General features: G+C 61.3%; 57 protein-coding genes (2 of these 57 running past the window's edge). 22 read left to right on the top strand and 35 right to left on the bottom strand.

What is annotated here, in order from left to right:
* A protein-coding gene (locus ACXAED_RS07780) for an aminotransferase class III-fold pyridoxal phosphate-dependent enzyme (RefSeq protein ID WP_475048445.1) crosses the window boundary here: on the top strand, nt 1-2,263 show its 3' portion. Its footprint begins 746 nt before the window's first position; only the last 2,263 of its 3,009 coding nucleotides appear in the window; the start codon falls outside the window, past its left edge; the stop codon is at nt 2,261-2,263.
* Nucleotides 2,264-2,339: 76 nt separating this feature from the next.
* Here ACXAED_RS07780 and ACXAED_RS07785 read toward each other — a convergent pair whose 3' ends face one another.
* Together ACXAED_RS07785 and ACXAED_RS07790 are read right to left on the bottom strand one after the other, a co-directional pair.
* The gene (locus ACXAED_RS07785) at nt 2,340-2,522 is read right to left on the bottom strand and encodes a hypothetical protein (protein ID WP_024092111.1); all 183 of its coding nucleotides are present in this window, start codon (nt 2,520-2,522) and stop codon (nt 2,340-2,342) included.
* Between the two features lie 138 nt (nt 2,523-2,660).
* On the bottom strand, nt 2,661-3,278 hold the full coding sequence (locus tag ACXAED_RS07790; RefSeq protein WP_475048448.1) for a L,D-transpeptidase: 618 nt from the start codon (nt 3,276-3,278) through the stop codon (nt 2,661-2,663).
* Between the two features lie 170 nt (nt 3,279-3,448).
* Between ACXAED_RS07790 and dalA the strand changes: the two genes are divergently transcribed.
* Nucleotides 3,449-3,931 (top strand): divisome-associated lipoprotein DalA, encoded by a 483-nt coding sequence (dalA, locus tag ACXAED_RS07795; RefSeq protein ID WP_475048450.1) that lies wholly within the window; start codon nt 3,449-3,451, stop codon nt 3,929-3,931.
* Nucleotides 3,932-4,036: 105 nt separating this feature from the next.
* On the opposite strand, the gene ACXAED_RS07800 is transcribed toward dalA, so the two are convergent.
* The 8 genes from ACXAED_RS07800 to hslO all read right to left on the bottom strand — a co-directional run bounded on the left by ACXAED_RS07800 (nt 4,037) and on the right by hslO (nt 13,375).
* Nucleotides 4,037-4,564 (bottom strand): L,D-transpeptidase family protein, encoded by a 528-nt coding sequence (locus tag ACXAED_RS07800; RefSeq protein WP_475048453.1) that lies wholly within the window; start codon nt 4,562-4,564, stop codon nt 4,037-4,039.
* A 65-nt stretch (nt 4,565-4,629) separates the two neighbouring features.
* On the bottom strand, nt 4,630-5,421 hold the full coding sequence (locus ACXAED_RS07805) for an ion transporter (protein ID WP_475048454.1): 792 nt from the start codon (nt 5,419-5,421) through the stop codon (nt 4,630-4,632).
* A gap of 19 nt (nt 5,422-5,440) precedes the next feature.
* Entirely contained in the window at nt 5,441-6,688 is a 1,248-nt protein-coding gene (locus tag ACXAED_RS07810) for a class I SAM-dependent RNA methyltransferase (protein ID WP_475048456.1), read from the bottom strand.
* 54 nt (nt 6,689-6,742) lie between these two features.
* Nucleotides 6,743-8,587: an ABC transporter ATP-binding protein gene (locus ACXAED_RS07815; protein WP_475048459.1), complete on the bottom strand. Its 1,845-nt coding sequence runs from the start codon at nt 8,585-8,587 to the stop codon at nt 6,743-6,745.
* Nucleotides 8,584-10,422, bottom strand: coding sequence for an ABC transporter ATP-binding protein (locus tag ACXAED_RS07820; RefSeq protein WP_475048461.1), 1,839 nt, complete (start codon nt 10,420-10,422; stop codon nt 8,584-8,586). Before ACXAED_RS07820 ends, ACXAED_RS07815 begins: the two co-directional genes overlap by 4 nt.
* 214 nt (nt 10,423-10,636) lie before the next feature.
* On the bottom strand, nt 10,637-11,788 hold the full coding sequence (locus tag ACXAED_RS07825; protein WP_475048463.1) for a CCA tRNA nucleotidyltransferase: 1,152 nt from the start codon (nt 11,786-11,788) through the stop codon (nt 10,637-10,639).
* The gene (locus ACXAED_RS07830; protein ID WP_475048465.1) at nt 11,788-12,414 is read right to left on the bottom strand and encodes a CoA pyrophosphatase; all 627 of its coding nucleotides are present in this window, start codon (nt 12,412-12,414) and stop codon (nt 11,788-11,790) included. The genes ACXAED_RS07825 and ACXAED_RS07830 overlap by 1 nt, the downstream gene beginning before the upstream one ends.
* Nucleotides 12,389-13,375: an Hsp33 family molecular chaperone HslO gene (gene hslO, locus ACXAED_RS07835; protein WP_475048467.1), complete on the bottom strand. Its 987-nt coding sequence runs from the start codon at nt 13,373-13,375 to the stop codon at nt 12,389-12,391. The genes ACXAED_RS07830 and hslO overlap by 26 nt, the downstream gene beginning before the upstream one ends.
* Nucleotides 13,376-13,452: 77 nt before the next feature.
* Between hslO and ACXAED_RS07840 the strand changes: the two genes are divergently transcribed.
* On the top strand, nt 13,453-13,896 hold the full coding sequence (locus ACXAED_RS07840; RefSeq protein ID WP_475048468.1) for an NUDIX hydrolase: 444 nt from the start codon (nt 13,453-13,455) through the stop codon (nt 13,894-13,896).
* 79 nt (nt 13,897-13,975) lie between these two features.
* Here ACXAED_RS07840 and ACXAED_RS07845 read toward each other — a convergent pair whose 3' ends face one another.
* Complete coding sequence (locus ACXAED_RS07845; RefSeq protein WP_475053049.1) at nt 13,976-15,229, bottom strand: PP2C family protein-serine/threonine phosphatase; 1,254 nt, start codon at nt 15,227-15,229, stop codon at nt 13,976-13,978.
* Nucleotides 15,230-15,416: 187 nt separating this feature from the next.
* Between ACXAED_RS07845 and ACXAED_RS07850 the strand changes: the two genes are divergently transcribed.
* Entirely contained in the window at nt 15,417-15,740 is a 324-nt protein-coding gene (locus ACXAED_RS07850) for an Hpt domain-containing protein (protein WP_475048469.1), read from the top strand.
* Nucleotides 15,741-15,755: 15 nt separating this feature from the next.
* Here the strand turns inward: ACXAED_RS07850 and ilvA are convergent, their stop codons facing one another.
* A complete protein-coding gene (gene ilvA / locus ACXAED_RS07855) occupies nt 15,756-16,982 on the bottom strand; it encodes a threonine ammonia-lyase IlvA (protein ID WP_475048470.1) in 1,227 nt (408 codons plus the stop codon).
* Between the two features lie 72 nt (nt 16,983-17,054).
* Entirely contained in the window at nt 17,055-17,930 is an 876-nt protein-coding gene (locus ACXAED_RS07860) for a hypothetical protein (RefSeq protein ID WP_475048471.1), read from the bottom strand.
* A 23-nt stretch (nt 17,931-17,953) separates the two neighbouring features.
* On the opposite strand from ACXAED_RS07860, the gene ACXAED_RS07865 reads away from it, so the two are divergent.
* From ACXAED_RS07865 to ACXAED_RS07875, 3 genes are all read left to right on the top strand, one after another.
* A complete protein-coding gene (locus ACXAED_RS07865; RefSeq protein WP_475048473.1) occupies nt 17,954-19,180 on the top strand; it encodes an argininosuccinate synthase in 1,227 nt (408 codons plus the stop codon).
* Nucleotides 19,177-19,641, top strand: a complete 465-nt coding sequence (locus tag ACXAED_RS07870; RefSeq protein WP_475048475.1) for a DUF1810 domain-containing protein — start codon at nt 19,177-19,179, stop codon at nt 19,639-19,641. The genes ACXAED_RS07865 and ACXAED_RS07870 overlap by 4 nt, the downstream gene beginning before the upstream one ends.
* A 79-nt stretch (nt 19,642-19,720) precedes the next feature.
* On the top strand, nt 19,721-20,005 hold the full coding sequence (locus ACXAED_RS07875) for an SCP2 sterol-binding domain-containing protein (protein ID WP_475048478.1): 285 nt from the start codon (nt 19,721-19,723) through the stop codon (nt 20,003-20,005).
* 73 nt (nt 20,006-20,078) lie between these two features.
* On the opposite strand, the gene ACXAED_RS07880 is transcribed toward ACXAED_RS07875, so the two are convergent.
* Together ACXAED_RS07880 and ACXAED_RS07885 are read right to left on the bottom strand one after the other, a co-directional pair.
* Entirely contained in the window at nt 20,079-20,792 is a 714-nt protein-coding gene (locus tag ACXAED_RS07880; protein ID WP_475048480.1) for a sulfotransferase-like domain-containing protein, read from the bottom strand.
* Nucleotides 20,792-21,700 (bottom strand): D-amino acid aminotransferase, encoded by a 909-nt coding sequence (locus ACXAED_RS07885; protein WP_475048483.1) that lies wholly within the window; start codon nt 21,698-21,700, stop codon nt 20,792-20,794. Before ACXAED_RS07885 ends, ACXAED_RS07880 begins: the two co-directional genes overlap by 1 nt.
* A gap of 149 nt (nt 21,701-21,849) precedes the next feature.
* Between ACXAED_RS07885 and msrA the strand changes: the two genes are divergently transcribed.
* The gene (gene msrA / locus ACXAED_RS07890; protein ID WP_475048484.1) at nt 21,850-22,515 is read left to right on the top strand and encodes a peptide-methionine (S)-S-oxide reductase MsrA; all 666 of its coding nucleotides are present in this window, start codon (nt 21,850-21,852) and stop codon (nt 22,513-22,515) included.
* Between the two features lie 76 nt (nt 22,516-22,591).
* On the opposite strand, the gene ACXAED_RS07895 is transcribed toward msrA, so the two are convergent.
* Together ACXAED_RS07895 and ACXAED_RS07900 are read right to left on the bottom strand one after the other, a co-directional pair.
* Nucleotides 22,592-23,464, bottom strand: coding sequence for a ribokinase (locus ACXAED_RS07895; protein ID WP_475048486.1), 873 nt, complete (start codon nt 23,462-23,464; stop codon nt 22,592-22,594).
* A 6-nt stretch (nt 23,465-23,470) separates the two neighbouring features.
* Entirely contained in the window at nt 23,471-25,726 is a 2,256-nt protein-coding gene (locus tag ACXAED_RS07900) for an NADP-dependent malic enzyme (RefSeq protein ID WP_475048488.1), read from the bottom strand.
* 304 nt (nt 25,727-26,030) lie between these two features.
* On the opposite strand from ACXAED_RS07900, the gene ACXAED_RS07905 reads away from it, so the two are divergent.
* The gene (locus tag ACXAED_RS07905; RefSeq protein ID WP_475048490.1) at nt 26,031-26,864 is read left to right on the top strand and encodes a flagellin; all 834 of its coding nucleotides are present in this window, start codon (nt 26,031-26,033) and stop codon (nt 26,862-26,864) included.
* A gap of 102 nt (nt 26,865-26,966) precedes the next feature.
* Entirely contained in the window at nt 26,967-29,597 is a 2,631-nt protein-coding gene (gene mutS / locus ACXAED_RS07910) for a DNA mismatch repair protein MutS (protein ID WP_475048493.1), read from the top strand.
* 86 nt (nt 29,598-29,683) lie between these two features.
* Here mutS and ACXAED_RS07915 read toward each other — a convergent pair whose 3' ends face one another.
* Nucleotides 29,684-30,247, bottom strand: a complete 564-nt coding sequence (locus tag ACXAED_RS07915; RefSeq protein WP_475048495.1) for a nucleotide exchange factor GrpE — start codon at nt 30,245-30,247, stop codon at nt 29,684-29,686.
* Between the two features lie 9 nt (nt 30,248-30,256).
* Nucleotides 30,257-31,321, bottom strand: coding sequence for a heat-inducible transcriptional repressor HrcA (gene hrcA, locus ACXAED_RS07920; protein ID WP_421052815.1), 1,065 nt, complete (start codon nt 31,319-31,321; stop codon nt 30,257-30,259).
* Nucleotides 31,322-31,464: 143 nt separating this feature from the next.
* Between hrcA and rph the strand changes: the two genes are divergently transcribed.
* From rph to ACXAED_RS07940, 4 genes are read left to right on the top strand one after another with little or no spacing between them, the layout of a single operon-like run.
* Entirely contained in the window at nt 31,465-32,178 is a 714-nt protein-coding gene (gene rph / locus ACXAED_RS07925) for a ribonuclease PH (RefSeq protein WP_475048497.1), read from the top strand.
* Nucleotides 32,175-32,789 (top strand): RdgB/HAM1 family non-canonical purine NTP pyrophosphatase, encoded by a 615-nt coding sequence (gene rdgB, locus ACXAED_RS07930; protein WP_475048499.1) that lies wholly within the window; start codon nt 32,175-32,177, stop codon nt 32,787-32,789. Before rph ends, rdgB begins: the two co-directional genes overlap by 4 nt.
* Nucleotides 32,782-33,936 carry a radical SAM family heme chaperone HemW gene (hemW, locus tag ACXAED_RS07935; protein WP_475048503.1) on the top strand — a complete coding sequence of 385 codons (1,155 nt, stop codon included), beginning with the start codon at nt 32,782-32,784 and terminating at the stop codon, nt 33,934-33,936. The genes rdgB and hemW overlap by 8 nt, the downstream gene beginning before the upstream one ends.
* A 4-nt stretch (nt 33,937-33,940) precedes the next feature.
* Nucleotides 33,941-34,294 carry a YbaN family protein gene (locus ACXAED_RS07940; RefSeq protein ID WP_475048505.1) on the top strand — a complete coding sequence of 118 codons (354 nt, stop codon included), beginning with the start codon at nt 33,941-33,943 and terminating at the stop codon, nt 34,292-34,294.
* Here ACXAED_RS07940 and ACXAED_RS07945 read toward each other — a convergent pair.
* The 7 genes from ACXAED_RS07945 to ACXAED_RS07975 form a co-directional block, all read right to left on the bottom strand.
* The gene (locus ACXAED_RS07945; RefSeq protein ID WP_475048508.1) at nt 34,284-35,177 is read right to left on the bottom strand and encodes a ParB/RepB/Spo0J family partition protein; all 894 of its coding nucleotides are present in this window, start codon (nt 35,175-35,177) and stop codon (nt 34,284-34,286) included. The genes ACXAED_RS07940 and ACXAED_RS07945 overlap by 11 nt on opposite strands.
* Before the next feature lie 26 nt (nt 35,178-35,203).
* The gene (locus ACXAED_RS07950; RefSeq protein ID WP_475048510.1) at nt 35,204-36,013 is read right to left on the bottom strand and encodes a ParA family protein; all 810 of its coding nucleotides are present in this window, start codon (nt 36,011-36,013) and stop codon (nt 35,204-35,206) included.
* Nucleotides 36,006-36,623 carry a 16S rRNA (guanine(527)-N(7))-methyltransferase RsmG gene (gene rsmG, locus ACXAED_RS07955; protein ID WP_475048513.1) on the bottom strand — a complete coding sequence of 206 codons (618 nt, stop codon included), beginning with the start codon at nt 36,621-36,623 and terminating at the stop codon, nt 36,006-36,008. Before rsmG ends, ACXAED_RS07950 begins: the two co-directional genes overlap by 8 nt.
* Complete coding sequence (gene mnmG, locus ACXAED_RS07960; RefSeq protein ID WP_475053051.1) at nt 36,620-38,494, bottom strand: tRNA uridine-5-carboxymethylaminomethyl(34) synthesis enzyme MnmG; 1,875 nt, start codon at nt 38,492-38,494, stop codon at nt 36,620-36,622. The genes rsmG and mnmG overlap by 4 nt, the downstream gene beginning before the upstream one ends.
* 13 nt (nt 38,495-38,507) lie before the next feature.
* On the bottom strand, nt 38,508-39,794 hold the full coding sequence (gene mnmE / locus ACXAED_RS07965; protein WP_475048516.1) for a tRNA uridine-5-carboxymethylaminomethyl(34) synthesis GTPase MnmE: 1,287 nt from the start codon (nt 39,792-39,794) through the stop codon (nt 38,508-38,510).
* A 30-nt stretch (nt 39,795-39,824) separates the two neighbouring features.
* Nucleotides 39,825-41,096, bottom strand: a complete 1,272-nt coding sequence (gene rho / locus ACXAED_RS07970) for a transcription termination factor Rho (protein WP_039184518.1) — start codon at nt 41,094-41,096, stop codon at nt 39,825-39,827.
* 173 nt (nt 41,097-41,269) lie between these two features.
* Complete coding sequence (locus tag ACXAED_RS07975) at nt 41,270-41,725, bottom strand: CopD family protein (RefSeq protein ID WP_475048519.1); 456 nt, start codon at nt 41,723-41,725, stop codon at nt 41,270-41,272.
* Nucleotides 41,726-42,135: 410 nt separating this feature from the next.
* Between ACXAED_RS07975 and ACXAED_RS07980 the strand changes: the two genes are divergently transcribed.
* From ACXAED_RS07980 to dnaQ, 4 genes are read left to right on the top strand one after another with little or no spacing between them, the layout of a single operon-like run.
* A complete protein-coding gene (locus ACXAED_RS07980; RefSeq protein ID WP_475048522.1) occupies nt 42,136-42,735 on the top strand; it encodes a Maf family protein in 600 nt (199 codons plus the stop codon).
* Nucleotides 42,732-43,565 carry a shikimate dehydrogenase gene (locus tag ACXAED_RS07985; RefSeq protein ID WP_475048524.1) on the top strand — a complete coding sequence of 278 codons (834 nt, stop codon included), beginning with the start codon at nt 42,732-42,734 and terminating at the stop codon, nt 43,563-43,565. The genes ACXAED_RS07980 and ACXAED_RS07985 overlap by 4 nt, the downstream gene beginning before the upstream one ends.
* Nucleotides 43,562-44,155, top strand: coding sequence for a dephospho-CoA kinase (gene coaE, locus ACXAED_RS07990; protein ID WP_475048526.1), 594 nt, complete (start codon nt 43,562-43,564; stop codon nt 44,153-44,155). The genes ACXAED_RS07985 and coaE overlap by 4 nt, the downstream gene beginning before the upstream one ends.
* Nucleotides 44,148-44,873: a DNA polymerase III subunit epsilon gene (gene dnaQ, locus ACXAED_RS07995; protein WP_475048529.1), complete on the top strand. Its 726-nt coding sequence runs from the start codon at nt 44,148-44,150 to the stop codon at nt 44,871-44,873. The genes coaE and dnaQ overlap by 8 nt, the downstream gene beginning before the upstream one ends.
* A 72-nt stretch (nt 44,874-44,945) precedes the next feature.
* On the opposite strand, the gene secB is transcribed toward dnaQ, so the two are convergent.
* Both secB and ACXAED_RS08005 read right to left on the bottom strand, forming a co-directional pair.
* Nucleotides 44,946-45,434 (bottom strand): protein-export chaperone SecB, encoded by a 489-nt coding sequence (gene secB, locus ACXAED_RS08000; RefSeq protein WP_475048532.1) that lies wholly within the window; start codon nt 45,432-45,434, stop codon nt 44,946-44,948.
* Between the two features lie 56 nt (nt 45,435-45,490).
* Entirely contained in the window at nt 45,491-45,991 is a 501-nt protein-coding gene (locus tag ACXAED_RS08005) for an FxsA family protein (protein WP_475048534.1), read from the bottom strand.
* A gap of 116 nt (nt 45,992-46,107) precedes the next feature.
* Here ACXAED_RS08005 and ACXAED_RS08010 point away from each other — a divergent pair, with 116 nt between their 5' ends.
* The 3 genes from ACXAED_RS08010 to ACXAED_RS08020 are packed head-to-tail and all read left to right on the top strand — an operon-like array spanning nt 46,108 to nt 48,401.
* Nucleotides 46,108-46,764 carry a Tim44/TimA family putative adaptor protein gene (locus tag ACXAED_RS08010; protein ID WP_475048536.1) on the top strand — a complete coding sequence of 219 codons (657 nt, stop codon included), beginning with the start codon at nt 46,108-46,110 and terminating at the stop codon, nt 46,762-46,764.
* Nucleotides 46,761-47,813, top strand: coding sequence for a murein transglycosylase A (gene mltA, locus ACXAED_RS08015; protein WP_475048539.1), 1,053 nt, complete (start codon nt 46,761-46,763; stop codon nt 47,811-47,813). Before ACXAED_RS08010 ends, mltA begins: the two co-directional genes overlap by 4 nt.
* Nucleotides 47,814-48,401 carry a Smr/MutS family protein gene (locus ACXAED_RS08020; RefSeq protein ID WP_475048540.1) on the top strand — a complete coding sequence of 196 codons (588 nt, stop codon included), beginning with the start codon at nt 47,814-47,816 and terminating at the stop codon, nt 48,399-48,401.
* Between the two features lie 11 nt (nt 48,402-48,412).
* Here ACXAED_RS08020 and ACXAED_RS08025 read toward each other — a convergent pair whose 3' ends face one another.
* The 3 genes from ACXAED_RS08025 to hslV all read right to left on the bottom strand — a co-directional run bounded on the left by ACXAED_RS08025 (nt 48,413) and on the right by hslV (nt 51,541).
* Entirely contained in the window at nt 48,413-49,528 is a 1,116-nt protein-coding gene (locus ACXAED_RS08025) for an alpha/beta hydrolase (protein ID WP_475048543.1), read from the bottom strand.
* A gap of 79 nt (nt 49,529-49,607) precedes the next feature.
* A complete protein-coding gene (gene hslU, locus ACXAED_RS08030) occupies nt 49,608-50,918 on the bottom strand; it encodes an ATP-dependent protease ATPase subunit HslU (RefSeq protein ID WP_475048545.1) in 1,311 nt (436 codons plus the stop codon).
* Nucleotides 50,919-50,983: 65 nt separating this feature from the next.
* A complete protein-coding gene (gene hslV / locus ACXAED_RS08035) occupies nt 50,984-51,541 on the bottom strand; it encodes an ATP-dependent protease subunit HslV (protein WP_475048548.1) in 558 nt (185 codons plus the stop codon).
* A 221-nt stretch (nt 51,542-51,762) separates the two neighbouring features.
* Here hslV and ACXAED_RS08040 point away from each other — a divergent pair, with 221 nt between their 5' ends.
* Nucleotides 51,763-51,954: a DUF1127 domain-containing protein gene (locus tag ACXAED_RS08040; RefSeq protein WP_475048551.1), complete on the top strand. Its 192-nt coding sequence runs from the start codon at nt 51,763-51,765 to the stop codon at nt 51,952-51,954.
* A 52-nt stretch (nt 51,955-52,006) separates the two neighbouring features.
* Here ACXAED_RS08040 and ACXAED_RS08045 read toward each other — a convergent pair whose 3' ends face one another.
* The 4 genes from ACXAED_RS08045 to addA form a co-directional block, all read right to left on the bottom strand.
* Nucleotides 52,007-52,378, bottom strand: a complete 372-nt coding sequence (locus ACXAED_RS08045) for a Lin0512 family protein (RefSeq protein WP_475048552.1) — start codon at nt 52,376-52,378, stop codon at nt 52,007-52,009.
* Complete coding sequence (locus ACXAED_RS08050) at nt 52,375-52,722, bottom strand: Lin0512 family protein (RefSeq protein ID WP_475048554.1); 348 nt, start codon at nt 52,720-52,722, stop codon at nt 52,375-52,377. The genes ACXAED_RS08045 and ACXAED_RS08050 overlap by 4 nt, the downstream gene beginning before the upstream one ends.
* A 156-nt stretch (nt 52,723-52,878) precedes the next feature.
* A complete protein-coding gene (trxA, locus tag ACXAED_RS08055) occupies nt 52,879-53,199 on the bottom strand; it encodes a thioredoxin (protein ID WP_027235903.1) in 321 nt (106 codons plus the stop codon).
* 62 nt (nt 53,200-53,261) lie between these two features.
* Nucleotides 53,262-55,284 carry the 3' portion of a double-strand break repair helicase AddA gene (gene addA, locus ACXAED_RS08060; RefSeq protein ID WP_475048557.1) on the bottom strand. It continues 1,331 nt past the right edge of the window, so 2,023 of the gene's 3,354 nt are visible here — the last part of the coding sequence; its start codon lies off the right edge, out of view — the gene reads right to left on this strand; the stop codon is at nt 53,262-53,264.

Raw genomic sequence — 55,284 nt, forward strand, 5'->3', positions numbered from 1 at the left:
GGCTGCGATTGCGGCGTTGGTGGCGGGCTATCACGAGGCCTATCCGCTGACGCCCGCCGAGGTGGACATGGTCTGGCCGCTGCTGCGAGCGCGGCTGGCAGTCAGCGTGGTGAACTCCACCCTGATGGCGGCGGAGAACCCTGATGATCCCTATGTCACCATCTCACAAGCACCGGCCTGTCGGTTCCTGGAAGGCAACACGCTGCACGGCGGATTGCTGGCGGCCCGGTTGCGCGCCGCCTGCGGCCTGCCGGTTGTGGACGGCGCCGAGCGGGTGATGGTCTGGCTCGAGCAGGAACGCGGCAATTTCGCCCCGCTGATGGGGCAGGACCTGTCAAACGCACCAATGGGGTCGCTGTCGGTCGAGGACTCCACATGGCCGCAAAACCCGTTCCACATGCCGCTGGAGGAGGCCGCCAAGGTCGGCGAGGAGTTTGAGGACAATGGCCGGATCTGGCTGGGTTACTACCACGAGCCGCGGCTGATCTATACGGACGCTGCGTTCCGCAAGGGACCGTGGAAAGCCAGCAACCGCCGCACCGTGCATCTGGCCGTCGACGCCTTTGCCCCGGCGGGCACTCCGATGTTTGCCCCCTTGCGCGGTGAGGTCTTTGCCGCCGAATACCGCGACGGTCATCTGGACTATGGCGGCGTGATCATCCTGCGGCATGAGACACCGGAGGGTGATCCGTTCTTTACGCTCTATGGCCATCTGGACCCGGAGTTCCTCGACCGGCTGAAGCCCGGCGAAACAGTGGAGAAAGGTCAGGAATTCTGCCGCTTGGGCGATCCCGGCCAAAACGGCGGCTGGGCGCCGCATGTGCATTTCCAACTGGCCCTGACCACCGAGGGGATCGAGGCCGACTGGCCCGGTGTTGGCGATCCCGATGAGATGTACCTGTGGCGTGCGCTCTGCCCGAACCCCGCGGCGCTGCTGAACCTGCCCGATGAAAAGGTCTTCTATCACCCGACCAGCAAGGACGACGTGCTGGCCAGCCGCCGTGCGCATTTCGGAGGCAATCTCAGCCTGACCTATAAAGACCCGGTGATGCTGCTGCGCGGCTGGAAGCACCACCTGTTCGACGAATGGGGCCGGCCCTATCTGGACGCCTACAACAACGTCCCCCACGTCGGCCACGCCCACCCGCGCATTCAGGCGGTGGCGGCGGATCAGCTCAAACGGATGAACTCAAACACTCGTTACTTACACCCGGCACAGATCGCGTTTGCGGAGAAGGTGCTGTCGAAACTGCCCGATCAATTCGAGGTCTGCTTCTTCGTGAACTCCGGCACTGAGGCCAATGAGCTGGCCCTGCGCCTGGCCCGTGCCCATACCGGCGCCAAAGGCATGGTGACCCCTGATCATGGCTATCATGGCAACACCACCGGCGCGATTGATATCTCTGCCTACAAGTTCAACAAGCCCGGCGGTGTCGGGCAGGCGGACTGGGTGGAACTGGTGGAAGTCGCCGATGACTACCGCGGCTCATACCGGCGCGGCGACCCGGACCGGGCACAGAAGTTTGCAGACCTCGTCGACCCGGCTATTGCCCGACTGCAGGAGAAGGACCACGGCGTTGCCGGGTTCATTGCCGAAACCTTCCCGTCTGTGGGAGGCCAGATCATCCCGCCCAAGGGTTACCTGCCTACGGTCTATGAAAAGATTCGCGCCGCTGGAGGTGTCTGCATCGCTGATGAGGTGCAGACCGGACTCGGCCGCCTGGGCGACTACTACTTCGGCTTTGAACACCAGGGCGCGGTGCCGGACATCGTGGTGATGGGCAAACCCATCGGCAACGGCCACCCGCTGGGCGTGCTGGTGACGACCAAGGCAATTGCGGAAAGTTTCGACAACGGGATCGAATTTTTTTCAACCTTTGGCGGCTCGACCCTTTCCTGCCGAATTGGCAAGGAGGTGCTGGATATCGTCGAAGACGAAGGCCTTCAAAACAACGCCCGGGTCGTGGGAGCAAGGCTGATTGCTGGTCTCAAAGCGATGGAACTGAAGTACGCCTGTGTCGGCGACGTCCGCGGTATGGGCCTGTTTCTGGGGTTGGAGCTGATCAATACTGATGGCTCCGAGGCCACTGAGATTTGTTCCTACGTCAAAAACCGGATGCGCGATCACCGGATCCTGATCGGCAGCGAAGGCCCCAAGGATAATATCCTGAAGATCCGTCCGCCCCTGACGATAAAGCCGGAGGATGCAGACATGATCACCAATGTTCTGGACAGCATCCTGCGCGAGGTGGCGGCGGTCTGACCGCTCCCGCAGCGGCCTTCAGGCAACAAAAAAGGCGGTGGAGAACCACCGCCTTTTCCGTAACCGTGTATCGAAATTAGTTCGATGCAACAGCTGCGCCAACCAGGACCAGCAGCAGCAGCGGCAGCAGGATGCCGCTGGAAGAGCCCTGTGCTTCTTCAACGATGACCGGCGGTTCAACAACCGGCTCGGACAGGTTGCCCGCGGTAGCGGTCGAAGCAGCAGCGGTCAGCGCAGCAGCGATAACGAGTTTTTTCATGTTAACCTCCAGAATTTGCACGGAACAAATTTAGAATCCGTGCACCCAAGACATACCTCGTATTTTTTTCTAACCAGCAAAATCGCGCGATTGCAATTGCTTGTTATAGTTAACAGGCTAGGGCCCGCTCCCGTGGCGTCAAATTAGCAACACCTGTGTGCCCACTTTGGCCAGACTGAACAACTCGGCGATGTGTTCATTGTAAAGCCCGATGCAGCCATTGGAAGATTTGCGGCCGATTTTGCGCGTGTCGTGGGTTCCGTGGATCCGGTAATACTTCCAGCTAAGGTACAGCGCATGTGTGCCAAGCGGGTTATCCGGACCCGGCGGGACATATGCAGGCCATTCCGGATTGCGTTTGCGCATGTTCGGCGTCGGCGACCAGCTGGGCCCTTCAACCTTGCGCACCACCCTGGTGCGGCCGCGGCGTGTCAGATCGTCTGACAGCGGCACCGAGGAAGGGAACAGCTTATAGGTGGCTCCATCCGCGGACCAGTAGTGCAGCGCCCGGCTGTCGATATCGACAAGAATCGCGCCGTTGCGCAAATTGTCGAAATACGGCGACCACGTCTTGGCCCGGAAAGCGGAAATATTGCGCTGAACCGGCGGCTCCGGCTCTGGCGGCGGCCGTAGCGGATCGTACGCCTGCTGAGTATCTCCGGTGTCTTCTTGCGCTAGGGCGGAAGAGGAAATCAGGGCAGCACTGCCGGCAAGAAAGTTCCGTCTACTGATGTTATTAAATGGGATTCGTGACATGACTCATTCCAACTTGCGCAATCAGGATCCTGGGTTGCGGCAGTTTATGGCCGGAAAGCCGCAGTCGCAAACCAATCCGTCGCTGAAGTCCGCATATTTCTGCCGCTCCGTTTGCACCCGGGCCACAGGAAGGATATGTGCAAGGGCAACTGACGGAGCATGAGAGAAATATGAAGCGTGTTTTTCTGCTTTTGGCTGCTGCTATTATAACCGCAGCGGCGGCCTGTACGCCCGCAACGGACTCCGGCAACGGCTACCGCATCCGCAATGCGGACAAGGTCCAGATCCGGATGCTCGATTCCGTCAATGCGCTGCGTCAGGCCGCGGGTGCACAACCGGTGCAACTGAACGCCGAGTTGACCGCCGCGGCGGCGACCCATTCGCGTGATATGTCGGTTCAGAACCGGCCCTGGCATTTCGGCTCCGACGGCTCGTCGCCGCTCGACCGGGTCACGCGGGCGGGATACACCGGCAAACTGCTGGGCGAGAATATCTCGGAAACTTATGAAAATGAGCAGCAGACCCTGACCGCCTGGCTGGAACGGCCCGCAACCCGCGCGGTGATCTTGGACCCGAAGGCCGCGAATATGGGCTTTTCCTGGTTTCAGGAACCGAACGGAAAAATCTGGTGGACGCTGGTAATGGGCAGCTGAGCCGGCGCGCCGTGCGTCAGCACGGCGCCACGCCCAAGGCTGCCCAGAGGTGCCGGCCCCGCCGGTGCATCTGCAGGCGCGGGAGAACTTCCAGCTGCCTGTTGTTCAGGGCCTCAAGGCAATAGTGGTGCCGTCCTGCACCATGGCATAGATTTCTTCGATCTCTTCATTCGACACTGCGATACAGCCCGCGGTCCAATCGCTGACCCGCGCCGCGCGCTTGCGCTCCTTGCGGTCTTTCGGCTGTCCATGGATGAATATCTCGCCGCCGGGGCGCTTGCCCGCAGCCGCCGCGTTGGCTTGGTCCCGTGTGTTCGGATAGGAAATCCCTACCGACAGGTGGTACCGGCTGTTGGGATTCCGCCGGTCGATAACATAGGTGCCTTCCGGGGTTTTCCCGTCACCTTCGAACTGCTTATGCCCCAGCGGGGCAAAGCCTAGATCGACGTCGTATTCCCGCAGAACCTCTTCGTTGTGCAGCAGGTACATTTTGCGAGCACCTTTGTTGATCACAACGGAAGTTACCGTTGGGCCTTGGTAGAACTGAAACCTGCTAGCCTCACTGCCAGACCTGCTGCAGCCTGCCAGTGCAAGGCTTGCGGCAGCACCGAACCCGAATGCCCTTCTGTCCATCGTTAAGCCTGTTTTTCTTGTTTGCCTCTTACCAGCCAATACCGCGAAACCGGCTTTAAGGAAATTCACATTTTCCTGTCTTGCTCTGAGAGACCTGAAATTTTCTGCTCTATGGCCTCCAGACGGCTTAGAACTTCATCCCGGTAGGCATCGGTGCGTTCGCCTTCCTCCTCGTGGTGCGCATCCTGCATCGAGTTTACAATCAGGCCGACCAGCAGGTTCACCACCGCAAATGTGGTGACCATGATGAAGGGCACGAAGAAGGCCCAGGCATAGGGGTGCACTTCCATCACAGGCCTTACGATGCCCATTGACCAGCTTTCCAGCGTCATGATCTGGAACAGCGAATAAGCGCTGAGGCCCAGGTCGCCGAACCATTCCGGAAAATCCTGGCCGAACAGCTTGGTAGAGATCACCGCGCCGATGTAGAAGATGATCGCCATGAGCAGAAATACCGAGCCCATGCCGGGCAGCGCGGTGATGAATCCCTCAACCACCCGGCGCAGCCGCGGTGCGACCGAGATCACCCGCAGTACCCGCAGGATGCGCAGCGCCCGCAGAACCGAAAGCCCTTGGGCACCCGGTGCCAGCGCGATGCCGACAATCACAAAGTCGAACACGCTCCAGCCGCTTAGGAAAAACCGCAGCCGTCTCACAAATAGCTTGGCCAGGATCTCCACCACGAAGATCGACAGGCAGATATTGTCGATCAGATGGATCAGCCCGCCGGCCCTGGCCATGACTGTTGGCGACGTCTCCAGGCCCAGTGTCACCGCATTGACCAGGATGACAGCAATGATGAACCGGCCGAATAGGTCACTGTCCAGAATGGCTGCCAGGCGTTGGGTTGGTGTCATCGCTCGGGTATCCGTCATTTCAGTCTTTCAGTGTGAACTGCGCAACCAGTTCGGTATGGGCGGACCAGCGGAACTGGTCAACGGCCTGGACCCAGTCGAGGCTATAGCCTGCTGAAACCAGAATCTTTGCATCGCGGGCAAAGCTCACAGGGTTGCAGGAAACATAGGCGATCACCGGCGTGCGGGCCTTGGCCAGCTGCGCAACCTGCGCTTCGGCACCGGCCCGGGGCGGGTCAATCACCGCCGCTTCGAAAGCGGCCCCGAAGGGGTTCAGATCCTCCGGCAGCAGCGGGTTGCGGAACAGGTCGCGGGTTTCAGTGGTGACCTTCTTCAGCCCCTTGGCCTTGCGCCAGCCGGCATCCAGTGCCGCCACCATTTCGCGCTCGCCCTCCACCGCGTGCACCTCGGCAGCCTGCGCCAAAGGCAGCGCAAAGGTGCCGCAGCCGGCAAACAGATCGACGATCCGCTTGGCGCCTTTGGTGATCTCCAGCACACCGGCCAGGAGGGCAGCCTCGCCCTCCCGCGTGGCCTGCAGAAAGGCACCCGGCGGCGGGCAGACCAGGGCCGGGCCGAAGGGTTGAACCGGCGGCTGCTCCATCGCCACCGGCTCGTCGTCCCAGGTCAGCCGGGCAATCCGGTGCTTCTCGGCCAGCTGCGCCAACTCGATCCGCAACGGGCCGTCCAGCGGCTTGCCGTTCTTGACCAGCATGTCGAGGCCCGCTTCCGACGTGGTAACCGTGACCGCCAGCGGCGTTTTGCGGCTGGCCCCGGCCAGGGCCAGAGCCTCGGCCACGGGAATTGCCGCCATCAAGGCGGGTTCCAGCAGCTGACAATCGGGAATTTCCGTGATTACGTCCGACGCCTGCCCGTGAAACCCGGCCATTGCGCCTTTCTTGGTGCGCCGCACTGCCAGCGTCGCCCGGCGGCGGGACCGGGCCGGCGAGGTGTGGATGGGGCGGAAATCCGTCTCTAGCCCCTGCGAGCTCAGGGCATTGCGCACCACCTCCGTCTTCCACTCCGCCACAAAACTGTCGCTGGCGTGCTGCAGCTGGCAGCCGCCACAGGACTTGTAATGGCGGCAGGGCGGCTGCACCCGGTGTTCCGAAGGCGTCTCGATACGGATGCTGGTCAGACGGTTGCCCTCGGCAATACCGCTGACAATCTCGCCCGGCAGCGTGCGCGGGGCAAACAAGGGGCCATCGGCCACGCCATCACCCTGATGGCCCAGCCGGCTGATCGTTGCTGTGGTTCTGGCTGCGTCAGTCATGGCGGCTCAATAGCGCGGCACAGGGACCAGCAAAAGCAAAATGCGCCAGTCAGGTTATTCAGCAGCCGCCTGTTCCTCATCTGTGCAGATGAAACCGCCCGACTGCCGCGCCCAGAACTGGGAGTAGAGCCCGCCCTTGGCCAGCAATTCGTCGTGACTGCCGCTTTCGGCGATCCGGCCCTTTTCCATCACGATGATCCGGTCCATCTCGCTGAGCGTCGACAAACGGTGAGCGATCGCCAGTACCGTCTTGCCTTCCATCACCCGGTGCAGAGCCGCCTGGATCGCGGCCTCAACCTCGGAATCCAGCGCCGAGGTGGCCTCATCCAGCACCAGAATGGGCGCATCCTTCAAAATGGCGCGCGCCAGCGCAATCCGCTGCCGCTGCCCACCGGACAGTTTCACACCCCGCTCGCCAAGATAGGCGTCATAGCCAGTGCGGCCCTGGCCGTCCTCCAGCTCGGTGATGAACTCATGCGCCTCGGCCTTCTGTGCCGCCGCGATCAGCTCTTCCTCAGTGGCATCCGGCCGCCCGTATAGAATGTTCTCCCGCGCCGAGCGGTTGAACATTGCTGTTTCCTGGGTGACCATGCCGATCTGGCTGCGCAGAGAGTTCTGAGTGACAGTGGCAATATCCTGACCGTCAATCAGAATCTGGCCATTCTCTCCGTCATAAAGCCTGAGCAGCAGCGACACGAGCGTCGACTTCCCCGCCCCTGAAGCGCCGACAATGCCCAGCTTCTCGCCTGGATGAATGGTCAGGTCGATCCCCTGCACCCCGCCGACATCGCGGCCATAGGCAAACTCCACCTGGTCAAAGACGATCTCGCCCTCGCTGACCTGCAGCGGTTTAGCATCGGGCTTGTCCTCAACCCGGTCGCGGACCGACAGGGTCTTCATGCCGTTCTCGATCTCGCCCACGTTGGAATAGATCGCCATCAGCGTAAAGCTGACCCATCCGGTCATCTGGGCAATGCGGATCGAGACCGCGCCGGCCGCCACGATGTCGCCTTCGGTCGCCGTGCCCGACTGCCACAGAAACAGCGTCGCGCCGATCAGCAGCACCGGCAGAACGCCTGCGAGGCACATGAGGCAGAAGCGGAAACTCGCGGAGAGGTAGCCGAAATGCAGCGACTTGTCGCGGAATCGCACCATGGCGTCCTGAGCGGTGCGTTCCTCGTGGTCGGCATGGGCAAACAGCTTGACCGTCTTGATGTTGGTGATCGAGTCGACAACCTGCCCGGTCACCATCGACCGCGCCCCGGCCCGTGCGCCGGACCGTTTACGGATGCGCGGCAGAAACCAGCGGATCAGCGCGAAATAGGCGATCAGCCACACCAGAAACACACCGGTAATGCGCCAGTCAATAGACCCTAACAAGGCCAAAGAGCCGGCAAGAGACGCCAGAGCAAAGGCCACCACGTTGATCATCTCAGTGGTCACGGAGGTAACGGCGGTTGCCGTCTGCATCTGCTTCTGAGCGATCCGGCCAGCAAAATCATCATCAAAGAACCGCACCGACTGGCCCAGTGTCCAGCGGTTCAGCCGCGACAGCACAAGCGGGTTCACATTGGGTTGCACCACGATGGCGTTGGAGGCTGCAGACAAGCCGAAAAGCACCGGGCGCACGAACAGAAAGAAGCCCAGCGCCAAGGTGATCACCGCCACATTGCCGGCCGAGAAAAACTGCTCCGGCCCGCTGGCGATGGCGGTGTCGATGACCATTCCCAGGATAAAAGCGGTGCCCGCCTCCATCCCGCCGGCCAGTGCCGAAAAGGCCGCCGCCAGCAGCAGCATCGGCCAGGCACCGGCCAGGCACCAGCGCAGGAAGGCCCCCAGACGCTGCGGCGGCGGACCCTCTGCCGGGCGGAAGGCGTCGATCAGATTGCCGATGTTCATTCTGCTGCCTCGATGTTCAGGAAGCCGCCGGACTGGCGTGCCCAAAGCTGCGCATAAAGCCCCTGCGCCTGCAAGAGCGCCTCATGCGAGCCTTCTTCAACTATACGGCCCTGATCCATCACCAGGATACGGTCCATCTGCGCGATGGTGGACAGCCGGTGTGCAATGGCGATCACCGTCTTGCCCTGCATCATGCCATAGAGGGTTTCCTGAATCGCCGCCTCGACTTCAGAGTCCAGCGCCGAGGTGGCCTCGTCCAGCACCAGGATCGGCGCATCCTTTAGGATCACCCGAGCCAGGGTCACACGCTGGCGCTGCCCGCCCGACAGTTTCACCCCGCGCTCCCCCACATGGGCGTCATACCCCTTGCGCCCCTGCGGGTCCTCCAGATCCAGAATGAACTCATGCGCCTGCGCCTGCTTGGCGGCGGCAATCAGCTGCTCCTCTGTTGCATCCGGACGTCCGTACAGCAGGTTGTCCCGCACCGAGCGGTGCATCAGCGCGCTGTCCTGCTGGACCATGCCGATACGGCTGCGCAGGCTGTCCTGTGTCACCGCCCGGATGTCCTGGCCGTCGATCAGGATCTGGCCGCTTTCGGCGTCGTAGAACCGCAAGAGCAGCTTCACCAAGGTCGACTTGCCAGCGCCAGAGCGTCCGATCAGGCCGATCTTCTCCCCCGGCTGGATGGTCAGGCTGATCCGGTCGAGCCCGCCTGCCTCGCGCCCGTAGTGATGCGAGAGGTAGCGCAGCTCGATCTCGCCCTTGGTGAGCCGCAGCGGCTCCGCATTAGCGGCATCCACCAGGTCGATGGGCTGGGCAATGGTCTCCATCCCCTCGGCCACAACCCCCAATTGGCGGAAGAAGGAGGTCAGCGCCCACATGATCCAGCCGGTCATCGCGTTGAGCCGCAGGGTTAGCGCCGTGGCGGCCGCCACCAGGCCCACCGAGGCCGTGCCCTGCATCCACAGCATCACCGCCCAGCCGACCACGCCGACGATCAGCAGACCGTTCAGCGTAACCAGCGTGGCGTCCATGATGGTGAAGATGCGCATCTCCGTCTGGAATGTCTTGCGGGTGTTCTCGATCGCATCGCGGGCATAGGTCAGCTCCCGGTCGTGATGGGCAAACATCTTGACCGAGTGGATGTTGGAGTAGCTGTCGACCACCCGCCCCGTCACGGTGGAGCGCGCGTCGGACGACGCCTGGCTGGCCGGGCCGACCCGCTTAACCGTCCACATCACCAGAAGCGCGTAGAGGACAAACCAGACTGCCAGAGGCAGCATCAGACGCACATCGGCAACCCACAGCAGCACAGCCGCGCCCACCAAATAGGCCAGCGAGAAGGTGATGGCGTCAAACACCTGGAAGACCACCTCTCCCGCAGCGGGCGGGGTTTGCATGATCCGGTTGGCAATCCGCCCGGCAAAATCGTTCTCGAACCAGCCCACTGACTGGCGCAGCACGTGCTTGTGCGCCCGCCAGCGGATCAGGGTGCCATAGTTCGGCAGGATGGCATTGTTCAGCAGCGCAACGTCCAGCAGCTGGATCACCGGACGCAGCAGCAGGATGAACAGGGCCACCAGGATCAGCTCGGTGCCATGCGCCTTCCAGACCTCGGACGGGGTGCCCGACATCAGGTCGACGATGCGGCCCATGTAGTAAATCAGCCCAACTTCAATCCCGGCGACCACGACCGACATCAGCGCAGTCAGAATGAAGACGCTTTTGAACGGTTTGGAATAGTCGCGCAGGAACGGCCACAGCCGCGTCGGCGGCGTGTTGGTTTCCGGGTAGGCGCAATAAGGGTCAATGAGGTTTTCAAAAAAGCGAAACATGCGGGTGCTCCAGGCATTTGAGCAAATCGAAATACAGATGAAGACAGCGGGCAGCCCAAGGCTCCCACGTCAAACGGGGAAAGGTCTCAGGCGTTAGAGAAACCAGATCCCGTAATACATCAGCATTCCTCCGTCATGTGGTGGCTGCCCCATGGGTACGCAAGATTTGTCGTTTTGTCACCCCCAAAGGTTGTGACGCTGCTGACACCCCTTGTCAGCGGAAAGTGCTCAGCAGCTCTTCGCGGCTGAGCGTGAACCCGGACGCGATCCAGTCCGCTTCCAGTTTTTTTACCGCCGCGCCCAGCGCCGGCCCTTGCAGATCCGGCAACAGATCGCGGGCTTTCACCGGGAAAACCGCTTCCGCGCCCAGCTCGATTTCAGTCTCTAAATCAGTGCGAAACGGCTGTTCCAGCAGCGCTGCGCGCAAAAGCAGTGCATCCAGCGCTTTCTCCGTACCGAGCCGGTATCCCAGCTCCCCTGCCCCCGCTGTACCAGTCGCGGCTTCCCGGATTGCTTTCAGATGTGAGGTCTTAGCCTTGCTCAGCCGCAGGGCCTCCTGCAGACCATCACCGCCCAGCGCGGCGAGACGACGGATGCCGGACGCCGGACGCCCCGCCTCCAGATGAATCAGCGGTGCCAGGGCGCGGTCATCGGCGCCAGGCAGAATTTGAGCCAAGACGCCGGCCTGCCGCATTTCTGCGACCGACGGCGCAGGATTGGGGGCGGTCAGAAGCTTCAACAGCTCTGCCCCGACGCGTTCCTTGGAGAGTGATGCCAGACCGTCCAGGTTGGCCGCAATCGCCGCCAGCGCATCCGGATCGAAGCCCTCTGAGTGGTCGCCGTACCAGGCGTGAAAGCGGAAATAGCGCAAGCTGCGCAGGTAATCTTCGCGGATGCGGTTTTCCGCGGTGCCGATGAACCGTACCCGGCGCTTGGTCAGATCCGCCAGGCCGCCCAGCGGATCGACCACTTCCCCGTCCGGGCGCGCATAGATCGCGTTCATGGTGAAATCACGGCGGCGGGCGTCCTCAGTGATTTCGGTTGAAAACGCGACCACAGCCCGGCGGCCGTCGGTCTCGACATCCTTGCGGAAGGTGGTGATCTCATGCGGGATGCCGTCTTTGACCAGCGTCACAGTGCCGTGGTCGATCCCGGTCGGAACCGCCTTGATGCCGGCGCGGGCGGCGAGCTCCATCACTTGCTCCGGCCGCGCATCGGTGGCGATATCCATATCGGAGACAGGCTCGCACAGCAGTGAATTGCGCACGCATCCGCCGACAAACAGCACCTGCGCACCATCCGCCGTGACAGCCTCGCATACCGCCTGAGTTGCCTTGTTCTTCAGCCAGGGCTGGTCAATCCGCATCAGCTTTCCATCCGTGCCGCAAAACCGCGCAACATCCGCGCGGTGGCGCCCCAAATGTAATAGGGCCCATAGGGTACGGTATAATAGCGTCGGCGGGTCCCGCGCCAACGGCGCGATTCGATGATGTAGTTTTCCGTATTCAGAACGTGTCTTAGCGGCACGGAAAAGACTTCGGCCACTTCCCCTGCTTCCGGGCGCGCAGCGAACTCTTCCCGGATCAGCGCAACCACCGGGGTCACGGAGAACCCAGTCACTGTCTCATGCTCCGGAAGGCAGCCGAGGATCTCAGGCAGATCTTGCGGCAGGCCGATTTCCTCCCAGGCCTCGCGCAGCGCTGCGGCGCAAGCGTCCTTGTCGCCCTCATCCACCTTGCCGCCGGGAAAGGCGATCTGGCCTGGATGGTGTTTGAGCGCCGAGGACCGTTTGGTCAGGATCAGCCGCGGCGCACCGGACGCGATGGAGACCGACACCAGCACCCCGGCATCCCGCAGCTTGCGCCCCTCCGGCAGCACCGTGCCAGGGTTGAGGTCAAAATCGGAAGAACCGCCGCCCTGAAGCTTCAGCGCGGCGGTGATGGTTCCGATGAGATCCTGCGCGGCCTCACTCACTGGGCGGGTTTTCCGCATCAAACCCCAGCGACGCTGGGTCCAGATCATAGTGCGCGCCGCAGAACTGGCAGTCCGCGGTCACCCGGCCCTCATCCGTGGTCATCTTCTCGATGTCCTTGGCGGAGTAGATCGACAGGCTTTGACGTACGCGGTCTTCCGAGCAGGTGCAGCCGAAACGCACCGGCTGGAAGTCATAGACCCGCGGTTGTTCCTCGTGAAACAATCGGACCAGCAGATCGGTGGGCGTGACCGACGGGCCGATCAGTTCCAGGTCTTCCACCGTATTCAGCAGCATGGTGACCCGGTTCCAGTTCTCTTCCTCGTCCCCGGTCACCAGATCGGAAGCCTGCAGAACGTCACCCGTTCCTTCGCCCTGGGCCGCGAAGGGCGACGCCTTGGGCATGCTCTGCAGCATCACGCCGCCTGCGCGCCAGTGCTCGGGCACGCCAGGTTCGGCCGATTTGCCAAAGCTCAGCTTGAACATGGTCGGCAGCTGTTCCGATTGGGCAAAGTAGGCTTCGGCGCAGGCGCTCAGCGAGCCTTGGGCCAGCGGGGTGATGCCCTGGTAGGGCTGGGTGCCATTGCCCTGGTCTATCAGGATCGCAAAATACCCTTCGCCCACCTGTTCGAACGGGTCGCCATCGGTCAGCCGGTCGCGGTCAAAGCTGGCATAGGCACGGATCTGGCCGATTTCACCCTCTTTCTGGGGCGCATAGTAATCTGTGGCAATCATCCGCACCGCGCCTTTGGACTGCACCTGAAGCGAGAGTTTCCAGCGCAGCGAGATGGTCTGGCCGATCAGCGCCGTCAGCAGCGCCATCTCGGCGACCAGCGCCTCAACCACTGGCGGATAGTCATGCTGTTTCAGAATACCATCCAGCACGCCGTCCAGCCGCGCCACGCGGCCGCGCATGTCGGATGCATCAAGCTGGAAGGGCAGGACGGTGTCGTCCCACGCGATTTTCGAACCAATGGTCATGGGGTTTCCTTATGCGCCGGGGATTGGCATACCGGGGCTATATAGGAGAATTGATACTGGAGTGAAGGGGCCGGCCCGTGATCAGACGTTTTGGCGACACCCCGCAAAAGGGCCAGCGCTACCGGATTCGGCCTGGAGCTTATGCGCTCTTGCCGCGCGACGGTAAGCTGCTGATCACTTGCCAGTATGACCCGCACCCCGATTTGCAGCTGCCGGGCGGCGGTATCGATCCTGGCGAATTGCCGATCCCTGCGCTGCACCGCGAGGTTTATGAAGAAACCGGCTGGAAAATCTCTGCACCGCGGAAGGTGGGGGTATTCCGGCGTTTTGCCTATATGCCGGAATACGACCTGTGGGCCGAGAAGCTGTGCCATATTTACATGGCCCGTCCGCTGCGCCGCCTCGGTCCGCCGTTGGAGAAGGGGCATGAAGCGCTGTGGATTGACCCGCAGGAGGCGGCCATTCGGCTTGGCAACGCCGGCGACCGCCATTTTGCCACCCAGTTGGCGGCACGCCTGTGAAATATGTCCAAACCTATCGCCCAAATGCACAAAATCCCAGCCGCGGCCGGGACATCTTTAGACAGCCGCTGAGTCAGGTTCAGGGGCCCTGGTATTCGAACAACGTGGCTGAGACGTCATCCTCCAGCCCGTGTTCCTTGCTCATGACCTGGGTCAGGTGCCAATAGAGGTCGTCCAGGAATTCCTTGCCGCTCTGGTCAGAGCCGCATTTCTCCACAAGCTCAAGCAGGCCCTCCGGTTCCAGCATGGAACCGTCTTCCAGCCGAGCCTCGGTGAAACCGTCGGAGAAAAGCAGCAGGCGGTCGCCGCGTTCCATTGTGAATTCTTCCTGGCTGTAGCCGATGTCCGGCACCAGACCCACCGGCACGCCGCCTTTGCCGATAAATTCCATCTCGCCGCTCTTGCGCAGCAGCAGCGGGTGCGGGTGGCCGGCCTGCACCATTTTGATGACACCGCTGCGCAGATCAGCAATGCAATAGGCCATGGTGAAGTATTCTTCGATACCGGTATCGGCGATCAGACGGGCATTCAGCAGGCTGGCAACCTCTTCCGGCTGGCGCAGTGCATAAAAGCGGTTGAACCGCTTCTCCATCCCGACATTCTGGTCGAAGTAGTTGGAAGACAGATAGCCGCCCAGCCGCGCCGTCATCATCGCGGAGGTGATGCCGTGGCCGGAAACGTCGATGGAGTAGAAGCCGATACGGTTCACGCCCGGAGAGAACATGCCAACCAGGTCCCCGCCGATGTGCCCGCAGGGTTTCAGCAGCAGGCTGACAGTAGAGGAGCCAAAGGTTTTGGACAGCTCCGGCACCAGCGATTCCTGGATTTTGCGGGCCTGGATCAGGTCCTTGTCGATCGCATCATACACCCGCTGCAGCTCACCCAGGGTTTCAGAGACGATCCGGTTCTTCTCTGACAGCTCCCGCTGCATCCGCAGGATCCGCTCGCCCGCGGAAATGCGTGCACGCAGCTCGTCAGAGCTCACCGGTTTGGTCAGGAAGTCATCGGCGCCGGCGTCAAGCCCCTCGGCAACTTCGTTCTTTTCGCTCTTGGAAGTCAGCAGAATGAAATAGGCGTAATCCTCGCTGGAGCGGGCCCGGAATGCGCGGCAGAACTCCAGCCCGTTCATGCCCGGCATCATCCAGTCGCTAAGGATCAGATCCGGCGTTTCCGCCTGGCAGATCTCCATCGCTGCCTCGCCGCTCTCGGCTTCGACGACCTCAAACCCCCATTTCTTGAGTGAGGCCACAAGGATGCGTCTCTGCAGGCGGCTGTCATCGACAACCAGCACACGGCGTATTGATCCGGCCACAGTGTGGTCCTCGTTGTCCATCGAACTTTCTGGCAGCACCGAAGGCACCTCACAAATGGCATAATCAGACAGTCTTGTGATACTATCGGTCCAGAAATTTAACAGGCGGTGAAACCTAAAATTTGAGCTTCCCCCTTTATTTCACTATATCTTTACTGCAAGCAACTTAAGAAATCGCGCATGGCGACTGATCGTAGGGACAAGACACATGATTGACTGGCCGCGCGTGACCGAGCTGCGCGAAGAAGTGGGTGCAGAGGATTTCGAGGAAGTTGTTGAAATCTTTCTTGAAGAAGTCGAAGAGGTTATTGGAAAACTGCGAGGCGGCGACCGCAAGCAGCTGGAACAGGACCTGCATTTCCTGAAAGGCAGCGCGCTGAACCTTGGCTTTGCGGATTTTTCTGCGCTCTGCCTGGACGGTGAGAGAAAATCCGCACAGGGTGGCGCAGAAGGTGTCGACATCCCAGCCATCATTGCCGAATTTCAGGCTTCCAAGTCTGCCTTCCTGACAGGCATGTCCGAAAAATTCTGATCCCTGCGACGGACCTCAGATCACGAACTGCGCCAGCGTTTCGTCCCGGGTGATGTCTGTATAAGTCATTCCAGCCGCATCCAGCCTCGCAAACAGCTGCTCAAAATTTTCCGGCCGCTTGGTTTCAATCCCGATCAGGACAGAGCCGAAGTTGCGGGCCGATTTCTTCATGTACTCGAACCGGGCGATGTCGTCCTCAGGACCCAGGATGCCCAAAAATTCCTTCAACGCGCCGGGCCGCTGCGGCAGCCGCAGGATGAAGTATTTCTTCACCCCGGAATAGCGCTGCGCCCGCTCCTTGACCTCGGGCAGCCGTTCGAAATCGAAGTTCCCGCCTGAGGTCACGCAAACTACGGTCTTGCCGCGAATCCAGGAGCGCACATCCTGCAGCGCCTCGACCGACAGCGCGCCGGCCGGCTCCAGCACGATGCCCTCGACGTTCAGCATCTCGATAATGGTGGCGCAGATCCGGTCCTCGGAAATTGCAAGCACATCCGGCAGCGGCACGTCCTTCAGTATATCAAACGGCAGATCGCCGATCCGTCCCACCGCGGCGCCATCGACAAAAGTATCGACGGTGTCCAGCGGCACCGGCTTACCCGCTGCCAGCGCCGCACGCAGGCAGGCGCCGCCTTCCGGCTCGACAAACAGGCTATGTACGTCCTCGCCAAACCAAGAGGAGACACCCGCCGACATGCCGCCGCCGCCCACCGGCAGCAACACGTGATCGGGTGCCTTGCCCAGTTGTTCCTCAATCTCCACAGCAATGGAGGCTTGACCTTCGATCACATCGGCATCGTCGAAAGGCGAAAGGAAATGCCCGCCCTCCTGCGCGCACCACTCCTGCGCGGCGGCCAGGCAGATGTCGAAATAGTCGCCGACCAGGTGGATCTCGATATTGTCGCCGCCGAACATCCGGGTCTTCTGGATCTTCTGTTGCGGCGTGGTGACGGGCATGAAGATCACGCCGCGCTTGCCCATGTGGCGGCACATGAAGGCGACGCCCTGGGCATGGTTCCCGGCCGAGGCGCAAACGAACAGCTCCTGATCCGGCTGCTTGCGCATCGCATTCAGCGCGCCGCGGATCTTATAGGAGCGGACCGGGCTCAGGTCCTCGCGCTTGAGGTAGATGTCCGCGCCGAAACGTTCGGACAGATGCACGTTGCGCTGCAACGGCGTTGCGGGAAACACATCGCGCATCGCCTGTTCGGCGGCGCGGGCCTGGGTCTTGAAATCGCTCATGTATCCTTCAGTGGCGCAAGCCCGCCTCCAAGGCAAGAGGCGGGAGACAAGCATACATAAGAATACTGGGGATCAGACCGGGCGTCCTTCGACGTAATGGCCGTAAAGCGTGGTCATGATGCTGACGTTCAGAAGGCTCAGCATGACCGCAAATCCCAATTGCAGTGCGAGCGAGACGGCCGGGATTCCGGAAACTGCCGACAGCGTCAGCTCCACCGCGAGCTGTGCAAGAAACACACACACACCAAGCAGAAACAGAGCCGGGACTGCGCCCTTGGTAGCCTCCAATGCGTCACTCAGGCCGAATGGCCTGCCAACTGCCGCAGCAGGGAGAATGACCAGAAGCCGCGACAGAAACAGGGCGATGCCGATAAAGAGCACAATCAGGATGGCAGCCCCGAATAACCCCGCGGCCTCCACAAACGCGCTGCCGATGAAGGCAACCACCAGCAGAGCAATCACCGAAACGATGACCAGCTGGACCGCTCGTAGAAAGTAGATGAGGATATTGGAGGTGTGGAGCCGGGGAATCCAGCCTTCAGGCATCTCTTCCAGAAGCACATACCGGTGCCAGGCGACGACACCCCAGATGCTGATCAGCATGACGACGATCCAGACCGCCGCCATTTGCAGCAGCAAGCCGGAAGGCACACTGCCCAGCGCTACATTGACGGCCTGCCCCTGCGGTGCCAGCCCCGACTGTATGGCGGCATAAACCACGGCAAACACCACTGCGAACACAAGCAGCGTTGGGACCAGGAATATCTGGATTGCAGCCTGGAAATTCCGGAGCACCATGCTCACGGAATGCGAGAAAATCGACCAGCCCTTCATTGGGGTATTCTCCAAAAGATCTTTCTGTTTTGCCGCGCACGTTAAGCGTGTCCTGCTGATTAGAAAACCCCGGAAATCCTTGCCCTTCCGGGCAAAACCCGCTACGCCCCACACGTTCTGACCTGAGAGGGAATTCCATGTCCGCGCCCAAGAAAGTTGTGCTCGCCTATTCCGGCGGCCTCGACACCTCGATCATCCTGAAATGGCTGCAGACCGAATACGGCTGCGAAGTTGTCACCTTCACCGCCGATCTCGGCCAGGGTGAAGAGCTGGAGCCCGCCCGCAAGAAAGCGGAAATGCTGGGCATCAAGCCGGAAAACATCTTCATCGAAGATGTGCGCGAGGAATTTGTCCGCGACTTCGTGTTCCCGATGTTCCGCGCCAATGCGGTTTACGAGGGCCACTACCTGCTGGGCACTTCCATCGCCCGCCCGCTGATCTCCAAACGCCTGGTGGAGATTGCTGAGGCCACTGGTGCCGATGCGGTCGCCCACGGCGCCACCGGTAAGGGCAACGACCAGGTCCGCTTCGAACTGGCCGCCTATGCGCTGAACCCCGACATCAAGGTGATCGCCCCCTGGCGTGAATGGGACCTGACCTCGCGTACCCGCCTGCTGGAATTCGCCGAAGCGCATCAGATCCCCGTTGCCAAGGACAAGCGCGGCGAGGCCCCCTTCTCGGTCGATGCAAACCTCCTGCACACCTCCTCCGAGGGCAAAGTACTGGAAGACCCGGCGCAGGAAGCGCCCGATTACGTCTACCAGCGCACCGTGCACCCGGAAGAAGCACCCGACACCCCCGAATACATCGAGATCGGGTTTGAGAAGGGCGACGCTGTCAGCATTAACGGCGAAGCGATGTCGCCCGCGACCATCCTGACCGAACTCAATGAATACGGCCGCAAGCACGGCATCGGCCGCCTCGACCTGGTCGAAGGCCGTTTCGTCGGCATGAAATCCCGCGGCATCTACGAGACCCCGGGCGGCACCATCCTGCTGGAAGCCCACCGCGGTATCGAATCCATCACCATGGACCGCGGCGCGATGCACCTGAAGGACCAGCTGATGCCGCAGTACGCAGAGCTGATCTACAACGGCTTCTGGTACAGCCCCGAACGCGAAATGCTGCAGGCCGCCATCGACAAGAGCCAGGAGTTCGTCTCCGGCACCGTGCGTGTGAAGCTCTACAAGGGCCTGGCGTCTACCGTTGGCCGCTGGTCGGACAACTCGCTCTACTCCGAAGCGCATGTGACCTTTGAAGAAGACGCCGGCGCCTACGACCAGAAGGACGCCGCAGGCTTCATCCAGCTGAACGCACTGCGCCTCAAGCTGCTGGCCGCACGCGAGCGCCGGATCAAGAAGTGAGTGACCGAGACGGCATAGACGGCGATTTCGAGGACGATTTCGCGGAAGAGCTGGACATGTTCGTCGAGGCTCAGGACACCGTCTGGGCGGCTGTCCTGAGCGAACTCTCTGCAGGGCACAAGACGAGCCACTGGATGTGGTTCGTCTTTCCCCAGCTGGCCGAGCTTGGCCGTTCCCACATGGCGCAGCTTTACGGGATCGAGGACCTGTCGGAGGCCACCGCCTATCTGAACCACGAGAAACTGCGCGCCCGCCTGGTCGAGGTCAGCCAGCTGATGCTGTCCCATAGGGACAAGGCGCCTGAGCAGATCCTCGGCGGCATTGATGCCAAGAAACTGCGCTCCTCAATGACACTGTTTGCCGCTGTGCCCGGCGCGCCGGCAGAGTTTCAGCAGGTGCTTGATACCTTCTATGATGGCCAGCCCTGCCCTCTCACCCAGCACGCGCTTGCCGGCGGGTAATCCGCCCGCTTCCCCCTTGGTCAGTATTGCCCGGGCCGCCCTGCCTGCCTAACCCTCACGTCAGGCAAGGGAGGACTACATGGCACTTGAAGATATTGCACAAGGCATCCGCACCGGGCTCACCGGCAAAACGTTCGATGGCTCACTGAAATTCGATTGCGGAGATGACGGCGTCATCGTGCTCTCACAGGGGGATGCAACAACGCAGGACCGGGACACCGACTGCACGCTGCGCCTGTCCGCAGACAACCTGCAAAAGCTGCTCGCCGGCAAGCTGAACCCGATGACCGCGGTGATGATGGGCAAGATCAAGGTGTCCGGCGATATGGGCGTCGCCATGAAACTGAGCAAGCTGATCGGCTGATCGTCTTCCTCTTGCTCCAAATATCCTGGGGGTGAGCGCCGCAGGGGCGAGGGGGCAAAGCCCCCTCCAAACATCAGATCTTCACGGCTTTCATCTGCTCGTAATAGGGCATTGCCGCCTGCAGCACGGGCTGCAGCGCGTCCGGCACGTCCGGCAGCGGACCTTCGGCGCCGGCAAACCCGGTCGAATTCCAGACCGCGCCATACCAATGCTCGGCCCAGACGCCGTCATCCTTGTGCCCGCCCTTGGGCCAGCTCAGCATCTTCGGGGAATACGGAATGCCGATCGCCTCGCACAGCTGTTCCAGCTTGGCCGTCGGGTCCGCACGGATATCGTGGCTGTCCACCACCACCGGCGTCTGCCCCCAGCCGCGCACCAGGTCAAACAGCTCTGCCTGCTGGCGGAAACCTATGTCCTCCAACGTCGGATTCTCCCGCTTGGCCGCATAAGAGGCGATGACCCGAGCCGGATGGCGGATCAGAAAGACATTGACCGCCTCACGCATCCAGTCCCGGGGCACTCCCGGGATCATGTGCTGGGTCATGTGTTTCTGGTAATAGTTCGGCTTGGCCCCCGGCACTGGCCCCAGCAGCCCTTGCGCCACCGTTTCGGGATCCTGCGGCTGGCTCTCCAAAATCTCGCTCCGCATCGGATGGTCGAGACCGGTCATCGCCAGATAGGCGGCATAAAACGGTTCATCCACCACCGCGCAATCGCCGCGGTTGCCAAAGGCATACATCATCGCGGTCGACAGGTTCCGCGGTCCTGACCACATAGCAATCCGCATCACGCACACTCCCTTTCAATCAATTGCCTGTAGAGGCCCCGGAGGCGCTCGGTCACCGGGCCCATCTGGCCGCTGCCGATCTGCCGCCCGTCGATCTCCCCCACCGGGGTCTGCGCGCCGAAGGTGCCGGTGAGAAAGGCTTCATCCGCGCCGTAAGTATCCACTAGCGAGTAGTTGCGCTCATAGACCGGGATGCCGTTCTCGCGGCACAGATCAATCACCTTCTGCCGGGTGATACCGTTCATGCAGTAGTCTCCGGTCGAGGTCCAAACCTCTCCCTTGCGCACGATGAAGAAGTTGCAGGCGTTGGTGGTGTTCACAAAGCCATTCACGTCCAGCATCAGCGCCTCATCCGCACCGGCCTTCTCCGCCGCGATACAGGCGAGAATGCAGTTCAGCTTTGAATGGGAATTCAGCTTGGGGTCCTGCGTCATCGGCAACCCGCGGACATGCGGCACCGTCGCCAGCTTGATCGGGCGCGGCAGGTTGGGGCGCGAGTGCTCCATGATGATGGTCATGGTCGGCCCCTGCCGTGACAGGGAGGGATGCTGGAACGGCCGCGTCTTCACGCCCCGCGTCACCATCAGCCGGGCATGCGCATCCGTTGTCATGCCATTGGCCTTTTGTGTCTCTAACAAGGCGGTTTTGACCCCTTCCCGGTCGAGGCCGATATCCAGATCAATGGCCTTGGCCGCCTCGAACAACCGGTCCAGATGCTCGTCCATGAAGGCCCAGGTGCCGTTGTACAGGCGCAGCCCCTCCCATACGCCATCGCCCAGCATGAAGCCGCTGTCATATACGCTCACCTTGGCCTCGGCCTTGGGAACGATTTCGCTGTTCAGATAGATCAGGATCTCCTCGTTGCGCTGATCTTCTTCGGCTTGGTGAGTGCTCATCTTTTTGGTCATGGAATCCTCCTGCTGGCGGCACGTTAGTAAGATTGGATCCAATTTCCAAGCGGTAACTTTCTGTCACCTGTTTGTGAGGACCCCGCCTTCCGGGTTGAGAGGCGCGGCATCAGCCAGCAGGGTGGCATCAAAACAGGATGGAGGCAGAGATGCGTGTTCTGGAAAAACTGAAACCTTTGGCTCTGGCGGGCCTGATTGCCATCGGTACCGCAGCGCAAACCAATCCGCTGCAGGCCCAGTCCACTGAAGTCCTCACCGTCGCCGGCGGCTGTTTCTGGTGTGTGGAAAGCGATTTCGAAAGCGTGCCGGGGGTGGTCGAGGCCGTTTCAGGTTACACTGGCGGCAAGGTGGCGAACCCGACCTACAAGGACGTGACCCGCGGCAGCAGCGGCCATTACGAGGCGGTTCAGATCATCTTTGACCCGTCAAAAGTATCCCGGGAGAGACTGCTGGAGATGTTCTTCCGCTCGGTTGATCCGACAGACGCAGGCGGCCAGTTCTGCGACCGCGGTGAGAGTTACCGGACTGCGGTTTTTGTCTCTAACAAGGCAGAAACAGCCTTGGCTGACCGGGTAAAATCTGAGGCGCAGAAGGCGTTGGGGCAAAAGATCGTGACACCGGTTCTGCCGGCAAAGACCTTCTACAAGGCCGAGGATTATCACCAGGATTATTACAAGGGTAACAGCCTGGTATTTACCCGGTTTGGACCCAAGCGGCAGGCGGCTGCCTACAAGCGTTACCGCCAGGCCTGCGGCAGGGACGCAAGGGTGGCGCAGCTGTGGGGCAGCGCGGCACCTTTTGCCAAGGGGCATTAGGGCAGAGCATGCCCTCTTGGCCTGACAGCCATTTCCCGAAGAGGAATTGCACCAAGTAAGAACCAGGCCGCCCGGATCAGAAACGGGCGGCTTGAACCTCTGCAAGCTCCGGGATCACATCCGCAGTGCCATGGCGGGTGACCATCAGCGCCGCTGCGCGGCTGGCCTGCTCCATTGCCTCTGCCATCGGCAGCCCCCGGTCCAGACCTGACAGGACATAGCCGGTGAAGGTGTCGCCGGCCCCAGTGGTGTCGACCGCAGTGACCGGCAGCGCAGGCACGTCCAGAACGGCGCCTGTTTCACCGTCGATGTGGCGTGCGCCCTTGGAGCCAAGGGTAATGATCACATCCTTGACGCCGGTTTCACCGGGCGTCTTGCCGATGGCCTGCTGCAGCTGCTGGGCTTCCACCTCATTCAGGATCAGGAAATCCAGATACGGCAGCACCGCCTGCACTGCGTCCGCATCAAACGGGGCCGCGGCATAACATACCCGCAAACCCAGCTTCCGGCCCAGCTGTGCCGCCTCTGCCTGCAGGTTGGTTTCATTTTGCATCACCAGAATGTCGCCGGCGCTTGCCCGAGCCAGCGCCTGCTCCAGCTGTTCGCTGTTGAGTACACGGTTGGCACCCGGGAACAGGATGATCTGGTTTTCGCCGTCAGGCTCCACCGCGATGATGGCATGGCCGGTCGGCGTCTCCACTTGGGCAATGTGGTCCGTGGCGGCACCGTATGCCGTCAGACGTTCAATCGCCCAAGACCCGTCCGGTCCCACCGCGCCAATGTGGTGCACCTCGCTGCCGGCCCGGGTGGCGGCAACAGACATATTGGCGCCCTTGCCGCCCAAGAACCGGTCAAGACGCAAGGCGGCCAGGGTTTCCCCCGCCGCCGGCAGATGCGGCATGGAATAAACCATGTCCGCGTTGATTGAACCGAGGTTCCAGATCGCCATATCAGATCACCCGATGTTGCAAGCCGCCAGCACCGCCATGTTCAGAATGTCATTGGTGGTGGAGGTCGTCGAGCAGATCTGGATCGGCTTGTCGATCCCGGACAGGATCGGGCCGATCACTGTGGCGCCGCCCATTTCCTGCATCAGCTTGACCGAAATAGAAGCGGAGTGGCGGGCCGGCACGATCAGGATGTTGGCCGGGCCGGTCAGGCGCTGGAACGGGTAATACCGCTGCGCGCGCTCATTCAGGGCCACGTCCACAGTCATCTCGCCTTCGTATTCGAAGTCGACGCCGCGCTTGTCGAGCACCGTGGGAGCGACATGCATCTTTTCGGCCCGTTCCGACACCGGATAACCGAAGGTGGAGAAGCTGACAAAGGCCACCCGCGGCTCAAGCCCCATGTGACGGGCAACAACGGCGGCGCGTTCGGCGATATTCGCCAAGTGGTTCTCATCCGGCCATTCATGCACCAGCGTATCGCCGATCAGCACGATCCGGCCCTTGTGCAGCAGCGCGGTCACGCCGGCAACGCCGTGATCAGCATCTGCGTCAAACACGTGGTTGATCCGGTCCAGCACATGCGCGGACTTGCGGGTTGCGCCGGTCACCAGCCCGTCGCCATGCCCATGCGCCAGCATCAGGCTGGAGAACACATGCCGGTCGCGGCCGACCAGGCGGTGGATATCCTTGCGGTCGAAGCCCTTGCGCTGAAGGCGGTTGTACAGGAAGTCCTTGTACAACTCGAAATGCGGGGTGTTGGCGGCGTTCACCACCTCCAGCTCGCGGACAGCATCGCCAAGACCAGCTTTTTCCAGCTTGATCCGAACGTCCTCCTGCCGGCCCACAACCAGCGCCTTGCCGAAGCCGGAGCGCTGATACATCACCGCAGCGCGCAGCGCGCGCGGATCGTCACCCTCGGCAAAGATCATCCGCGACTGGGCAGAACGGGCCCGGGCGTTCAGCCCGCGCAGGATCGAGGCGGTCGGATCCATGCGGGACTTCAGACCGACCTCATACGCATCCATGTCCACAATCGGGCGGCGGGCGGCGCCGGTGTCCATGCCAGCCTTGGCCACCGCCGGTGGGATCCGGTGGATCAGACGCGGGTCAAAGGGAGTCGGGATGATGTAGTCACGCCCGAAGGACAGCGATTTGCCATAGGCCAGCGCCACCTCATCCGGCACATCCTCGCGCGCCAAGGCGGCCAGCGCGTGGGCGCAGGCAATCTTCATCTCGTCATTGATGGCGCGGGCATGGATGTCCAGCGCGCCGCGGAACAGGTAGGGGAAGCCCAGGACATTGTTGACCTGGTTCGGGTAATCTGAGCGGCCGGTGGCAACGATGGCGTCCACCCGGACTTCATGCGCCTCTTCCGGAGTGATCTCCGGATCTGGGTTGGCCATCGCGAAGATCACCGGGTTGTCGGCCATCGACGCGACCATCTCCTGGGTGACGGCGCCCTTGACCGAAACGCCCAGGAAAACGTCCGCACCGCGCATTGCCTCTTCGAGTGTACGCAGGTCGGTCTGGATTGCATGGGCCGATTTCCACTGGTTCATGCCCTCGGTGCGGCCCTGGTAGATCACACCCTTGGTGTCGCAGGCGATACAGTTTTCATGCCGCGCGCCCATCGCTTTCAGCAGCTCGATGCAGGCGATGCCAGCAGCGCCGGCACCGTTGAGGACGATCTTCACATCCTCGATCTTCTTGCCCGACAGATGCAGCGCGTTGATCAGACCTGCCGCGCAAATCACCGCGGTGCCGTGCTGGTCATCGTGGAAGACGGGGATATCCATCTCCTCTTTCAGGCGCTGTTCGATGATGAAGCATTCCGGCGCCTTGATGTCTTCCAGATTGATGCCGCCAAAGGTCGGCCCCATCAGCTTGACCGCCTCGATGAACTTGTCCGGATCTTCGGTGTCCAGTTCGATGTCTATCGAGTTCACATCGGCAAAGCGTTTGAAGAGGACCGATTTGCCTTCCATCACCGGCTTGGACCCCAGCGCGCCCAGATTGCCCAAGCCCAGCACCGCGGTGCCGTTGGAGATCACCGCCACCAGGTTGCCCTTGTTGGTGTAGTCATAAGCGGTTTCCGGGTTTTCCGCGATCGCCTCGCAGGGCACCGCAACACCGGGGGAGTAAGCCAGCGACAGATCCCGCTGCGTGGTCATCGGGACAGTGGCATTGATCTCCCATTTACCCGGAGACGGCTCCAGGTGGAACGCCAGGGCTTCCTCGTCGGTGATCTTGTTCTTGGGCATTTAATCTCTTGTCCTCTCCTCGTCGCGGACCGTCTTATCCCAGCCCACCGCGCCCCTCAATCCGGGGTTTCAAGAATTTGTATAGCCAGAATTGAGATAAATGCGGCTAAAAGGCGATAAATACCGTCAGGTTTTCGCCTCAAAGCAGACCCCGGGATGCTGCATTTTCTTAATAAGCGTTAATCTGCACCTGCCTGTCAGGTGGCGCTGTGGCTCGACTCCAATAGCCAGGAAAGCACTCGTCAGAAGGACGGCAGTCCGCCCGTACTCCGGGCTTTCGGATCAAGAAAAGGAACATTGCGGAATGATAAGCTTCCACAACAATTCCGGTGCTATGGTTGCTTTGCAGACGTTGGGTGGCGTCAACACCCAGCTCAACACCGTCCAAGACAGCATATCCACCGGCCGGGACGTCAATACCGCCCAGGACAATGCCGCCCTCTGGGCGATTTCCGAGCTGATGAACTCGGATATCTCAGGGTTGCGGTCAGTCTCCGACTCCCTGTCGATGGGCGAAGCCACCGTGGCGGTCGCCTCCGCCGGGGCGGAGCAAATCACCGAAACCCTGACCGAGATGCGGTCGCTCGCAGTGATGGCCAGCAGCGGCATGGGTGACTTCAGCAAGTTTGAAGCGGCCATGGCGAAAAAGACCGAGAAGATTAATTCGATCATCTCCGCCTCCGGCTTCAACGGAGTGAACCTGCTGAAAACGGATGTCGACGGCGCCGGCGGCATCTCTCTGACCGTTGCGTCCGGACTCTCCGGAACTGGCGGCCTATCGACGCTCAGTGCAGATGGCGTGGACTTTGAAGGCAGCCCGCAGTTCGACCTCGCCAACCGCACTGCAATCACCGACAGCGCCAGCGCGCTCACGGCCCTGGGAGAGATCGAAGGCTTTTTGTCCTACGCCATCGACAGTTCCGCCGCCTTGGGCGCCAGCGCCAATCAGCTTGCGGAACAGGGGAATTTCGTCAGCAAGATGTCGGATTCAATCACCCAAGGCGTGAGCTCGATGATCGACACCAATATGGAGGAAGCGGCAACCAAGCTCCTGGCACTGCAAGCACAGCAGCAGCTGAGCACATTGTCGCTGTCCATCGTCAGCACGATGCCCGACACGCTACGCAACCTCTACTGACAGCAGGCTGCCGCCGGCGTGCTTGGCGGCAGCCACATCCGGGTTTTCCTCGGACCGCCCCCATTGTAGATGTCTGGCAATGACGACCCCGGGGGACTTTTCATGACCGTAACGCCCATGATGGCGCAGTATCTGGAGATCAAGGCAGCGTATCCGGACGCGCTGCTTTTTTACCGGATGGGCGACTTCTACGAGATGTTCTTTGAGGACGCCGTGAATGCGGCAGAGGCTCTGGATATCGCGCTGACAAAACGCGGCAAGCACAATGGCGATGATATCCCGATGTGCGGCGTGCCGGTTCATGCCGCCGAAGGCTACCTGCTGACGCTAATCCGCAAAGGCTTCCGTGTCGCGGTGGGAGAGCAGCTGGAAAGCCCGGCCGAGGCCAAGAAGCGCGGCTCCAAGTCGGTGGTGAAACGCGATGTGGTGCGTCTGGTAACCCCCGGCACCCTGACCGAGGATTCCCTGCTGGAAGCGCGCCGCCACAACTTCCTGGTCTCTTATTCCGAACTTCGGGATGAGGCTGCGCTGGCCTGGGCCGATATTTCCACCGGCGCGTTTCACGTGATGCCGGTAGCCCGGGTCCGCCTGTCGCCGGAACTGGCCCGCCTGGCGCCTTCTGAACTGATCGTCGCCGATGGCCCCGCCTATGAGGCCGCTCGCCCGCTGGCCGATGAATACAAGATCCCGCTTACCCCGCTGGGCAAGGCGAGCTTTGACAGCACCGCAGCTGAGAAACGCATCTGCACCCTGTTCAGCGTCAGTGCGCTAGACGGCTTCGGCACCTTTACCCGCGCCGAGGTTTCGGCGATGGGCGCGCTGATCGACTATCTGGAGATCACCCAGAAGGGCAAACTGCCGCTGTTGCAGCCTCCGCAGCAGGAAGCGCAGGACCGGGTGGTGCAGATCGACGCCGCCACCCGCCGCAACTTGGAGCTGACCCGCTCGCTGTCCGGCGGCCGCGCCGGCTCGCTGCTGTCAGTTGTGGACCGGACTGTAACCCCCGGCGGCGCCCGTCTGCTGGAACAACGCCTCTCCAGCCCGTCGCGCAATCTGGACACCATCCATCAGCGCCTGGCGGCCCTGGACTTTGCGGTCGTGCAAACGCAGACCGCCGAGGACCTGCGCGCCGCCTTACGCAAGACACCGGACCTGGACCGGGCGCTATCCCGCCTCGCGCTGGAGCGCGGCGGCCCGCGCGACCTGGCCGCCATCCGAAATGGTTTGTCGCAGGCGGAGGTGATTGCGGAACTCTCCAGCGGCAAGGAGCTTCCCGCACTGATGGCCCGAGCGATCTCGGATCTCCAGGAATTCGACGATCTGCTCTCCCTCCTCGACGCGGCCCTTGTCGCCGAACCGCCGCTGCTGGCCCGTGATGGCGGCTTCATCGCCGCCGGCTATGATCCGGAACTGGACGAAGCCCGCACCCTGCGCGACGAAGGCCGGTCTGTCATCGCGTCCATGCAGCAGAAATACGCGGAGCACACCGGTGTCTCCTCCCTGAAGATCAAGCACAACAACGTGCTGGGCTACTTCATCGAAACCACCGCAACCCACGCGGACAAGATGATGTCGCCGCCGCTGAACGAGACCTATATCCACCGCCAGACAACCGCCAACCAGGTGCGGTTCACCACGGTTGAGCTGAGCGAGATCGAGACCCGGATCCTGAACGCCGGCAATCTGGCGCTGGAAATCGAAAAGCGACTCTATGCAAGGCTTTCTGGCGCTATTCTGGACACCGCGGCCCGCCTCAACACGGCCGCCCGCGGGCTGGCGGAACTGGACCTGCTGACGGCACTGGCCGATCTGGCACGGGGGGAAAACTGGACCCGCCCCAAGGTCGACAACAGCCGTGCGTTCCACGTGGAAGGCGGCCGCCACCCGGTCGTGGAACAGGCCCTGCGCCAACAGGGCGGCGAGACCTTTGTGGCCAACGACTGCGATCTCACGGCACAGGACGGCGCGGCGGTCTGGCTGCTGACCGGTCCGAACATGGCCGGTAAATCGACCTTCCTGCGCCAAAACGCGCTGATCGCCCTGCTCGCCCAAATGGGAAGCTATGTGCCCGCGGAAAACGCCCATATCGGCATCGTCAGCCAGCTGTTCAGCCGTGTCGGCGCCTCCGACGACCTGGCACGCGGCCGCTCGACCTTCATGGTGGAAATGGTGGAAACCGCCGCCATCCTCAACCAGGCGGACGACCGTGCGCTGGTCATCCTTGATGAAATCGGACGCGGAACCGCCACGTATGACGGGCTGTCCATCGCCTGGGCCACGCTGGAACACCTCCATGAGGTGAACCGCTCGCGCGCGCTGTTTGCCACACATTACCACGAGCTGACGCAGCTCGCCGCCAAGCTGGACGGCGTCGACAACGCCACAGTCGCGGTCAAGGAATGGGAGGGCGAAGTGATCTTCCTGCACGAGGTGCGTAAAGGTGCTGCTGACCGGTCTTATGGCGTCCAAGTAGCCCAGCTTGCTGGCCTCCCCGCGTCCGTTGTTGCCCGTGCGCGCGACGTGCTCGACATGCTGGAGCAAGGCAGCCGCGAGGGCGGGTCCAAGATCCAGATCGACGACCTGCCCCTCTTTGCAGCCGCCCCGCCGCCGCAGCCCAAGGCACCGTCTGGCCCCTCAGCCGCCGAGGAGCTGCTGGCCAGCATCCATCCGGACGATCTTTCTCCGCGGGAAGCGCTGGAGATGCTCTACAAACTGAAAGAGGCTGCGAAATAAGGCAAAGGGCGGATCCAAACGGACCCGCCCTTTCATCTTTCAAAAAATACTCCCGCCGGAGGCGCAGGCCCGCTAGGGCCTGCTCATCAGCCGGCCGGGGTCGAGGACACGCCCACCTGCGCCGCCCGCAGCAAACGGTCGTGCAGCATGAATCCTTCTGCGGACACCTGGATGATGTCGCCCGCCTTGGTGCCCGGCACCGGTGCCTCGAACATTGCTTCATGCACCTGCGGGTCGAACTTGTCGCCAACCTCAGGCGACACAATCCGGATGCCATGCTTTTCGAACACGCCCAGCAGCGAGCGCATGGTCAGTTCAACACCCTCGATCAGCGCCGCAGAAACCTCGCGCTGCTCGTCGGTTGCGGCTTCGATCGCGCGTTTCATGTTGTCATAGACCGGCAGCATATCGCGGGCCAGTTTTGAGCCGCCGTACTGCTCTGCCTCGCGGCGGGCCTTGTCGCCACGCTTGCGGGCGTTTTCCGCATCCGCCAGCGCCCGCATGAACCGGTCCTTCAACTCGTCCCGCTCGGCCCGCAGCGCGTCGATCTCCAGCGCATCGTCATCAATTTCTTCGGTCTGCGCCGCAAGCTCCTCAGCTTCGGCATCGGCGATGTCATCCAGAAAGTCTTCGTTCTTGAGCTCTGCCATTTTTCACCTCTAACTCCGGTCCGACAACAGCTTGCCGACCAGTTGTGCCGTATAGTCCACAATCGGCACGATCCGTCCGTAGTTCAGGCGCGTCGGGCCGATCACCCCCACCGCGCCGATTATCTTCCGATCCGCGTTCATATAGGGAGACACCACCAAAGAGGAACCCGAAAGTGAGAAAAGTTTGTTCTCCGAGCCGATAAAAATGCGCACACCCTCGCCGTCCTCGGTCAGTTCCAGAAATTCGGCGATATCGCGCTTTCGCTCCAGATCGTCAAACAAGGTCCGGATCCGTTCAAGCTCCTCCGCGGCACCTGGCTCCGCCAGCAGATTCGCCCGGCCGCGCACGATCAGCCGGGCCTGCTCGCTGCCGTCATCCTCCCAGACGGCCAGGCCGCTTTCAATCATGGCGTGTGCAAGACTGTCGATTTCCTGACGCCGCGCCGTGATCTCCTTTTGAATTTGCCGCTGCACTTCGCTCAGGGTCTTGCCCTCGATCAGCGCGTTCAGAAAATTCGCCGCCTCCCGCATCGAGCTCGGGGTCTGTCCCGGCGGCGGGGTGAACAGCCGGTTTTCCACATGGCCGTCGGAAAACACCAGAACCACCAGCGCCCGGTCATGCGCCAGCGAGACAAACTCGATATGGCGGATCTCAGCCTCATGCTTGGGAGTCAGCACCAGCGACGCGCCCTGCGTCACCCCCGAGAGTGCGGCTCCGACCCGGTCCAGCATCCCGCCCACATCGCCGGCATTGCGGCCCAGCGTCGCGTCGATCTTCTCGCGGTCTTTGACATTGAGATCGCCAACTTCCAACAGACCGTCGACAAACATCCGCAAGCCCAGCTGCGTCGGCACCCTGCCGGCGCTGACATGCGGACTGTCCAGCAGCCCCAGAAACTCCAGATCCTGCATCACATTGCGGACCGTCGCCGCGCTCACCTTTTCGCTCAGCGACCGTGTCAGCGTGCGGCTGCCCACCGGATCGCCGCTTTCCAGATAGCTTTCGACCACAGCCCGGAACACCTCCCGGGAGCGGTCGTTCAAGTCCTCCAGAATGTTGTTCGGATTGCTCATCGTTCGTCCAGCATTTCTTACGGTTTAAACATAGGAACCCGCTACCCGGATGTCATTAAAGAGCAGAGTGTCAAAAGGTCAATCGGGCTTGCATAGCCCCGCGTCCGGGGGATATCCCCAAACCAGCTAACAAAGGATGTGCCATGCGACCCTCAGGACGAGAACTGAACGAAATGCGCCCCGTGTCGATTGAGACCGGCTTTACCAAACACGCCGAGGGCTCCTGCCTGATCAAGGTTGGCGACACCCACGTCCTGTGCACCGCCACTATCGAAGACCGCGTGCCGCCCTTCATCAAGGGCACAGGCCTGGGCTGGGTCACCGCCGAATACGGCATGCTACCGCGCGCCACCAACACCCGGATGCGCCGCGAGGCCTCCTCGGGCAAGCAGGGCGGCCGCACCGTTGAAATCCAGCGTCTGATCGGACGTGCCCTGCGGGCCGGCGTTGACCGCGTCGCCCTGGGCGAACGCCAGATCACTGTCGACTGTGACGTGCTGCAGGCCGATGGCGGCACCCGCTGTGCGTCGATCACCGGCGGCTGGGTCGCGCTGCGCCTTGCGGTCAACAAGCTGATGAAGGCCGGCGACGTACAAATCGACCCGCTGCTGGATCCGGTCTCTGCCGTCTCCTGCGGCATCTACGCCGGCCAGCCGGTGCTGGACCTGGATTACCCTGAAGATTCCGAGGCAGGCGTCGATGGCAACTTCATCATGACCGGTTCCGGCAAGCTGATCGAGGTGCAGATGTCGGCCGAAGGTTCCGTCTTCTCCCGTGATCAGATGAACCAGTTGATGGACCTTGCCTCTAAAGGCACCGTTGAGCTCGCAGAAATGCAGAAGGCCGCGTCCAAATGACCCGCAAACTGGAAGGCGGCAAGCTGCTTGTCGCCACCCACAACAAAGGCAAGCTGAACGAGATCGCCGAGATCCTCGCACCCTACGGTGTGACGGTGATCGGCGCCGGCGAGATGGACCTGCCGGAACCGGAAGAGACCGAAGACACCTTTGTCGGCAATGCCCGGATCAAGGCCCATGCCTCCGCAAAGGCCACCGGCCTCCCTGCCCTTTCCGATGACTCCGGCATCACCATCGACGCACTGAACGGCGCCCCCGGCGTTTATACCGCCGACTGGGGAGAGACTCCGAACGGCCGTGACTTCAAGATGGCGATGACCCGCGCCAATGATGAGCTTACCGCAGCCGGCCCCGATGCGCCCCGCACCGCCCAGTTCCGCTGCACCCTGGTCATCGCCTGGCCCGACGGCCATGACGAGGTGTTCGAAGGCGTGATGCCGGGCCAGCTGGTCTGGCCGATCCGCGGCGAGCACGGCTTTGGCTATGACCCGATGTTCCAGCCGGACGGTTACGAAATCACCTGCGCCGAAATGGAGCCCGCGGAGAAGAACAAGATCAGCCACCGCGGTAAGGCGCTGGCCCAGTTCGTGCAGGGCTGTTTCAGTGGATGACTGGCGCAATGGGGGCTTTGGCCTTTACGTGCACTGGCCGTTTTGCCAGGCCAAATGCCCCTATTGCGACTTCAACAGTCACGTCTCCGCAAAAATAGACCAGAAGGCGTGGGTTAGAGCCTACCTGGCTGAACTCGACAAACTCTCGGAACAGCTCTCCGGCCGGGTGCTCAACACGATCTTCTTTGGCGGCGGCACCCCCTCACTGATGCAGCCGGAAACCGTTGGCGCCGTTATCGAACGGGCACGTGAAATCTGGCCTTTTGCCAATGATTTGGAGATTTCTCTGGAGGCAAACCCGGGCTCGGTCGAGGCCGGCCGCTTTGCCGGATACCGCGATGCCGGGGTCAACAGGATCTCCATGGGCATTCAGGCTCTGAACGACGAGGACCTGCGCAGGCTCGGCCGCCTCCATAGTGTCGCTGAAGCCAAGGCAGCCTTCGAGATCGCCCGCAATTGTTTTGACCGGGTCAGCTTTGACCTCATCTACGCCCGTCAGGGCCAATCCCCTGCGGCCTGGAAAGCGGAACTCAATGAGGCGCTCTCAATGGCCATCGACCACCTCTCGCTCTATCAGCTCACCATCGAAGACGGCACTGCCTTCGGCGACCGCTACGCCCGGGGCAAACTTCGCGGCCTGCCGGAAGATGACACTGCAGCCGATATGTACCTGGCCACTCAGGAGATTACTGCAGCGCATGGCATGGCTGGCTACGAAATCTCCAACCACGCGAAGCCCGGCGCGGAATCCCGCCATAACCTGATCTACTGGCGTTATGGCGACTATGCCGGTATCGGCCCCGGCGCGCACGGCCGCCTGACCTTGAACGGCATCCGCTATGCCACCGAAACCCACCTCGCCCCTGGCGCCTGGCTGGAGGCCGTGAACAAGGGCAATGGAGAATCCCTGCGGGATTCGCTATCCAGCGAAGATGCTGCGGCAGAATACCTGATGATGGGGATGCGCCTGACAGAAGGTCTGGATATAGTACGTTATTCCCAGATTTCTGGTCGTGCCCTTCCGCAAAGCAAGCTCGCGGATCTTGCAGACTTGGGCATGGTAACTATCTCTGATCAAAGACTTCGTGCGACCAATCAAGGGCGCGCCGTTCTGAATGCGGTGCTCCGAGAACTGTTAATGGATTGAGGCAATGCGTTTCCTTTATGCCGGCTTGGGTCTTTGCTGCGTCGCCTTGGCGGCTGTTGGAATTGTGCTCCCCCTGCTTCCAACCGTGCCCTTCCTCCTGCTCGCGGCATTCTTCTTTGCCAATTCTTCCGAGCGGCTGCACAACTGGATCGTCGCCCACAATGTGTTTGGCCCGATGATCATGGACTGGCGCGAACACGGCGCAATCCGGCCCGGCGCAAAAAAGGCGGCAACCGTTTCGATTGCCGCCGTCTTTGGTATATCTCTGCTGTTTGGCGCGCCCGGACATGTTTTGGGCATTCAGGCAGTGGTGCTCACGGCTGTGCTGGCCTTTATCTGGACCCGGCCTAACGGCTGAGCAGATTGCACAGTTCATCCAGCTGATCCAGGTTTTCATAGCTGATCGTCACAGAACCAGCTTCACCGTCCGCCTTGTGATCGATTGAGACCTTCATCTTCAGCATTGCCGACAGATCGCCTTCCAGGGCGCGCGTGTCTGCATCTTTCTCCCCGCCTGGCTTTGCCTTCTTGGCCGGCGCGGGACGGATCCCGGCGGCGTCCTTTTTAACCAAGGCTTCGGTCGCGCGAACCGACAGCCCGCCCTTCACAATTTTCCGCGCCAGGTCAGAAGCATTATCCGAGGTGATCAGCGCCCGGGCGTGCCCTGCCGACAACTTACGCTCCTGCACAAGTATCTGAACATCCTCAGGCAGGTGCAGCAATCGAACCAAGTTGGCAATATGGCTGCGGCTTTTCCCAAGCGCCTCCGCCATCTTTTCCTGGGTGTGGCCGAACTTCTCCATCAGCTGCTTGTAGCTCTGCGCCTCTTCCATCGCGTTCAGATCCGAACGCTGGATGTTTTCGATGATGGCAACTTCCATCATCTCAAGGTCCGAATACTCGCGGATCAGGACCGGAACTTCATGCAGCTGCGCCGCTTGCGAAGCACGCCAGCGGCGTTCGCCGGCCACGATTTCGTAAACACCGCCGGCCTTCGGCCGCACGATCAGAGGCTGCAGAACGCCCTTTTCCTTGATAGACGCGGTCAGGTCATCCAGGTCTTCCTGCAAGAACTGCCGGCGGGGCTGGTTCGGGTTGGCAACGATCTTTTCGATCGGCACCAGCACTTCTGCATTCCGGGGAGCTTCCGTCTGGGTGCTCACCGGTGCAGGGTTCACATCTGCCATCAACGCCGACAATCCCCGGCCCAGCCCGCGCGGTTTCGTCTTTTTGTCTGCCATGGTTGCCTCCGGTTCTTGTTCTGCATTTAGGCCGCTATCTTGTGATGTTTATTGAGAAGTTCTTCCGCCAGAGCACGGTAGGCCTGCGCGCCCAGCGAATTGGTATCATAGTTCAATACGGGCAGCGCATAGGACGGCGCTTCGCTCACCCGGACATTGCGCGGGATTTTCGTCTGGAACACCAGATCACCCAGGTTGTCGCGGGCGTCCTGCTCTACTTGCTGCGACAGGTTGTTGCGCCGGTCGAACATGGTCAGGACGATTCCCTCGATCCTCAGGTTCGGATTCGCCGACTGACGCACTTCCCGAATCGTCAGCATCAACTGCGTCACGCCTTCCAGCGCAAAGAATTCGCTTTGCAGCGGAATCAGGACCGAATGGGCCGCAACCATCGCGTTGACCGTCAACAAGTTCAGCGAAGGCGGGCAATCGATCAGCACATAGTCCCAATCATAGTCATCCATAGCCGTCTGGCGAAGCGCGTCATGCAGCAGGAAACTACGCTTTTCATTGGTGAAAAGCTCGATATCTGCGGAGCTGAGGTCTACCGTCGCCGGGATGATACACAGGTCTTCGATCTCGGTCTGACGGATCACATCTCCCAGGGCGGCATCCTCGACCAAAAGATCGTAGCTTGTCAGTTCCCGGTCGGATGGCTCAATTCCCAGCCCAGTTGAAGCATTACCCTGCGGATCAAGGTCAACAACGAGTACCCTAAGGCCGCACTCCACCAACGCCGCCGCAAGGTTGATGGCTGTTGTTGTCTTCCCTACCCCGCCTTTTTGATTTGCGACCGCGATAATACGAGGCCCCTCCGGGCGGGAATAATCAGACACGTGCCACTCCCCTTATTTTCAGGATTACTGCTTCTTGTTCTGTCAAACTTCTAACCGGTTCCGCATCGAACCGCCATCTCTGCCGCGCGTTATCCACTTCTTTTTTCCAGCTCTCCCCCTTGGGGAAGAGTGCGGTGCCGCCGGCACCCAGATGCCGCTCCGCAAATTCCAAGAGAAGGGATAGATCCGCCAGCGCCCGCGCCGACAAAACACCCGCATTTTGGGGATCGGCCTGCTCAATACGGTCGGAAATTACCGAAACCCTGGCACCGCATTCCCGGGCCGCCGTGCGAAGGAAAGCCGACTTACGCTGATCGCTTTCAATCAGCGTGACCTTCATTTTAGGGGCTTCTTCGGCCGCCAGGATCGCGATGATCAGTCCAGGAAAGCCGCCACCGCTTCCGATATCCACCCAAAGGTCAGGAGTGTCGGTGCAGCGGAAAACCTGAACGGAATCTGCGATATGCCGTGTCCAAAGCTGTTGCAGGCTGGACTTGGAGACCAAGTTGATCTTGGGGTTCCACTTCAGAATGACCTGTTCAAAGGTCTCCAACCGCTTCAATGTTTCACGTGAAACATTGAGGTCTTCCAGAATACTCTTCTCGTTCATGCAGACTTGTCCTGACGTACCTGATCCCGGCGCAGCCGAGCGAGCAGCAACGCAAGCGCTGCCGGCGTCATCCCGTCAATTCTGGCCGCCTGCGCCAGAGATTCCGGACGTGCACGGGACAACTTCTGCTGCAATTCCTTGGAAAGGCCTTCAATCCCGTCATAAACAAAGCCCGCCGGGATCACATACCCCTCATCCCGCTTCATCGCGGAGATCTCCCGCTCCTGCCGGGCAATGTAATTTGCGTAAAGCGCATCGCGCTCAACCTGCCGGCGGATGTCCGTTTCAACACCGGCCAGTTCCGGCATCAAGGGCACGACATCCTCGAACACGACATCAGGGAAGGCAAGAATATCCAGCCCCGTCCGCCGGTTGCCATCCTGGTTTACCCGAATACCAGCTTCAGATACCTGTTTTGGGGTGAAGCTTTTGGCTTCCAGCACAGACCGCGCCGCCTCCAAGCGTTCGCTTTTCTCCAGAAACGCCACCTTCCGCTCATCGCCGGCACAACCGATTTCGACGGCCAGCGGTGTCAATCTTTGGTCCGCATTATCAGCCCGCAAGGACAGCCGGAATTCCGCCCGCGACGTAAACATCCGGTAGGGTTCAGCCACACCGTTTGTGGTCAGGTCGTCGATCATCACGCCGATATAGCTGTTCGATCGGCTGAAACTGACCGGCCCCTCTCCAAGAGAAGCACGCGCCGCGTTCAGGCCGGCAACCATTCCCTGGGCTGCGGCTTCCTCGTAACCGGTAGTCCCGTTGATCTGACCGGCTAGATAAAGCCCGGGCACATCCTTGAGCTTCAACTCCAGCGTCAGAACCCTGGGGTCGACATAGTCGTACTCAATGGCATATCCCGGCTGAAGGATGACAGCCTGCTCAAGCCCGCGGATAGAATGCACATAAGCTTCCTGCACATCCTGCGGCAGGCTGGTGGAGATGCCATTGGGATAGACCGTATGATCCGTTACGCCCTCAGGCTCCAGGAAGATCTGATGCGATTCCTTGTCGGCAAAACGGACGATCTTATCTTCGATCGATGGGCAGTAGCGCGGTCCGACGCCCTCGATATGGCCGCCGTACATTGCTGACCGTTCCAAATTTTTCTGGATGATCTCGTGGGTCCGTGCGTTGGTATGGGTAATCCCGCAGGACACCTGCTTTGCGCTCACAGATTTTGTCAGGAAGGAGAAGAAGACCGGATCATCGTCGCCTGGCTGAGCATCCAGAATGTCCCAGTTGATAGTCCGCCCATCCAGCCGCGGAGGCGTGCCCGTCTTGAGCCGGCCCAGCGGCAGCTCGAAACTGTCAAGCCGTTCCGCGAGTTTGACCGACGGCTTATCGCCCATCCGCCCGCCTGGCTTGGAGACGTCACCAATATGAATGACCCCGCGCAGGAAGGTTCCGGAGGTTAGAATGACCGATTTGCTTGGGATTTCGCTGCCATCCGCCAGGATCACGCCGGCGACAGCTTGCCCGTCCATGAGGAAATCAGTGACCTCGCCTTCGACGATATCCAGGTTCTCCTGGGCATTCGTCAGTCTTAGCATCTCGCGACGGTAGATCGCCCTGTCCGACTGCGCCCGTGGACCCTGTACAGCCGGCCCCTTGCGGCGGTTCAGCAAACGGAACTGAATGCCGGCGAGGTCGGCAACCCGGCCCATGACACCGTCGAGCGCGTCGATCTCCCGGACAAGGTGACCTTTTCCGAGCCCGCCAATCGCAGGGTTGCAGGACATTACACCAATACCACTGCGATTCAGCGTCACCAAAGCGGTGCGGACCCCCATCCTGGCCGCCGCATGTCCGGCCTCGGTGCCGGCGTGGCCGCCGCCGACAACAATCACGTCATATGGTGAATGTTTCACGTGAAACACTCCTTCATTTCCCTAGGCAGAAACTCGAAAAAATCTCATCCAGGAGATTCTCCACTCCGATCCGCCCCACCAGCATTTCCAGCGCCCGAATAGCCGAGCGCATTTCCTCGGCTGCTATATCATAGTATTCCGGGCCGCGCTGCAGGATTTCCTGCGCGTCCGCCAGACTGGTCAGCGCCGACAGCATTGCGTCACGGTGCCGTGCGCGCGTTGCGATTCCAGCTTGGGCCGACCGTGTCTGCAAGACCCTCGAAACGTGATCAACCAGCCGGTCAACCCCCTGCCCCGACCGGCCGGAGATGGCGTTGCCCGCGTTATCGCGCAAATCCGCCTTGGGAAGAAACCGGATGTCGCCCTGCTGCATCTCAACATCCAGGACTTCATCCTCTTCCGCCAGAAAAACACGCAGGTCTGCATCTTCCGCCCGTTTCCGCGCTAGAGCGATGCCGATACCTTCGACGTGGTCATCGGTATCGCGCAAGCCGGCAGTATCGAGCAAGGTAACGGGCAGTCCGCCAAGTTCCATGCGAACTTCGATAATATCGCGGGTGGTGCCGGCGTACTCAGATGTGATCGCCGCTTCCCGGCCGGCCAGCGCGTTCAGCAGCGTAGACTTGCCGACATTCGGAGCGCCGACAATTGCCACTTCAAACCCGCTGCGGATCCGCTCGGCTATCCTGACGCCGGCGGTCTCTTTTTCAAGGCCGGCCTGAACATCCGCCAGGAGTCCCGAAACCTCGGGGGTGACGTCGACTGGCACTTCCTCGTCAGCGAAGTCGATGGTGACTTCGATCAGCGACGCAGCGCGGATCAGCTTGCCCCGCCAGGTTTCCGCCAGCTGCCCCAGCCCGCCGGCGAGAATGACCTGCGCCTGCTTGCGCTGCGCCTCAGTCTCGGCATCAATCAGATCGGCAAGACCCTCGACCTGAGCCAAGTCGAGATTGCCGTTTTCCAGCGCCCTGCGGGTGAACTCACCCGGTTCAGCCATCCGCAGCCCGTCAATTCGGCCTAGCGAATCAAGCACGGCAGCAACCACAGCCGTGCTGCCATGTGTCTGGAATTCAACGGTATTTTCGCCAGTAAAGCTGTTCGGCGCGGTAAAACTCAGGACCAGCGCCTCATCCAGGCGCTCACCTGATTCGTCCTGCAGGATTCGCAGGCTGGTGCCCCGCGCCGGCAAGTCCCCGCCGCAAAGCCGCGCGCCGGCGGCTAGCGCCAATGGGCCGGAGACGCGGATCACCGCAACCCCGGCCTTCCCCTGTGCAGAGGCCAGCGCAAAGATCGTGTCCATGGGGTGGCCTTTCTCTCTCGCCGGCCCGGGTTAGGTATTCATCGAGTCGAAGAACTCGGAATTCGACTTGGTCTGCTTCAGCTTGGACAGCAGGAATTCGATCGCATCGGTGGTGCCCATCGGGTTCAGAATCCGGCGCAGCACGAAGGTCTTGGCCAGATCTCCCTTGTCGACCAGCAGATCCTCTTTCCGGGTGCCGGATTTGAGAATGTCGATGGCCGGGAACACGCGTTTGTCGGCGATCTTGCGGTCCAGCACGATTTCCGAGTTACCGGTGCCTTTGAATTCTTCAAAGATCACCTCGTCCATCCGGCTGCCAGTGTCGATCAGCGCGGTGGCGATGATGGTGAGCGAGCCGCCCTCTTCGATGTTCCGGGCCGCACCAAAGAAGCGTTTCGGCCGCTGCAGGGCGTTTGCGTCGACACCACCGGTCAGAACTTTACCGGAAGACGGCACGACGGTGTTGAAGGCCCTACCAAGTCTTGTGATCGAATCAAGGAGAATCACAACATCTCGTTTATGCTCAACAAGACGTTTCGCCTTTTCGATCACCATTTCCGACACCGCCACGTGGCGGGTCGCCGGCTCGTCGAAGGTGGAGGAGACTACCTCGCCCTTCACCGAGCGCTGCATGTCGGTTACCTCTTCCGGGCGTTCGTCGATCAGCAGCACGATCAGGTAGCATTCCGGATGGTTCTTCTCAATCGAATGCGCGATGTTCTGCAGGATCACCGTTTTACCGGTGCGCGGCGGCGCCACGATTAGCGAACGCTGGCCTTTGCCGATCGGCGCAACCAGGTCGATCACCCGGGCGGAGCGGTCCTTGATGGTGGGATCCTCAATCTCCATCTTCAGGCGCTCATCCGGATAGAGCGGGGTCAGGTTGTCAAAGGCGATCTTGTGGCGGGCCTTCTCCGGCTCTTCGAAGTTGATCATGGTGACGTTGGTCAGCGCGAAGTAACGCTCTGTCTCCAGCGGCGCCTTGATCTGGCCTTCGACGGTGTCGCCGGTGCGCAGGGAATACTGGCGGATCATGTCCGGCGAGACATAGATGTCGTCCGGACCGGGCAGGTAGTTTGCCTCGGGCGAGCGCAGGAAGCCGAATCCGTCCTGCAGCACTTCCAGAACGCCGTCACCGCCGATGTCCCAGCCTTCATCCGCGCGTTCCCGCAGGATCTGGAACATCATCTCGCCCTTGCGCATGGTCGAGGCGTTTTCGATCTCCAGCTCCTCGGCCATCGCCAGCAGCGCTTTGGGGCTTTTCGCCTTGAGATCGGACAGATTCAGGGATTGCACGGTCATATAGATACGGCCTCTACTCCCCGCTTCGCCGGGGGTCGGTCACACGACAGGTTTGGAAAACACGGCTGCCCGGACGGGGCCGCTGGAGCCCATACATAGGGACTCGTTTCAGATGAGTCAAACGCCGGCTGCAAGCGTTCCGGCGCTGCTGGGCCTGTTTCAGCGCCTCTGCGCTAGAATTTAAAGATAACGGAAACCACGATCACCAGCATCAGCACAGTGGGCACTTCGTTCATCATCCGAAATTGCCGGCCCGTCAGCCTGTTCCGCCCTTCTCTGAAATCGCGGTAGCGGAACAGAAGCCAATGGTGGAACCAAGTCATGGCAATCACTGACACGCCCTTGGTCCAGGGCCAGACATAGCTCCAGTCGACGATCCCTGGCGTCAGCACGATAAACAGCCCCGCGGCCCAGGATACATACATGGCAGGGCGCATGATGATCCTCAGGAGCTTCTCTTCCATGGTGAGGAAGATCGGGATTGCTTCCTGCACATTCTCAGCCTGCTCCACGTGATAAACGAACAGTCGGGGGAGATAGAAAAGACCCGCCATCCAGCTGAGCACGGCCATGATGTGCAGCGACTTGGCATATGGGTAGAGCGTGAACATCACATCGCTCAGGTCCATGGGCAGTTCTCCCCGGTCAGATCTGATCACCCTAATAAATAAATGAATATTAGAAGGATGATGTTTTTGTAGTGTGCGTGGATTCCAGTGGATAAGTGAATCCTCCCCCGCTTATCCCCAGCAGGGATAAGATTCCAGCGCGGAACGGACAGGAGTCCTGGTTTTCACGCCGGCGCCAGGAAAATAAGGTGTGTTAAGGATGTCTTTACTTTCCCGTGCCTGGGGATAACAGCGGGATGATCCGGGGAGAGCCGGCATATCCACGGATTCAAAGTTATCCTGACTCACAAAGGACGACTCAGCGGGCTAAATCCCGGGATTTGCGTCAACCCCTGGAGTCTTTACTTGAGCGCGGAAAACCATACAAAACGTCCTGAAACCGTCTGCTTCTTTCCCACGGGGTTTTCCACATGACTGCCCACATAGTGCTGGCTTCTGGTTCCGAAATCCGGGCGCATCTGCTGCGCCGGGCCGGGATCAAATTCGAAACAGATGTCCCGCGTCTGGATGAGCAGGCGATCAAGGCCGCGCTGCTGGCAGAAGAAGCGCCGCCCAGGGACATCGCCGATGCGCTGGCAGAAGCCAAGGCGCGAAAGATCAGCAGCAAACATCCGGGACGGATTGTGCTTGGTTGCGATCAGGTTCTTGATTTTGAAGGAAAACTTCTCTCAAAGCCGGAAAGTGAAGAGGTTGCGCTGGCCCAGCTGAAAGAGATGCGGGGCAAGCGGCACATGCTGTTGTCGGCCGCCGTGATCTATCGGGATAGTGAGCCGGTCTGGCGCCATGTCGGACAGGTCCGGCTGGTGATGCGCAGATGCTCGGATGCTTATCTGGAAGACTATGTCAGCCGCAACTGGGACAGCATCCGCCATGCGGTGGGGGCGTATAAGCTGGAGGAAGAAGGCGTGCGGCTGTTCGCCTCCGTCGAGGGCAGTTACTTTAATGTCTTGGGATTGCCGCTGATGGAGCTTATCAGTTACCTGGGTCTGCAAGGGGTAATCGAGCAATGACAGAAGCAAAAATCCCGCTCGCCGGCGTGATCGGCTGTCCGGTGTCACACTCCAAATCCCCGCAGCTGCATGGATACTGGCTGAAAACGCATGGTATCGCCGGGCATTATGTCCCGATGCACGTGGAGCCTGAGGACTTGGCAGAGACCATCCGGATGATGCCGAAAATGGGGTTCGTTGGCGCCAATGTCACCATCCCGCACAAAGAGGCGGTGATGGAGATTGCCGACACAGTCACTGACCGGGCCAAACTGATCGGTGCGGCGAATACCCTGATATTCCGCGAGGACGGAACGATCCTGGCGGACAATACCGACGGCTACGGCTTTATCACCAACCTGCATCAGGGCGCCCCGGATTGGGATCCGCAATCCGGGGCGGCAGTCGTGCTGGGGGCGGGCGGCGCCTGCCGCGCAGTGGTCGCCTCGCTGATAGAGGCCGGGGTGCCGGAGATCCTGCTGAGCAACCGCACACGCGAGCGGGCGGATCAGCTGCAGAAGGACTTCGGCAACCGGATCCAGGTCGTGGAATGGCTGCAGGCCGGCAACGCCATCGAGGAAGGCAAGCTGATTGTGAACACGACCTCTCTGGGCATGGTAGGCAAACCGCGGCTGCGGGTGCCGCTGGACGGCCTGCAGCCTGCTGCCGTCGTGACAGACCTGATCTATGCACCGCTGAAAACCGGCCTGTTGCAAACGGCTGAGGAAGCCGGCTGCACCGTGGTCGACGGACTGGGCATGCTGCTGCACCAGGCGGTACCGGGTTTTGAACGCTGGTTCGGCCACCGCCCCGAAGTTGACGATGCCACCCGGGCGGCGGTGCTCGAATGAGCTTCAGCCTCGGCCTCACGGGCTCTATTGGCATGGGTAAGAGCACGACGGCAAAGCTGTTTGCCGATCACGGCTGCGCGGTTTGGGACGCGGATGCTGCCGTTCATCGTCTCTATGGCAAAGGCGGAGCCGCCGTTCAGCCAATGGCGGCCGTATTTCCGGACGCCATCGAGGACGGAGAAGTCTGCCGCGCTGCGCTGAAACGGATCATCGGTGCAAATCCGCAGGCCTTGAAGCAGATCGAAGCAATCGTGCATCCGCTTGTTGCGCAGGACCGTGCTGAGTTCCGGGCGCAGGCGCAAAGCGATATCCTGGTCTTTGATATCCCGCTGCTGTTTGAAACCGGCGGCAACGCTGAAATGGACGCCGTGGCCTGCGTAACCGTGGATCCGCAGACCCAGCAAGAGCGGGTTCTTGCCCGCGGCACAATGACGGTTGAGCAGTTCCGGCATATCCTGCAAAAACAGATGCCGATTGAGGAGAAGATCGCCCGCGCCGACTATATGATCGAAACAGACACGCTCGAACATGCCGAGGCGCAGGTGGCAGAGATCCTCGCAGATATCAGGAGCAAACTGAGACATGCGTGAAATCGTTCTTGATACCGAAACCACCGGGTTTGATCCGTTCTCCGGCGACCGGATTGTCGAGATCGGTGCAGTGGAACTGTATAACCACATGCCGACCGGCAAGACGTTCCACGAGTATATCAACCCGGAACGCTCGATGCCGGCCGAGGCTTTTGGCGTCCACGGTATCGGGCCTGACCTGCTGGAGCCGCCGCAAAAGCCTGAACCGGGCGCAGTAACGCTGCGGGACAAGCCGGTCTTTGCCAAAGTGGGGCAAAAGTTCTTGGATTTCGTGCAAGATTCTAAATTGGTCATCCACAATGCCAGCTTTGACATGAAGTTCCTTAATGCGGAACTGGACTGGATGGGGCTGCCGAAACTCCCGATGGATCAGGCGCTTGATACGCTGGCAATGGCGCGGCAGCGGTTCCCGGGCTCGCCAGCGACACTGGATGCGCTGTGCCGCCGCTTCAATATCGACAACACCAACCGGACGCTGCACGGGGCGTTGCTCGACTCTGAAATCCTGGCTGATGTTTATCTGGAGCTGATCGGCGGCCGGCAGCCGGATTTCGGCTTGTCCACACAATCCTCCTCAAGTTCCTCGCAGGTTGAGGATGACTGGCGCCCGGTGCCGCGTGCAACACCCCTGCCCGCGCGCATCACAGCAGACGAATTGGCCGCGCATGAGGCGTTTGTGGCCAAGCTGGGTGATGAAGCTTTGTGGAAGGTATCCTGATCCAGGATAACCGGCCAAAAGAAAAACGCCGCTGAAGTTCAGCGGCGTTTTCTGGTTCCTAGGTCAGCAATCTTACTGCGGCGTCGGCGCGGCCGCGGCCTCTTGCTGGCGGCGGGCCAGTTCGTTGCGGTAGATCGCGACAAAGTCGATGTTGTCCAGGTTCAGCGGCGGGAAACCACCGTCGCGGGTCACGTCGGACACGATGCGGCGCAAGAACGGGAAGGTCATGCGCGGGCATTCGATCAGCAGGAACGGGTGCAGCTGGTCTTCCGGAACACCAACGATGTTGAACACGCCGACATATTCCAGCTCCAGCACGAACAGGACGTTGCCGGCTTCCTTGTTCTTGGACTCGACAGTCAGCTTGGTGACAACCTCGTACTGGTTCTCGGCCGAGCGCTTCTTCGCATCCAGGTTCACCTGCACGCTGACGTCGGGCTGGACCTCGCCGCCGGTGCCTTTCTGCGCCATCACGTTTTCAAACGACATGTCGCGGATGAACTGGCCCAGAATGTTCATCTGGACTTGCGGCTGCTGCTGGGCTTCGCCGTTTTCGGCCATGTAGATACTCCTGAAAATATGCTTTGGACCGTGCTTACCAGCTTGGTCCGGGTTCCTCAACGGGGACCGTTAACCCACCCAGACGGTCCGCCGCGCCGGTCTGCCGGTGTCACATCTTCGTAATCGCCATCAATGATGTCATCAGGCCGGCCGGCCGCTCCGGGATAGTGGCGGCCCTGCATGCTGCCGGGTCCCATCTGGAACTTCGCCACTGTGACACGGGCGCGCAGGTAGCGGTAAACCGCCAGCCGGACCGGCGGCATCAGCAGCGCGAAACCGATGGCATCGGTAAAGAAACCCGGGGTCAACAGCAGCGCGCCGGCTACCAGGATCATGGCGCCATGCGCCAAAGGCTCTGCCGGGTCAGACAGTTGCTCGAACGAGGATCTCAGCTGCCCCATTGCCATACGCCCCTGGGTTTTCACCAGCCAGGTCCCCAGAACCGCAGTCAGAACCACAATGGCTAGGGTCGGCCACAGGCCGATGGCGCCGCCAACTTGAATAAACAGAGCGATTTCAATGATGGGAACCATCAGAAAGGCCACGAAGAGATACATTGGGGGTTTCCTTGAGATCATACACCCGGGCGGTAGACTTGCCCCCGCCCGTCACCTACATAAGACGTGACCGCTTTGGTTTCAAACAAAGCACGAACGCCTAGCATGAGGTATCCATGGAGTCGCCTGTGATTCAGCTTTTGGTTCTGGCCGGTATTGCTGTGTTTCTGATCCTGCGCTTGAAAAGCGTGCTCGGAACGCGCGAAGGCTTTGAAAAGCCGCCGCTGCCGCAATCCGAAGCCCGGGGTCGCCGCCCGGATCTGGAGGTGATCGAGGGCGGCCCGGACCGCGATATCACCGATTATGTGGCGGAAGGCAGCCAGCAGGCTCAGGCGCTGGCGGCAATGAAGCGGGCAGAGCCGTCCTTCCAGGTTCAGGACTTCGTTCAGGGCGCGCGCGGCGCCTATGAGATGATCCTTATGGGATTTGAGCACGGCAACCTGGACGACATCCAGCCGTTCCTGGCCGAAGATGTGTTCGACAGCTTCGTCGATGCCGTCGCGCAGCGCGAGGACAAGGGTTACAAGATTGAGGCCGACTTCATCGGCGTGCGGGAAACCACCCTGCAGGACGCGCAATTCGATCCGCAGACCGGGCGCGCAGAAATCACCATGCGTTTTGTCGCCGAAATGACATCTGTGGTCCGCGACCGCGGCGGCGACATCGTCGAGGGCGACCCCAAGGCGATAAAACGCCAAAAAGACACTTGGGTCTTTGCCCGCAACATGGGCAACGACGACCCGAACTGGCAGCTGGTTGCGACGGACGCATGATTGCGGCGCTTCGGGGGGCACTTGGGGCGGCTGCAATTGCAGGTGCCGCGATGACCGCCTCCGGGGCGCACTCCGAGACCGTGTCCAGCATCCTGGACTTTGAACAGCTCGACGGCTGGGCACAGGACGACCATGCTCAGGCGCTTAAGGTGTTTCTGGGCACTTGCAAGGACCTCAGGGACCCTGACTGGTCCGCTTTGTGCAGGGCGGCACAGTCGCAGCCGCCGGAAGGGGCAAGGGCGTTTTTTGAGCTGTTCTTCCGCCCGGTGCTGATCGAGGACGGCAACCCTGCCTTGTTCACCGGCTATTTTGAGCCGGAGCTGGACGGCTCCCGCTACCGAAGCAGCCGCTTCCGCTACCCGGTTTACAAGATGCCGCCTGAGGCCCGCCGCACCGATCAGTGGCTGCCGCGCCGTGATATCCTGAGCGGTGATGTGATGCAGGGCCGCGGGCTGGAAATCGCCTGGGTGGATGATCCCGTAGAGCTGTTCTTTCTGCAAATCCAGGGGTCCGGCCGGATCCGCCTGCCGGATGGTTCCATGATCCGCGTCGGCTATGGCGGCGCCAACGGCCACCCTTATAAATCCATCGGCAAGGAATTGGTGCGCCGTGGCGTCTACAATGCCCATCAGGTCAGCGCTCAGGTCATCAAGTCATGGGTCCGGCGAAATCCCGTGGACGGCAAGGAACTGCTGTTTCACAACCCGTCCTATGTGTTCTTCCGGGAGGTGCGCAAAGTAGCGGCCTCCAAGGGCCCGCTTGGCGCCATGAACCGCTCGGTCACGCCGATGCGCACCATTGCCGCCGATCCCGCCTATACCCCGCTGGGCGCGCCGGTCTGGGTAGAAAAGGACGGCCACATGCCGCTGCGCAGGCTTATGGTGGCGCAGGACACCGGCTCTGCCATCAAGGGCGCACAACGGGCCGATATCTTTGTCGGAACCGGTGACAAGGCTGGTGAGACTGCGGGAACCATGAAAGACCCGGGCCGGATGGTGGTGCTGCTGCCGATCCAGCGTGCCTATGCGATGCTGCCGGAAGATCTTTGAATGACACGGCGGAAACTGACAGGCGATGAGATCGACCTTTGGCACAAGGTCGTAAAGCACACCGAGCGTTTGCATCCGGGGTCGCACTCGTCGCCGCCGGCCCCGCCGATGCCGAAACCCAAGCCGGCAAAGCAGCCCGAACCGCGACTGGACCCGTTCGTGCTAGGCAGCCGGGCCAAACCTAAGCCGGTGAAGCATGACCTGAAGCCTTCGATTGCCCGCAGCCTGGCCAGTGATCCGCTGCAGATGGACGAAAAGGCTTTCCGCCGGATGAAGCGCGGCAAGCTGAAGCCGGAAGGCAAGCTGGATCTGCACGGGATGCGCATTGATACCGCGCACCCTGCCCTCACCCGGTTCATCCTTTCGGCGCAGGCCTCCGGCAAACGGCTGGTGCTGGTGGTGACCGGCAAGGGCAAAGACCGCGACGAGCCGGGCCCGATGCCGGTTCCGCGCGGGGTGCTGCGCCACAAGGTTCCGCATTGGCTGTCGCTGCCGCCCTTGGCGCAAGCAGTGCTGCAGATCACGCCTGCACACATCAGCCACGGCGGCGAGGGCGCCTATTACGTCTACTTGCGGCGGAACCGCTGAGGGCCTGCTCGTTACCTGTTGTCCGCAGGCCTGCCCGACAGCGCGACCTTGATAGCATTCTCCTGAATGACGATCTGACCCGGCAGGATGCGCCGCAAACGCTCCGGGTCGTCGGCAAAGGTGTCCGCAGTTTGCCGCGCGCCGTTCAGCAGCGCCAGCAGCGCCGGCGAGCTGGCTGCAACAAAGTGCTGTGACTCCGCTTCGTCGGCAAAAGCGGTGGTGTCGATGATTTCGACGGGCAAGCTGCTGAGCTCTTCGATATTATTCAGATTGCCGAGCCGCTCGCGCCCGTCCAGCCCGCGCAGGCGCTGGGACAGCGTCAGAACATTGTCTTTGCGTGAAACGAAGATCACGAAGGGCTGAGGCACCTTTCGGAAACGGCGCATCTGGGTTTTGAACACGTCGATATCCAAGTCCGGCGACATCAGAACCACGCCGCCCAGGTTCCTGGAAGTCCACCCCGGTGTCTGGATTTCAATCTGGCGCAGCGTCTCCATTGTCAGCAGTCCGCCCATGGAATGCGCGACAACCACCACCCGGCCTGCACCGGCGACACGCAGCTTGCGCAGCAGCTGCTCCAGCCCGTCGCGGGCGAACAGAACGCTGTCGCCGTCATAGGCATAGCCCAGCGGCTGTCCCTTGCTAGGCCAGGAATAGATGACCGTGGCGCCGGGAACGTCGATGTCATGGGTCAGCTGGGCCGCCCTGAATGCGGTCTCGGCCTGGGTGGAGTTGAAGCCATGCACGAACACCGTGATGTCGCGTTCCTTTGGCGGGAACTTGGCCAGTTCCTGCTGCAGCCGTGCGCCAAAGGCGGCATCGCTTTCAAATGTCTTCCGCCCTGCCATGGTGAACTCAGTGACAGGATCCGGGTTTCTATAGCCGAACTTCAACGAACCAGGCGTATGTTCCGGCGGAATTGAAACGGTAAGTTCAAGCAGGCTGTACCCCTCTGCCCGCTCCGCGCCAAAGGTGCCATCCGGCAGCTGATCGCGGTTGGTGGCGGCAAAGACGGTTTTGGGGGTGCCCACGTTCAGGGCCGCAGGAAAGGTGGGAGAATAGGACCGGTCAGTGCAGGCTGCCAGAAACAACAGCATCACACCGCAAATCAGGCGCAGCCTTTGCATATCGTCCCACCTCAATGAACTGGCGGCAGGCTACTGCACCTGCCGCCAATGTCCAGTGGTTGCAATCCGTGCTGACGGGTTAAAGCACGTAACGGCTAAGATCGGCTGAGCGTCCAAGCTCACCCAGGTTTTTCGTCACAAAGGCCGCATCCACGGTCACCGCCTCACCCGAACGGTCCGGCGCGGTAAAGGACAGCTCCTCGAACACCCGCTCCATCACCGTATAAAGCCGCCGGGCGCCGATGTTTTCCACCGTCTGGTTCACTTCGGCCGCGATCTTGGCCAGGGCCGCGATCCCGTCTTCGGTAAAGGTGACAGCAACCTCTTCGGTGCCCATCAGCGCAGTGTACTGCCTCGTCAGCGCGTTGTCGGTCTCGGTCAGGATACGCACGAAGTCCTCTTCGGTCAGCGCCCGCAGGTTCACCCGGATCGGCAGACGGCCCTGCAGTTCGGGCAGCAGGTCCGAAGGCTTGGCGATGTGGAAAGCGCCGGAGGCGATGAACAGGATATGGTCGGTCTTGACCGGCCCGTGCTTGGTGCTGACGGTGGTGCCTTCGATCAGCGGCAGCAGGTCGCGCTGCACGCCTTCGCGGCTGACATCGCCGCCGCGGGTTTCCTGGCGCGCGCAGACTTTGTCGATCTCATCAAGGAAGACAATGCCGTTCTGCTCCACAGACTCCAGAGCAGTGCGGGTGACCGTCTCATCATCCAGCAGCTTGTCCGCCTCCTCGCCGATCAGCACCTCATAGCTCTCGGCAACGGTCAGTTTCTTGCGGGTGGTGCGCCCGCCCATCGCCTTGCCAAACAGATCGCCGAGGTTCAGCATCCCCATGTTGCCGCCGCCCGGCTGGCCGGGAATTTCGAACATGCCCATCGGGTTGGAGGTGTCGGCCACATCCAGCTCGATCACGGTATCGTCCAGCTCGCCCGCCTTCAGCTTCTTGCGGAACATCTCGCGGGTGGCCTCGCGGGCGTCGCTGCCGGCGATGGCTTCCAGCACACGATCCTCGGCCGCCTTGTGGGCGCTGGCCTTCACATCCTCGCGCATGTATTCGCGGGTCTGAGCAATGGCGCTGTCGACCAGATCGCGGATGATCTGCTCCACGTCCCGGCCGACATAGCCGACCTCGGTAAATTTGGTGGCTTCCACCTTGATGAAGGGCGCACGGGCCAGCTTGGCCAGGCGGCGGGAGATCTCGGTCTTGCCGACGCCGGTGGGGCCGATCATCAGGATGTTCTTCGGATACACCTCATCGCGCAGATCGTCGTCCAGCTGCTTGCGCCGCCAGCGGCTGCGCAGGGCAACGGCCACGGCGCGCTTGGCCTCTTTCTGGCCGATAATGAAACGGTCCAGCTCCGAGACGATTTCGCGGGGGGTCAGATCGGTCATGTCAGTCCTTTCCCGGGGGCAAAACTTTTAGCAGAAAGTTTTGCTAAGAATTTTGCTTAAAATTCTTAGCCGCCGATGGTTTCGACGGTCAGGTTTCCATTGGTGTAGACGCAGATATCGGCGGCGATGGCCATGGCGTCCCGCGCCACTGTTTCGGCGGACCTGTCGCTGTCCATCAGCCCGCGGGCAGCTGCCAGCGCGTAATTGCCGCCGGAACCAATGGCCGCCACATCATGTTCCGGTTCCAGCACGTCGCCGGCGCCGGTAATCACGAACATGTCCTTGCCGTCGGTGACGATCAGCATTGCCTCCAGCTTCTGCAGGTATTTGTCGGTGCGCCAGTCCTTTGCCAGCTCGACACTGGCCCGCGCCAGCTGGCCGGGGGTGGCTTCCAGCTTGGCCTCAAGCCGTTCCAGCAGGGTAAACGCGTCAGCGGTCGAGCCGGCAAAACCCGCCACCACATCGAAACCGCCGGGTGACAGGCGGCGCACCTTGCGGGCGGTGCCCTTGATCACGGTCTGCCCCAGCGAAACCTGGCCGTCGCCGGCAATAACCACCTGGCCGCCCTTCTTAACACCGATGATAGTGGTGCCGTGCCAGCCAGGAAATTTTTCGTCTGCCATGTAAGTCTCCGTTTGGTTGCCCCCTATATGGAACCATCCCCCCGCCGGCACAAGAGAGCGGCGGGGATCAACGGTCGTGGAGCATCTGCTCGCCAGTTTTCTGCTATGCAGAAATTGCAGATCGGGGCTGTCGAACCGGCAATTGCGGGACTCGGCACCGCATCCTAAATGAGGCTCACAACCGGCACAGGGTCGGCTGTTTCTCAGAAGGATATGCGCAAATGACGACCGCAAACATTCATGCGCCGCTCGGAGCAGTCACCGTTCTCCGCGTGGTCGACGCAATGGCCAACGTCAAGAACACCATCGTGGAATGGTATGAGGCCCGCGAAACCCGCAAGGTTCTGGCACAGCTGACCGATGCCCAGCTGGAAGACATCGGCCTGGACCGCTCCGACATCGCCAAGTTCTGATCCTCCATGACCAGAACCTTTGAATGAGCCGCCCTGCCACGGGCGGCTTTGTTCATTCCGGGGTGCTGGTTTTGTATTTGCCGGCCTGATCCGGCAGCCAGGCTTCGATTGCTGCAGTGGCCACCACATGGCTGGAGCCGCCGCCGGCATCTTCCACATCCAAACCGCCCTTGACCGCGCGCACGCTGGCATGGCCGCGCGGCAGGTCCTGTGCCAACAGATCGCAATCCACCGCGTCTGGCTGCTGCACGCCGATGGTCACCTCCACCCGCATTTCGCTGTGGTCGATCCCCAAACTGGAAAACAGCGTGATCGAGGAATGATGGAGAGCATCCTGGACCGCGCGGCGGGCAGCCTTGGTATAGTCCTGGCCGTACAGATCATTGCCGGTGCCCATCTCCAGGATGATGCGCTTTTCGCTCATTCCACTGCCTCCATGTCGAAGGACACCACTACTGCGGCATTGGCGATCACCGTCCGTCCGCCGTGCGGCTTTTCGACATCGAGCCCGCCTTTCACCACCGCGATGCTGGGCCGACCGTAGGGGAAGATCTCCAAGAGCGCGTCCTGGTCCACCGCCTCCGGCCTCTGAACCCCGATCTCGGCATCAATGATCATGTCTTCTTTTGAAAAATCAAACAGTTCCGCCATGTTGACGGAGTTGTGCCACAGCGCGTCCCTGATCGCGCGGCGGGCGGCTTCGGTGTAGTCTTCGCGCCTGAGCGATGTGCCCATTCCGAATTCCACCAGGACCCGTGTCTTGGCCATGTCGCCTCCTGTACCTGTTCCGGGAGGGACCCTTGCAGGGCGGCCGGGCAAAGGAAAGAGCCAGTTTGGCGCCTGCCGCTACACCAGAGCTTGTTAGACAAAAAAAGAGCTGTCCCCGCGGGGACAGCCCTCTGAAATCCGGAAGCCGGATCAGACTCAGATCGACTCTTCGATCCAGCTCTGCAGCGCGGCCTTGGGGGCAGCGCCGGCACGGTTCGAGATCACCTGGCCGTCCTTGAAGATGAACAGCGCCGGGATGCCGCGCACGCCCATGGCGGCGGCGGCGTTCGGGTTGCTGTCAACGTCGACCTTGGCAATTTTCACCTTGCCGTCGAATTCCGCGGCCAGCTCTTCCAGAGCCGGGCCAATCTGCTTACAGGGACCGCACCACTCAGCCCAGAAATCCACCACAACGGGGATATCGGAGTTCTTGACTTCGGCGTCAAAAGTGGCGTCGGTGACGGCAACGGTGGACATATGAATGTCTCCATGAGTGTGTGGCAACTGGAGTTGGAACCTAGGTACGGCTTAACCGATCGTCAAGGTTCCAACTGCCGCTTCAACGCTGCAGTCACAAGCTCGTGCGGCAGCGGCATCAGGGTTGCAGTCCGGGTCCAGAGCAGCGCGGTCTCAACGGTCCGGCCAGGATAGATCAGGGCCAGCGCATGGGCATAGGCCCCCATCTGCCGCAACAGGCCCTCGGGGCATTGTTCAGGCTCTGCCGGCACGGTGGCGTTGGATTTGAAATCCACCGCCAGGACCTTCTCGGGGGTGATGCTCAGCCGGTCGATGACGCCATGCAGGCGGGCGCCGTTCAGGTCAGCGGTGACAGGAACCTCGGCCAGTGTATCCGGGTGAAACACATCTGCCAGGGCAGTGTTTTGCAGAACCGCGTCGGCTTCGGCCAGCAGTTCCGCACAGTCGCCGGCCTCTTGCAGCAGGTTTTGTGCCAGCTGCGGCCAGTCTGCTTCCGCCCGTCCGGGCAGGTGCTCCAGCAGCAGGTGCAGCCGGCTGCCGCGGGCCTTGCCGGCCTCCTCATCGAGCCCCTGATCACCGGGCAGCGCTTTGGCTCCACCCAGATCGGAAGGGCTGAGCGCCGGCGCCGGCGCTGCATAGGGTTTCGCCGGGCGGGTGAAGACCTCCGGCAGCTCATGTTTCGCAACTTCATGCGCTTCGGGCACGACCAGCGGCAGGCCGTCCCAATCGCCATGCTGCAGCCGCAGGCCGGTGCCGCCCTCCGCGTCGAGATCCACCGCGCCGCCGTCGCGCATGGCGTGTTCCGTCAGCCGGTACCAGCTGTCGCCTTGCTCGCCCACCTCGCCGGCGGCAGCGACGATCAGCCATTTTTCCGCCCGGGTCAGAGCCACATACAACAGGCGCAGCCGTTCGTTTTGCAGTTTCTCCTGTGCGGCTTCACGGGCCGCCAGCATGGCGGGCGGCATCTGGTCCTTGGGCAGTTTCCAGACCGGAGTACCACCTGCCAGCATGATTTCCGCATCCCGCGGCGGCTGCCGTTTGGCAGTGTCCGGCAGGATCACGATCGGCGCTTCCAGCCCCTTGGAGCCATGCACGGACATCACCCGGATCATGTTGCCGGCCGCACCCATCTGGCGTTTGATCTCCAGATCATCGGTCTGCATCCAGACCAGGAAGCCGGTGAGGCTGGGCACATCGGTGCGTTCATAGGCCAGGGCCTGCGACAGCAGCGCGTTGATGCCGTCCTCGGCCTCCGGCCCCAGCCGCCCCAGCAGTTTCTGGCGGCCGCCGTGGCGGGTCAGGATGCGCTCGATCAGGTCATAGGGGCGCAGAAAGTCGGCATTGGCGCGCAGGTCATCCAGCACCGCCATGGTTTCGGGGAACTCCCCTGCCCGCTCGCGCAAAGCCGGCCACAGGTACATCGCCTCCCGCCGGTGTGCGAGATCGAACAGCGCCTGCTCTGTCCAGCCGAACAGCGGTGATTTCAGCGCCTCCGCCAATGACAGGGAGTCTTCCGGCAGCGCCAGAAACCGAAGCAGTGCGGCGATATCCTTGACCGCTAGTTCGGCCCCGACCTTGAGCCGGTCGGCGCCGGCGATGGGCAGTTCGGCTTTCTTGCAGGCGCGGATGATCTCCGAGAACAGATCGGACCGGCGCTGCACCAGGATCAGGAAGTCGCCGGCTTGCACCGGTCGTCGCTGAAAGGTGCCGCGCTCCGGGCCGTCCTCGGGGATGGTGACGCCGGTTTCAATCATCTGCTTGATCGAGCGCGCGATGCGTTCGGCCAGGATCACCGTGTGGTGGCGGCTGCTGGGCCGGTCGACGGGGCTGGTCCAGTCCGGGTCCTCGTCATCCTCGACCTTGCCGACCACCGGCCACAGATCCACCCTGCCCGGCAGGTCGGATTTGAAGGCGCGGTGCAGCGCCTCCTTGCGGAAACCTGCGCGCGGGCTGTCGCGGAACACCAGATCCACCAGTTTCAGGATCGCCGCGGAGGAGCGGAAGGAGAAATCGAGCGAGGCATCCTGCAGCCCTGCCCCGGTTTCCGCCAGCCGGTTGCCGAATTCCTGCTGCATCCGGTCGAAG

The sequence above is a fragment of the Leisingera sp. ABM4_103 genome (assembly GCF_056158685.1).

What these genes read in the sequence shown, in the direction of transcription:
- ACXAED_RS08020 (WP_475048540.1), top strand. Translation starts at nt 47,814, where the DNA reads ATGACACGGCGGAAACTGACAGGCGATGAGATCGACCTTTGGCACAAG.
- ACXAED_RS07940 (WP_475048505.1), top strand. Translation starts at nt 33,941, where the DNA reads ATGCGTTTCCTTTATGCCGGCTTGGGTCTTTGCTGCGTCGCCTTGGCG.
- ACXAED_RS08050 (WP_475048554.1), bottom strand. Translation starts at nt 52,722, where the DNA reads ATGGCCAAGACACGGGTCCTGGTGGAATTCGGAATGGGCACATCGCTC.
- ACXAED_RS07825 (WP_475048463.1), bottom strand. Translation starts at nt 11,788, where the DNA reads ATGCGGATTGACCAGCCCTGGCTGAAGAACAAGGCAACTCAGGCGGTA.
- ACXAED_RS07915 (WP_475048495.1), bottom strand. Translation starts at nt 30,247, where the DNA reads ATGGCAGAGCTCAAGAACGAAGACTTTCTGGATGACATCGCCGATGCC.
- ACXAED_RS07785 (WP_024092111.1), bottom strand. Translation starts at nt 2,522, where the DNA reads ATGAAAAAACTCGTTATCGCTGCTGCGCTGACCGCTGCTGCTTCGACC.
- ACXAED_RS08010 (WP_475048536.1), top strand. Translation starts at nt 46,108, where the DNA reads ATGGAGTCGCCTGTGATTCAGCTTTTGGTTCTGGCCGGTATTGCTGTG.
- msrA (WP_475048484.1), top strand. Translation starts at nt 21,850, where the DNA reads ATGCGTGTTCTGGAAAAACTGAAACCTTTGGCTCTGGCGGGCCTGATT.
- dnaQ (WP_475048529.1), top strand. Translation starts at nt 44,148, where the DNA reads ATGCGTGAAATCGTTCTTGATACCGAAACCACCGGGTTTGATCCGTTC.
- ilvA (WP_475048470.1), bottom strand. Translation starts at nt 16,982, where the DNA reads ATGAGCGATTTCAAGACCCAGGCCCGCGCCGCCGAACAGGCGATGCGC.
- secB (WP_475048532.1), bottom strand. Translation starts at nt 45,434, where the DNA reads ATGGCCGAAAACGGCGAAGCCCAGCAGCAGCCGCAAGTCCAGATGAAC.
- ACXAED_RS07800 (WP_475048453.1), bottom strand. Translation starts at nt 4,564, where the DNA reads ATGGACAGAAGGGCATTCGGGTTCGGTGCTGCCGCAAGCCTTGCACTG.
- ACXAED_RS07880 (WP_475048480.1), bottom strand. Translation starts at nt 20,792, where the DNA reads ATGCGGATTGCTATGTGGTCAGGACCGCGGAACCTGTCGACCGCGATG.
- ACXAED_RS07815 (WP_475048459.1), bottom strand. Translation starts at nt 8,587, where the DNA reads ATGAACATCGGCAATCTGATCGACGCCTTCCGCCCGGCAGAGGGTCCG.
- mnmE (WP_475048516.1), bottom strand. Translation starts at nt 39,794, where the DNA reads ATGGACACGATCTTTGCGCTGGCCTCTGCACAGGGGAAGGCCGGGGTT.
- hslV (WP_475048548.1), bottom strand. Translation starts at nt 51,541, where the DNA reads ATGGCAGACGAAAAATTTCCTGGCTGGCACGGCACCACTATCATCGGT.
- ACXAED_RS07875 (WP_475048478.1), top strand. Translation starts at nt 19,721, where the DNA reads ATGGCACTTGAAGATATTGCACAAGGCATCCGCACCGGGCTCACCGGC.
- trxA (WP_027235903.1), bottom strand. Translation starts at nt 53,199, where the DNA reads ATGTCCACCGTTGCCGTCACCGACGCCACTTTTGACGCCGAAGTCAAG.
- ACXAED_RS07885 (WP_475048483.1), bottom strand. Translation starts at nt 21,700, where the DNA reads ATGACCAAAAAGATGAGCACTCACCAAGCCGAAGAAGATCAGCGCAAC.
- hslO (WP_475048467.1), bottom strand. Translation starts at nt 13,375, where the DNA reads ATGACCATTGGTTCGAAAATCGCGTGGGACGACACCGTCCTGCCCTTC.
- ACXAED_RS08005 (WP_475048534.1), bottom strand. Translation starts at nt 45,991, where the DNA reads ATGTATCTCTTCGTGGCCTTTCTGATGGTTCCCATCATTGAAATCGCT.
- ACXAED_RS07900 (WP_475048488.1), bottom strand. Translation starts at nt 25,726, where the DNA reads ATGCCCAAGAACAAGATCACCGACGAGGAAGCCCTGGCGTTCCACCTG.
- ACXAED_RS07865 (WP_475048473.1), top strand. Translation starts at nt 17,954, where the DNA reads ATGTCCGCGCCCAAGAAAGTTGTGCTCGCCTATTCCGGCGGCCTCGAC.
- ACXAED_RS07810 (WP_475048456.1), bottom strand. Translation starts at nt 6,688, where the DNA reads ATGACTGACGCAGCCAGAACCACAGCAACGATCAGCCGGCTGGGCCAT.
- mutS (WP_475048493.1), top strand. Translation starts at nt 26,967, where the DNA reads ATGACCGTAACGCCCATGATGGCGCAGTATCTGGAGATCAAGGCAGCG.
- ACXAED_RS07980 (WP_475048522.1), top strand. Translation starts at nt 42,136, where the DNA reads ATGACTGCCCACATAGTGCTGGCTTCTGGTTCCGAAATCCGGGCGCAT.
- ACXAED_RS07805 (WP_475048454.1), bottom strand. Translation starts at nt 5,421, where the DNA reads ATGACACCAACCCAACGCCTGGCAGCCATTCTGGACAGTGACCTATTC.
- hslU (WP_475048545.1), bottom strand. Translation starts at nt 50,918, where the DNA reads ATGACCGATCTGACCCCCCGCGAAATCGTCTCGGAGCTGGACCGTTTC.
- ACXAED_RS07945 (WP_475048508.1), bottom strand. Translation starts at nt 35,177, where the DNA reads ATGGCAGACAAAAAGACGAAACCGCGCGGGCTGGGCCGGGGATTGTCG.
- rho (WP_039184518.1), bottom strand. Translation starts at nt 41,096, where the DNA reads ATGACCGTGCAATCCCTGAATCTGTCCGATCTCAAGGCGAAAAGCCCC.
- ACXAED_RS08040 (WP_475048551.1), top strand. Translation starts at nt 51,763, where the DNA reads ATGACGACCGCAAACATTCATGCGCCGCTCGGAGCAGTCACCGTTCTC.
- mltA (WP_475048539.1), top strand. Translation starts at nt 46,761, where the DNA reads ATGATTGCGGCGCTTCGGGGGGCACTTGGGGCGGCTGCAATTGCAGGT.
- ACXAED_RS07845 (WP_475053049.1), bottom strand. Translation starts at nt 15,229, where the DNA reads ATGGACAACGAGGACCACACTGTGGCCGGATCAATACGCCGTGTGCTG.
- ACXAED_RS07905 (WP_475048490.1), top strand. Translation starts at nt 26,031, where the DNA reads ATGATAAGCTTCCACAACAATTCCGGTGCTATGGTTGCTTTGCAGACG.
- ACXAED_RS07790 (WP_475048448.1), bottom strand. Translation starts at nt 3,278, where the DNA reads ATGTCACGAATCCCATTTAATAACATCAGTAGACGGAACTTTCTTGCC.
- hrcA (WP_421052815.1), bottom strand. Translation starts at nt 31,321, where the DNA reads ATGAGCAATCCGAACAACATTCTGGAGGACTTGAACGACCGCTCCCGG.
- rdgB (WP_475048499.1), top strand. Translation starts at nt 32,175, where the DNA reads ATGACCCGCAAACTGGAAGGCGGCAAGCTGCTTGTCGCCACCCACAAC.
- coaE (WP_475048526.1), top strand. Translation starts at nt 43,562, where the DNA reads ATGAGCTTCAGCCTCGGCCTCACGGGCTCTATTGGCATGGGTAAGAGC.
- ACXAED_RS08025 (WP_475048543.1), bottom strand. Translation starts at nt 49,528, where the DNA reads ATGCAAAGGCTGCGCCTGATTTGCGGTGTGATGCTGTTGTTTCTGGCA.
- ACXAED_RS07850 (WP_475048469.1), top strand. Translation starts at nt 15,417, where the DNA reads ATGATTGACTGGCCGCGCGTGACCGAGCTGCGCGAAGAAGTGGGTGCA.
- ACXAED_RS07895 (WP_475048486.1), bottom strand. Translation starts at nt 23,464, where the DNA reads ATGGCGATCTGGAACCTCGGTTCAATCAACGCGGACATGGTTTATTCC.
- ACXAED_RS07975 (WP_475048519.1), bottom strand. Translation starts at nt 41,725, where the DNA reads ATGGACCTGAGCGATGTGATGTTCACGCTCTACCCATATGCCAAGTCG.
- rph (WP_475048497.1), top strand. Translation starts at nt 31,465, where the DNA reads ATGCGACCCTCAGGACGAGAACTGAACGAAATGCGCCCCGTGTCGATT.
- ACXAED_RS07820 (WP_475048461.1), bottom strand. Translation starts at nt 10,422, where the DNA reads ATGTTTCGCTTTTTTGAAAACCTCATTGACCCTTATTGCGCCTACCCG.
- ACXAED_RS07830 (WP_475048465.1), bottom strand. Translation starts at nt 12,414, where the DNA reads ATGCGGAAAACCCGCCCAGTGAGTGAGGCCGCGCAGGATCTCATCGGA.
- dalA (WP_475048450.1), top strand. Translation starts at nt 3,449, where the DNA reads ATGAAGCGTGTTTTTCTGCTTTTGGCTGCTGCTATTATAACCGCAGCG.
- ACXAED_RS08045 (WP_475048552.1), bottom strand. Translation starts at nt 52,378, where the DNA reads ATGAGCGAAAAGCGCATCATCCTGGAGATGGGCACCGGCAATGATCTG.
- ACXAED_RS07985 (WP_475048524.1), top strand. Translation starts at nt 42,732, where the DNA reads ATGACAGAAGCAAAAATCCCGCTCGCCGGCGTGATCGGCTGTCCGGTG.
- rsmG (WP_475048513.1), bottom strand. Translation starts at nt 36,623, where the DNA reads ATGAACGAGAAGAGTATTCTGGAAGACCTCAATGTTTCACGTGAAACA.